Origin of the sequence: Asaia sp. VD9, from assembly GCF_037150015.1 — a bacterium.
Classification (GTDB): Bacteria; Pseudomonadota; Alphaproteobacteria; order Acetobacterales; family Acetobacteraceae; genus Asaia.
On the sequence record NZ_JBBCQM010000005.1, the window covers coordinates 57,672 to 113,927 of the forward strand.

53 protein-coding genes (1 of these 53 cut by a window edge) are annotated in these 56,256 nt (G+C 61.0%); 35 read left to right on the plus strand and 18 right to left on the minus strand.

Annotated features, from left to right (window positions below; all coding sequences use genetic code 11):
* Positions 1-169 precede the first annotated feature (169 nt).
* The 3 genes from guaB to WFJ47_RS08005 are packed head-to-tail and all read left to right on the plus strand — an operon-like array spanning position 170 to position 4,946.
* Positions 170-1,678, plus strand: coding sequence for an IMP dehydrogenase (guaB, locus tag WFJ47_RS07995; RefSeq protein ID WP_336762422.1), 1,509 nt, complete (start codon positions 170-172; stop codon positions 1,676-1,678).
* A 23-nt stretch (positions 1,679-1,701) separates the two neighbouring features.
* Positions 1,702-2,994, plus strand: a complete 1,293-nt coding sequence (locus WFJ47_RS08000; RefSeq protein WP_336762142.1) for an RsmB/NOP family class I SAM-dependent RNA methyltransferase — start codon at positions 1,702-1,704, stop codon at positions 2,992-2,994.
* 50 nt (positions 2,995-3,044) lie between these two features.
* Positions 3,045-4,946 carry a sodium:proton antiporter gene (locus WFJ47_RS08005; protein WP_336762144.1) on the plus strand — a complete coding sequence of 634 codons (1,902 nt, stop codon included), beginning with the start codon at positions 3,045-3,047 and terminating at the stop codon, positions 4,944-4,946.
* 164 nt (positions 4,947-5,110) lie between these two features.
* On the opposite strand, the gene WFJ47_RS08010 is transcribed toward WFJ47_RS08005, so the two are convergent.
* Entirely contained in the window at positions 5,111-5,575 is a 465-nt protein-coding gene (locus WFJ47_RS08010; protein ID WP_336762146.1) for a L,D-transpeptidase family protein, read from the minus strand.
* Positions 5,576-5,814: 239 nt separating this feature from the next.
* On the opposite strand from WFJ47_RS08010, the gene WFJ47_RS08015 reads away from it, so the two are divergent.
* On the plus strand, positions 5,815-6,534 hold the full coding sequence (locus WFJ47_RS08015) for a response regulator transcription factor (protein WP_127102240.1): 720 nt from the start codon (positions 5,815-5,817) through the stop codon (positions 6,532-6,534).
* A gap of 207 nt (positions 6,535-6,741) precedes the next feature.
* Here the strand turns inward: WFJ47_RS08015 and WFJ47_RS08020 are convergent, their stop codons facing one another.
* Positions 6,742-7,545 (minus strand): exodeoxyribonuclease III, encoded by an 804-nt coding sequence (locus tag WFJ47_RS08020; protein ID WP_336762148.1) that lies wholly within the window; start codon positions 7,543-7,545, stop codon positions 6,742-6,744.
* A 78-nt stretch (positions 7,546-7,623) separates the two neighbouring features.
* On the opposite strand from WFJ47_RS08020, the gene WFJ47_RS08025 reads away from it, so the two are divergent.
* The 4 genes from WFJ47_RS08025 (at position 7,624) to WFJ47_RS08040 (ending at position 12,175) form a co-directional block, all read left to right on the plus strand.
* On the plus strand, positions 7,624-8,613 hold the full coding sequence (locus WFJ47_RS08025; RefSeq protein ID WP_336762150.1) for a dipeptidase: 990 nt from the start codon (positions 7,624-7,626) through the stop codon (positions 8,611-8,613).
* 306 nt (positions 8,614-8,919) lie between these two features.
* Positions 8,920-10,806 carry an excinuclease ABC subunit UvrC gene (gene uvrC / locus WFJ47_RS08030; RefSeq protein WP_336762424.1) on the plus strand — a complete coding sequence of 629 codons (1,887 nt, stop codon included), beginning with the start codon at positions 8,920-8,922 and terminating at the stop codon, positions 10,804-10,806.
* Positions 10,807-10,905: 99 nt separating this feature from the next.
* A complete protein-coding gene (gene pgsA / locus WFJ47_RS08035) occupies positions 10,906-11,511 on the plus strand; it encodes a CDP-diacylglycerol--glycerol-3-phosphate 3-phosphatidyltransferase (RefSeq protein ID WP_127102236.1) in 606 nt (201 codons plus the stop codon).
* A 121-nt stretch (positions 11,512-11,632) separates the two neighbouring features.
* A complete protein-coding gene (locus WFJ47_RS08040) occupies positions 11,633-12,175 on the plus strand; it encodes a hypothetical protein (protein WP_233582063.1) in 543 nt (180 codons plus the stop codon).
* Between the two features lie 122 nt (positions 12,176-12,297).
* Here the strand turns inward: WFJ47_RS08040 and WFJ47_RS08045 are convergent, their stop codons facing one another.
* Positions 12,298-13,155 carry a DMT family transporter gene (locus WFJ47_RS08045; RefSeq protein WP_336762152.1) on the minus strand — a complete coding sequence of 286 codons (858 nt, stop codon included), beginning with the start codon at positions 13,153-13,155 and terminating at the stop codon, positions 12,298-12,300.
* 147 nt (positions 13,156-13,302) lie between these two features.
* Here WFJ47_RS08045 and WFJ47_RS08050 point away from each other — a divergent pair, with 147 nt between their 5' ends.
* A complete protein-coding gene (locus tag WFJ47_RS08050) occupies positions 13,303-14,700 on the plus strand; it encodes a PLP-dependent aminotransferase family protein (protein ID WP_336762154.1) in 1,398 nt (465 codons plus the stop codon).
* A 19-nt stretch (positions 14,701-14,719) separates the two neighbouring features.
* On the opposite strand, the gene lexA is transcribed toward WFJ47_RS08050, so the two are convergent.
* Entirely contained in the window at positions 14,720-15,445 is a 726-nt protein-coding gene (lexA, locus tag WFJ47_RS08055) for a transcriptional repressor LexA (protein WP_127102232.1), read from the minus strand.
* A gap of 234 nt (positions 15,446-15,679) precedes the next feature.
* Between lexA and rpmG the strand changes: the two genes are divergently transcribed.
* Positions 15,680-15,847 (plus strand): 50S ribosomal protein L33, encoded by a 168-nt coding sequence (rpmG, locus tag WFJ47_RS08060; RefSeq protein ID WP_023977387.1) that lies wholly within the window; start codon positions 15,680-15,682, stop codon positions 15,845-15,847.
* 328 nt (positions 15,848-16,175) lie between these two features.
* Here rpmG and WFJ47_RS08065 read toward each other — a convergent pair whose 3' ends face one another.
* Positions 16,176-16,505 carry a septum formation initiator family protein gene (locus WFJ47_RS08065; RefSeq protein WP_336762156.1) on the minus strand — a complete coding sequence of 110 codons (330 nt, stop codon included), beginning with the start codon at positions 16,503-16,505 and terminating at the stop codon, positions 16,176-16,178.
* A gap of 112 nt (positions 16,506-16,617) precedes the next feature.
* Complete coding sequence (gene eno, locus WFJ47_RS08070) at positions 16,618-17,898, minus strand: phosphopyruvate hydratase (RefSeq protein WP_336762158.1); 1,281 nt, start codon at positions 17,896-17,898, stop codon at positions 16,618-16,620.
* A gap of 99 nt (positions 17,899-17,997) precedes the next feature.
* Between eno and WFJ47_RS08075 the strand changes: the two genes are divergently transcribed.
* The gene (locus WFJ47_RS08075; RefSeq protein WP_336762160.1) at positions 17,998-18,486 is read left to right on the plus strand and encodes a DUF3429 domain-containing protein; all 489 of its coding nucleotides are present in this window, start codon (positions 17,998-18,000) and stop codon (positions 18,484-18,486) included.
* Here the strand turns inward: WFJ47_RS08075 and WFJ47_RS08080 are convergent.
* The 5 genes from WFJ47_RS08080 to tpiA all read right to left on the minus strand — a co-directional run bounded on the left by WFJ47_RS08080 (position 18,474) and on the right by tpiA (position 22,619).
* Entirely contained in the window at positions 18,474-18,947 is a 474-nt protein-coding gene (locus WFJ47_RS08080; RefSeq protein ID WP_336762161.1) for an OsmC family protein, read from the minus strand. The two genes, WFJ47_RS08075 and WFJ47_RS08080, sit on opposite strands and share 13 nt — an antisense overlap.
* Positions 18,937-19,764 (minus strand): 3-deoxy-8-phosphooctulonate synthase, encoded by an 828-nt coding sequence (gene kdsA, locus WFJ47_RS08085; protein WP_336762163.1) that lies wholly within the window; start codon positions 19,762-19,764, stop codon positions 18,937-18,939. The genes WFJ47_RS08080 and kdsA overlap by 11 nt, the downstream gene beginning before the upstream one ends.
* Positions 19,761-21,392 carry a CTP synthase gene (locus WFJ47_RS08090; protein ID WP_336762165.1) on the minus strand — a complete coding sequence of 544 codons (1,632 nt, stop codon included), beginning with the start codon at positions 21,390-21,392 and terminating at the stop codon, positions 19,761-19,763. The genes kdsA and WFJ47_RS08090 overlap by 4 nt, the downstream gene beginning before the upstream one ends.
* A 92-nt stretch (positions 21,393-21,484) precedes the next feature.
* Positions 21,485-21,835: a preprotein translocase subunit SecG gene (gene secG, locus WFJ47_RS08095; RefSeq protein WP_127102225.1), complete on the minus strand. Its 351-nt coding sequence runs from the start codon at positions 21,833-21,835 to the stop codon at positions 21,485-21,487.
* 34 nt (positions 21,836-21,869) lie between these two features.
* Positions 21,870-22,619 (minus strand): triose-phosphate isomerase, encoded by a 750-nt coding sequence (tpiA, locus tag WFJ47_RS08100; protein ID WP_336762168.1) that lies wholly within the window; start codon positions 22,617-22,619, stop codon positions 21,870-21,872.
* A gap of 229 nt (positions 22,620-22,848) precedes the next feature.
* Here tpiA and WFJ47_RS08105 point away from each other — a divergent pair, with 229 nt between their 5' ends.
* From WFJ47_RS08105 to recQ, 16 genes are all read left to right on the plus strand, one after another.
* Complete coding sequence (locus tag WFJ47_RS08105) at positions 22,849-24,768, plus strand: peptidyl-prolyl cis-trans isomerase (protein WP_336762169.1); 1,920 nt, start codon at positions 22,849-22,851, stop codon at positions 24,766-24,768.
* Positions 24,765-26,249, plus strand: coding sequence for a chorismate-binding protein (locus WFJ47_RS08110; RefSeq protein WP_336762171.1), 1,485 nt, complete (start codon positions 24,765-24,767; stop codon positions 26,247-26,249). The genes WFJ47_RS08105 and WFJ47_RS08110 overlap by 4 nt, the downstream gene beginning before the upstream one ends.
* A 58-nt stretch (positions 26,250-26,307) precedes the next feature.
* On the plus strand, positions 26,308-26,904 hold the full coding sequence (locus tag WFJ47_RS08115; RefSeq protein ID WP_127102221.1) for an aminodeoxychorismate/anthranilate synthase component II: 597 nt from the start codon (positions 26,308-26,310) through the stop codon (positions 26,902-26,904).
* The gene (trpD, locus tag WFJ47_RS08120) at positions 26,905-28,023 is read left to right on the plus strand and encodes an anthranilate phosphoribosyltransferase (protein WP_336762173.1); all 1,119 of its coding nucleotides are present in this window, start codon (positions 26,905-26,907) and stop codon (positions 28,021-28,023) included.
* Positions 28,020-28,931, plus strand: a complete 912-nt coding sequence (gene trpC, locus WFJ47_RS08125) for an indole-3-glycerol phosphate synthase TrpC (protein WP_408868634.1) — start codon at positions 28,020-28,022, stop codon at positions 28,929-28,931. The genes trpD and trpC overlap by 4 nt, the downstream gene beginning before the upstream one ends.
* A 104-nt stretch (positions 28,932-29,035) precedes the next feature.
* Positions 29,036-30,058: a pyruvate dehydrogenase (acetyl-transferring) E1 component subunit alpha gene (pdhA, locus tag WFJ47_RS08130; protein ID WP_336762175.1), complete on the plus strand. Its 1,023-nt coding sequence runs from the start codon at positions 29,036-29,038 to the stop codon at positions 30,056-30,058.
* 3 nt (positions 30,059-30,061) lie between these two features.
* Positions 30,062-31,408, plus strand: a complete 1,347-nt coding sequence (locus WFJ47_RS08135) for a pyruvate dehydrogenase complex E1 component subunit beta (protein WP_336762177.1) — start codon at positions 30,062-30,064, stop codon at positions 31,406-31,408.
* Between the two features lie 12 nt (positions 31,409-31,420).
* Positions 31,421-32,671 (plus strand): pyruvate dehydrogenase complex dihydrolipoamide acetyltransferase, encoded by a 1,251-nt coding sequence (locus tag WFJ47_RS08140; RefSeq protein WP_336762179.1) that lies wholly within the window; start codon positions 31,421-31,423, stop codon positions 32,669-32,671.
* Between the two features lie 3 nt (positions 32,672-32,674).
* Positions 32,675-34,078 carry a dihydrolipoyl dehydrogenase gene (gene lpdA / locus WFJ47_RS08145; protein WP_336762181.1) on the plus strand — a complete coding sequence of 468 codons (1,404 nt, stop codon included), beginning with the start codon at positions 32,675-32,677 and terminating at the stop codon, positions 34,076-34,078.
* A gap of 8 nt (positions 34,079-34,086) precedes the next feature.
* Complete coding sequence (gene lipA, locus WFJ47_RS08150; RefSeq protein ID WP_408868635.1) at positions 34,087-35,070, plus strand: lipoyl synthase; 984 nt, start codon at positions 34,087-34,089, stop codon at positions 35,068-35,070.
* Positions 35,070-35,531, plus strand: a complete 462-nt coding sequence (locus WFJ47_RS08155; protein ID WP_127102214.1) for a type II toxin-antitoxin system RatA family toxin — start codon at positions 35,070-35,072, stop codon at positions 35,529-35,531. The genes lipA and WFJ47_RS08155 overlap by 1 nt, the downstream gene beginning before the upstream one ends.
* 131 nt (positions 35,532-35,662) lie before the next feature.
* Positions 35,663-35,977 carry a hypothetical protein gene (locus WFJ47_RS08160; protein WP_336762186.1) on the plus strand — a complete coding sequence of 105 codons (315 nt, stop codon included), beginning with the start codon at positions 35,663-35,665 and terminating at the stop codon, positions 35,975-35,977.
* Between the two features lie 406 nt (positions 35,978-36,383).
* Positions 36,384-38,120 (plus strand): thiol reductant ABC exporter subunit CydD, encoded by a 1,737-nt coding sequence (gene cydD, locus WFJ47_RS08165; protein ID WP_336762188.1) that lies wholly within the window; start codon positions 36,384-36,386, stop codon positions 38,118-38,120.
* Positions 38,117-39,811 carry a thiol reductant ABC exporter subunit CydC gene (gene cydC / locus WFJ47_RS08170; RefSeq protein WP_336762190.1) on the plus strand — a complete coding sequence of 565 codons (1,695 nt, stop codon included), beginning with the start codon at positions 38,117-38,119 and terminating at the stop codon, positions 39,809-39,811. Before cydD ends, cydC begins: the two co-directional genes overlap by 4 nt.
* A 148-nt stretch (positions 39,812-39,959) precedes the next feature.
* Complete coding sequence (locus WFJ47_RS08175; protein ID WP_158625387.1) at positions 39,960-40,358, plus strand: OmpA family protein; 399 nt, start codon at positions 39,960-39,962, stop codon at positions 40,356-40,358.
* A 57-nt stretch (positions 40,359-40,415) separates the two neighbouring features.
* Complete coding sequence (gene recQ, locus WFJ47_RS08180; protein ID WP_127102285.1) at positions 40,416-42,242, plus strand: DNA helicase RecQ; 1,827 nt, start codon at positions 40,416-40,418, stop codon at positions 42,240-42,242.
* Between the two features lie 101 nt (positions 42,243-42,343).
* On the opposite strand, the gene WFJ47_RS08185 is transcribed toward recQ, so the two are convergent.
* Positions 42,344-42,826, minus strand: a complete 483-nt coding sequence (locus WFJ47_RS08185; protein ID WP_158625386.1) for a copper chaperone PCu(A)C — start codon at positions 42,824-42,826, stop codon at positions 42,344-42,346.
* A 72-nt stretch (positions 42,827-42,898) separates the two neighbouring features.
* Between WFJ47_RS08185 and nrdR the strand changes: the two genes are divergently transcribed.
* Genes nrdR through thiL form a run of 3 tightly spaced genes read left to right on the plus strand, consistent with a single transcriptional unit; the run spans position 42,899 to position 44,851 of the window.
* Positions 42,899-43,405 carry a transcriptional regulator NrdR gene (gene nrdR, locus WFJ47_RS08190; RefSeq protein ID WP_127102209.1) on the plus strand — a complete coding sequence of 169 codons (507 nt, stop codon included), beginning with the start codon at positions 42,899-42,901 and terminating at the stop codon, positions 43,403-43,405.
* Complete coding sequence (nusB, locus tag WFJ47_RS08195) at positions 43,402-43,905, plus strand: transcription antitermination factor NusB (RefSeq protein WP_336762195.1); 504 nt, start codon at positions 43,402-43,404, stop codon at positions 43,903-43,905. Before nrdR ends, nusB begins: the two co-directional genes overlap by 4 nt.
* A gap of 1 nt (position 43,906) precedes the next feature.
* On the plus strand, positions 43,907-44,851 hold the full coding sequence (thiL, locus tag WFJ47_RS08200; protein WP_336762197.1) for a thiamine-phosphate kinase: 945 nt from the start codon (positions 43,907-43,909) through the stop codon (positions 44,849-44,851).
* A gap of 162 nt (positions 44,852-45,013) precedes the next feature.
* On the opposite strand, the gene WFJ47_RS08205 is transcribed toward thiL, so the two are convergent.
* Complete coding sequence (locus tag WFJ47_RS08205) at positions 45,014-46,303, minus strand: GNAT family N-acetyltransferase (RefSeq protein ID WP_336762199.1); 1,290 nt, start codon at positions 46,301-46,303, stop codon at positions 45,014-45,016.
* A 79-nt stretch (positions 46,304-46,382) separates the two neighbouring features.
* Here WFJ47_RS08205 and WFJ47_RS08210 point away from each other — a divergent pair, with 79 nt between their 5' ends.
* The 4 genes from WFJ47_RS08210 (at position 46,383) to WFJ47_RS08225 (ending at position 51,561) form a co-directional block, all read left to right on the plus strand.
* Positions 46,383-47,189, plus strand: coding sequence for an SDR family NAD(P)-dependent oxidoreductase (locus tag WFJ47_RS08210; RefSeq protein ID WP_336762201.1), 807 nt, complete (start codon positions 46,383-46,385; stop codon positions 47,187-47,189).
* Between the two features lie 124 nt (positions 47,190-47,313).
* Positions 47,314-48,288 carry a glucokinase gene (glk, locus tag WFJ47_RS08215; RefSeq protein WP_127102205.1) on the plus strand — a complete coding sequence of 325 codons (975 nt, stop codon included), beginning with the start codon at positions 47,314-47,316 and terminating at the stop codon, positions 48,286-48,288.
* A gap of 363 nt (positions 48,289-48,651) precedes the next feature.
* Positions 48,652-49,998, plus strand: coding sequence for a dicarboxylate/amino acid:cation symporter (locus WFJ47_RS08220; protein ID WP_336762203.1), 1,347 nt, complete (start codon positions 48,652-48,654; stop codon positions 49,996-49,998).
* Between the two features lie 18 nt (positions 49,999-50,016).
* Positions 50,017-51,561: an alginate export family protein gene (locus tag WFJ47_RS08225; protein WP_336762205.1), complete on the plus strand. Its 1,545-nt coding sequence runs from the start codon at positions 50,017-50,019 to the stop codon at positions 51,559-51,561.
* Between the two features lie 170 nt (positions 51,562-51,731).
* On the opposite strand, the gene WFJ47_RS08230 is transcribed toward WFJ47_RS08225, so the two are convergent.
* The 3 genes from WFJ47_RS08230 to WFJ47_RS08240 are packed head-to-tail and all read right to left on the minus strand — an operon-like array spanning position 51,732 to position 54,104.
* Positions 51,732-52,133, minus strand: a complete 402-nt coding sequence (locus WFJ47_RS08230; protein WP_127102202.1) for a DUF934 domain-containing protein — start codon at positions 52,131-52,133, stop codon at positions 51,732-51,734.
* A complete protein-coding gene (locus WFJ47_RS08235) occupies positions 52,120-53,790 on the minus strand; it encodes a nitrite/sulfite reductase (RefSeq protein WP_336762208.1) in 1,671 nt (556 codons plus the stop codon). Before WFJ47_RS08235 ends, WFJ47_RS08230 begins: the two co-directional genes overlap by 14 nt.
* A complete protein-coding gene (locus WFJ47_RS08240; RefSeq protein WP_336762210.1) occupies positions 53,787-54,104 on the minus strand; it encodes a DUF2849 domain-containing protein in 318 nt (105 codons plus the stop codon). Before WFJ47_RS08240 ends, WFJ47_RS08235 begins: the two co-directional genes overlap by 4 nt.
* A 210-nt stretch (positions 54,105-54,314) precedes the next feature.
* Here WFJ47_RS08240 and WFJ47_RS08245 point away from each other — a divergent pair, with 210 nt between their 5' ends.
* Entirely contained in the window at positions 54,315-54,809 is a 495-nt protein-coding gene (locus WFJ47_RS08245; RefSeq protein WP_336762212.1) for a flavin reductase, read from the plus strand.
* Positions 54,810-54,851: 42 nt separating this feature from the next.
* Here WFJ47_RS08245 and mtnK read toward each other — a convergent pair whose 3' ends face one another.
* Together mtnK and WFJ47_RS08255 are read right to left on the minus strand one after the other, a co-directional pair.
* The gene (gene mtnK / locus WFJ47_RS08250) at positions 54,852-56,045 is read right to left on the minus strand and encodes an S-methyl-5-thioribose kinase (RefSeq protein WP_336762214.1); all 1,194 of its coding nucleotides are present in this window, start codon (positions 56,043-56,045) and stop codon (positions 54,852-54,854) included.
* A protein-coding gene (locus tag WFJ47_RS08255) for a hypothetical protein (RefSeq protein WP_336762216.1) crosses the window boundary here: on the minus strand, positions 56,042-56,256 show its 3' end. 490 nt of this gene lie beyond the right edge of the window; the window shows 215 of its 705 coding nt (coding positions 491-705); its start codon lies beyond the right edge, outside the window; its stop codon occupies positions 56,042-56,044. Before WFJ47_RS08255 ends, mtnK begins: the two co-directional genes overlap by 4 nt.

Consider the following 56,256-nt stretch of genomic DNA (forward strand, 5'->3'; position numbering starts at 1 on the left):
CCGGCACTGCGCACTCCCAGAATCTCGCTTTCGGACGCAATATCCTGTTTCCAACCCGGACCGCTTTGGTCTAAGACGACGCGCCAACGGTAGGAAAGCCGCGGGCTTTCCTGATTGATATGCGGGGAGGCTGCGGCAGATGACCACGACCAATGAAACACCGACCGGAATGGCTGGCGAACGGGTTGGTGATTATGCCTCGCGCAGCATTGCACATGAGCGCATCCGCGAAGCCCTTGCTTTTGACGATGTTCTGGTGGAGCCCGCAGCCTCCAACGTACTGCCTGCTCAGGCCTCGACCCGCACCCGTCTGACCCGCTCCATCGAACTCAACATACCGCTGCTTTCCTCGGCCATGGATACCGTGACTGAAGACGCGATGGCGATCGCCATGGCGCAGCAGGGCGGCATGGGCGTGATCCACAAGAACCTGTCGATCGAGGAGCAGGCGGAGCATGTGCGTCGCGTCAAGCGCTTCGAATCCGGCATGGTGGTTAACCCCGTCACGGTTGGCCCGGAGCAGACCCTGCGCGATGTGCATGCCATCATGGCGCAGCACGGGATCAGCGGCCTCCCGGTTGTCATGCCGGGTAGTGGTGAACTGGTCGGCATCCTGACCAATCGCGACATGCGATTCACCAGTGATCTGAATACGCCCGTGCGTGACATGATGACGCACGAGAATCTCGTGACCGTCCGCCACGGTGCCGATGCTGCGGTGGCGCAGGACCTGCTGCACCGCCATCGCATCGAGAAGCTTCTTGTCGTTGATGACCAGAACCGGTGCATCGGCCTGATCACCGTCAAGGATATGGACAAGGCCGAGGCTCACCCGCTGGCGATCAAGGACCAGTTCGGACGCCTGCGCTGTGCTGCTGCGATTGGCGTCGGAGCGGATGGTCTGGCCCGGGCCGAAGCCCTCGTCTCGGCAGGGGTGGATATCGTGATTGTGGATACGGCCCACGGCCATTCGCGCGGTGTGCTCGATACGGTCGCGACCCTCAAGTCCCGCCATGACGGCATTCAGGTGATCGCGGGCAATGTCGCGACCCCTGAGGCCGCCATCGCGCTCGCGGGCGTCGGAGCAGACTGCGTGAAGGTCGGAATCGGGCCAGGCTCGATCTGCACCACGCGCGTTGTGGCCGGTGTGGGCGTGCCCCAGTTCTCGGCTGTCATGGAAACCTCTGCGGCCTGCCACGAGGCCGGTATCTTTGCCATCGCCGATGGCGGCATCCGCACGTCAGGCGATATTGTTAAGGCGATCGGGGCAGGGGCCGACGTGGTGATGATCGGCTCGCTTCTCGCCGGGTGTGAAGAGAGCCCCGGCGAGGTGTTCCTGCATCAGGGACGCTCCTACAAGGCCTATCGCGGCATGGGCTCACTTGGTGCCATGGCCCGTGGCTCGGCTGATCGTTACTTCCAGGCCGAGGTCAAGGATTCGCTCAAGCTCGTTCCGGAGGGGATCGAGGGGCAGGTACCCTACAAGGGCAGCATGGCAGCAGTGGTGCACCAGCTTGTAGGCGGTCTGAAGGCCGGTATGGGATATACGGGATCGCCCACTATTGCCGATCTGCAGGTGCGGACGCGCTTCCGTCGCATCACCAATGCCGGTCTGCGCGAAAGCCACGTTCATGACGTGACCATCACGCGTGAAGCACCTAACTATCGCCAGGACTGACAAAAACTTGTAAGCGCGGGGGCATGACTCCCGCCGCCCGCCTTTCCGCCGCCATCGATCTGCTTTGCGCCATCGAGGCTGCCCCCCGCCGTCCCGCCGATGCGACGGCCAACGCCTATTTCCGCGATCGCCGCTATATTGGCGGCGGTGATCGCCGGGTTATCTCCGCCCGCATCTGGGACGTGCTGCGTCAGTGGCGTCGTCTGCACTGGCATCTGCGTGACATTCCGGGCGGCCCTTCGCCCCGAACGCTTTGCGCGGCATCGCTCATTCTGGGCGGAGAGGAGATCGGTACTGTCCGCTCGCTGTTCAATGGTGAGCGCTTCGCCCAGTCACATCTGACATCGCGTGAAGACGCTGCCTTGGCCGCGCTGAACGGGCGTGAACTGAACCATCCGGATATGCCCGGACCGGTACGTCTGGAATATCCGGACTGGTTGCACCCTTATCTTGTACGCGCCTTTGGAGACCAACTCGACGCGGAGATGGCGGCGCTCGATGGTGCAGCCCCACTCGATCTGCGCGTCAATCTGCTCAAGGGGCATCGTGACGAGGCGATCAGGTCGCTGCGCAACGAACAGATCCTGGCGGCACCGTCGCCGCTCTCTCCCTGGGGGTTGCGTCTGCAGGGCCGGCAGAATGTCACGGCGACGCAGAGTTTCCGTGAGGGACTGATCGAGATTCAGGACGAGGGTAGCCAGCTCATCGTCGGAACGCTCGATGCGAAGCCGGGTGAGCGCGTGGTGGATTTCTGCGCGGGTGCGGGCGGCAAGACGCTCGCGATCGCCATGAGCATGGAGAACAAGGGGCAGATCGTTGCCTGCGATGCCTCCTCGCCAAGGCTCGAGGGCGCGGTCAAGCGTCTGCGTCGCGCAGGCGTGCATAATGTTGAGCGTCACCTGCTGACGAGCGGTGATAAATGGGTCAAGCGCCGCGCCGGGGCTTTCGACCGCGTGCTGGTCGATGCGCCGTGCTCGGGCACTGGTACGTGGCGGCGTAACCCGGATGCGCGCATCCGTCTGGTTGAGCAGGACATCCTGGAGCTCAAGGTCAAGCAGGCCGATATCCTCGATCGCGCCTCCAGTCTGGTCAAACCGGGCGGCCGCCTGGTCTACGCGACATGTTCGCTCCTGCCGGAAGAGAACGAAGCGCAGGTCACAGCGTTCTTGGCGCGCAACGATCAGTTCGAACGCGTGGCCGCAGGAGGTGAGATGCTTCCCGAGGCCCTGCGTGGCGAGTCCGGTTTTGCCCTGACCCCGCTGCGTGACGGGACGGATGGCTTTTTTGCAGCCGTCCTTCAGCGCAAGGCCGGATAAGGCTTTCAACGCGATCTAATCCACGACCGGTCAGGGGTGAAGACGTTACCATGGCGCTAGCAATGTTTATCGGGCTGCTGCTCACGCTGGGGGCCGGGATCGGGGCGCAATGGGTGGCCTGGAAGTTCCGTCTTCCGGCCATCGTGCTGCTCTTCGCACTCGGACTGATCTTTGGGCCGGGGCTTGGCATTCTGCATCCCTCTGCTGCGCTGGGCTGGATCTTCCGTCCGCTCGTGTCGCTGCTTGTCGCCATCATCGTCTTCGAAGGCGGACTGCTCCTCGATTTTCGCCAGCTTCGCGAGGCAGGAGAGGGCGTCACGCGTCTGACCATGCTGGCCCTCCCCATTTCATGGGGGCTGGGCTGGGCTGCGGCGCATTACATTGCCCATATGGAATGGGGGGTAGCCGCCCTTTTCGGCGCGATCATCACCGTCACGGGCCCGACCGTGGTGTTGCCTCTGCTGCGCCATAACAAACTCCAGCCGCGTGTCGCCGCCTTCCTGCGGTGGGAAGCTATCATTAATGATCCGATCGGGGCCATTCTGGCCGCCGTTGTGCTTCAGGTGGTCGCCACGCGCGTGCCAATCGGTACGGATGTCTTCCTGACCACCGTTCTGCCCGATCTTTTGGCCTCAACAGCGGAATCGCTTGCCGTGGGCATTCTGCCTGCCTATCTGGTGCGGTACCTGTTCGTACGAGACCTGATGCCGGAGCCGCTCAAGACCCCGTTGCTGCTCACCCTTGCCTTGCTGATCTTCAGCATCTGCAACATGAGCATGGAAGGGGCGGGTCTGGTGGGCGCGACCGTGTTCGGTATGGCGCTGACCAATCTGCATGTGCCCGGCCTTTCCGAATTGCGCCGCATGAAGGAATCTCTGGTCGTCCTCGTGGTGGCGGTGCTCTTCATCATGCTGACCGCCGATCTGCATCGTGACGTGCTGGCGCATCTCTCCCTGCCCATCTGCCTGCTGACCGCCGCCGTGATGTTCGGCGTGCGACCGCTGGCCATTTTCCTGTCCACCATCGGCACGGGGCTGAAATGGCAGGAGCGGTTGTTCGTGGCATGGATCGCACCGCGCGGTATCGTGGCCGCTGCCGTGGCCGGTGCTGCCGGATATCGTATGACCGATGCAGGCTATCACAGTGCCGACCTGATCATGCCGGCCGTTTTCGCCATCATCGGCGGAACGATGATCTTTCACGGTTTCTCGCTGCGCCCGATTGCCCGTTACCTGAAGCTGACACTCTCCAATGAACCCGCTCTGGCCATTGTCGGGGCGTCACCCTGGTCGATCGATCTGGCAAAATGCCTGAGTGGCAACGGCATTCCCATTTTGCTCGTTGATAACCGCTCAAGTGCGCTGATTCCGGCCATGCGTAAGGGCGTGCCCGTGCTGCGCGCTGAATTGCTGTCCCAGTATGGGGAGGAGGCGCTCGAGGAGCGCCCAGCCGATTACCTGATCTCGACCACGGCAGATGCGATCTATAACGGGCTCGTATGCGCTCATATGGCTCCGCATATGGGGCGTCAGCGCGTCTTTCAAATCAGCCCCGGCGTGGCGCGCCTCGATTTCTATCATGGGTTGTCACGTGATGCGCGTGGCAAACTGCTGGGCGATCCCTCCTGGAACTTCACCCTGATCGACATGCTGTTCGAGAAGGGATGGCGATTCATGACGGCTATGGCGGATGAGGCGAGCGCCGCGGGATTCGGATCTGTACAGAACCGCCTCGATTTCCTGTCCATTCGTCGGGGGCAGTCGATCACCATCCGCTCTGCCGAGGACGAGTTTCCGGTCAGCCCGGCAATCGGGGATATGCTGGTCTATATGGCGCCCCCTGCACCGCCGCCGCCGGTTGTTTCGACCGAGGAGTTGCAGACTCAGGCCTCCGCCGAGGCCGGTGCAGGAGAGACTGCGGGCGCGACATCAGCGCCTTCGCAAGGGGGCTGACCCGAGGCTGCGCGGCGCAGGGCACGGGCGATCTGCGCTTTCGACCCGCGTTCACCTCTCTGCACCAGCGACGGAAGACTTATCTGGTGCGGGAGGCACCGTTTTCGGTGCCTTGGCAATGCAGCGGGGCGGGAGGAGACAGGTCCCGCGGGCCCCGAAGGATTTCAGTCCGCGCGTATTTCGATACCTGGCTCGCCTGTCTGAATCAGAGCGCGCAGCAATGGCTCGGTCAGGGCAATGCACCCTTCGGTCGCGCCGCTTGCCGGGGGGAGGTGAAGAAAGATCGCCGAGCCCCGCCCGGCAATCACCGGATCATCGTTCCAGCCGAGAATGACGCACAGGTCATAGCAATGATCGTCACGCCACAGCCGTTCATGGCGTCCCTCATGGGGCAGGGTGATCTGGCGGTTGTAGTCCCGGTGTGAGGGGTCATCACACCAGCCGTCATCGGGAGCGAGCGCCTCTACACGCAGTCGGGTGAGGGGGCGTGAAACCCGGTCGGCGCGATAAAAGACGTGTCTGAAAGGAAGGAAGCCGACAGGGGTCGCCTGGTCTCCCTCGCTCTTGTCCGAGCGTAAACCGCCACGTCCGATCAGCGCCGGAATGGCCTCTCCATTGATGAAAAGCATCGCTGAAGCACCTGAATTATGTCGCAAGATGACACTCATGTCACAAACCTCACGTCTGAACATTAATTTATGGGTAAATGGCGTCTAAAGACCGGTATCGCGCGGTCTGGGTGTTCCGATCGGATTGGCGTTGTCACGATATCCGTGTAAGGCTCACGGTCAAAACAGGGATCTACCTTCCCACGGAAGTCGGGTCCTGGCTCTGGGGCGTCGCCCCAGCTGGTGAGAGAAGAATATACATGCCTGGTCCGCGTCCTGTCCTTATTGTTGACGATGACGATACGCTTCGCCAACTCCTTGTCGAACAGCTCAAGCTTGAAGGCGAGTTCGACCCCATCCAGGCCGTTTCCGTTGCCGACGCCAAGGAGAAGCTCGCTGTTCCCGACGTCCGCGTCGATGCGATCCTTCTTGACGTGACGCTCCCCGATGGTGACGGGCGTGATTTCTGCGCCGAGTTGCGCCGTCAGGGCATTCGTATGCCGATCATTATCCTGACCGGCTCGGATGATGAGGCCGATGTGGTGCGCGGGCTCGATGCAGGGGCCAATGATTACGTCGCCAAGCCCTTCCGCATCGCCGAGCTTCTGGCCCGTCTGCGCGCCCAGCTGCGTCTGTTTGAAAACAGCGAAGATGCAGTCTTCCCGATTGGACCGTATCTTTTCCGTCCGTCGTCCAAGATCCTGCAGGAGCCGGCGAAGAACCGCCGTATCCGTCTGACGGAGAAGGAAGCAGCTATTCTGAAGTATCTGTATCGTGCGGGGCATCGCCCGATCGCGCGTCAGGTCCTTCTGAATGAGGTCTGGGGCTATAACGCTGCTGTCACGACGCATACGCTCGAGACGCATATCTACCGCCTGCGCCAGAAGATCGAGCCCGATCCGGCCAATGCTTCCCTGTTGCTCACTGAAGGGGGCGGTTATCGCCTTAACCCGGAAGGTAGCGACGCCCTGATGGGCTAAAGACAGGTCATCGACCTCGTCGCCGCCGTCACGGAATGTGCGATGAGGCGGGGTCGTATGCGTTTTGCCCGAACTGGGGGGCGCACGGCTTTTTCGTGCCAGCTGAAGGCTCATGCCTTCGGTGCATTCTAGACGGCCCGAGGGCAGTGCGTTTTCCCCGGCATCGCGCCGTCTCTCTCTGACGGGGACAGGCGACATCCCGCGCTTTCAGTTGAGATCGAGATCGAGATCGACGACGACGGGAACATGGTCCGAAGGGCTGTCCCAGTCACGAACATCCCTGAGAACCTGGATGCCGCGCAGCGCAGGCTGAAGGTCCGGGGTCAGCCAGACATGATCGAGGCGGCGGCCGCGATTGGACAGCTTCCAGTCACGGTTGCGATAGGACCACCAAGTGTAGAGCTTCTCTTGGGGAGGGACGATCAGACGCATGGCGTCGATGAATCCTGTCTCCTGCCAGGCAATGAGCCGTTCGATTTCCGGTGGTGTGTGGCTGACCACCGTCGCAAGCTGCTTGTGGCTCCATACATCATGTTCGAGCGGCGCAATATTCAGATCGCCCACCACGATCGAGCGCAACGGCGGCTCCTTGCGGAACCACGACGTTACCTCGTCGAGGAAGTCCAGCTTATGGGCGAACTTATCATTCACCGACGGGTCCGCGATATCTCCGCCGGCAGGGACGTAGAAGTCATGGACAATGACGGGCCCCGTGCTGGTCTGCATCACGACGCCTGCATGACGTGTGTCGCTCTTACCGCACCAATCCGGCGTCGCCTCGAGGGGCCTGACTGGATGCTTCGAGAGAATGGCGACCCCGTTATAGCCCTTCATGCCCAGAAAATGCTGATGGGCGTAGCCCAGCGCCCGCAGGGCATCGGCCGGGAACAGCACGTCAGGCACCTTCGTCTCCTGCAGACAGATGACATCCGGGTGATACGCCTCACTCAGGCGCGCCAGGAGAGGCAGCCTGAGGCGCAAAGAGTTGATATTCCACGTTATCAGCCGCATGGGCGCCACCCTTCAGACATTGCGCGAAAGGCAGGAATGCCTCTTGCCCCGGCGCTGCATTAAACCATTTAAAGCAGTATGACATCCGACATTCACACCGAGCTCCTCACTCTCGACTCCCATATCGATATCCCCTGGCCCGATCGGGGCGATTTCGCCACCGGCTCCCCCCTGCGCCAGGTGGATCTGCCCAAGCTGCGTGAAGGGGGGCTCAAGGCCGTTTGCCTAGCCGCATATATTCCCCAGACGCGCCGTGACGATGCCTCACGGGAGGCGGCCTGGGAGCGCGTCCAGGCGATGCTTGGCGTGATCAACGGGCTTCAGGATGACCGGGTCGCTGTCTGCCGCCGCGTTGAGGCTGTGCGTGGTGCCGTCGCCGAAGGGAAGGTGGCCGTCATACCGGCGGTCGAGAACGCTCACGCACTTGGCGGCGATCTCACCCGTGTCGACCGGCTTGCCGCTCTGGGCGTGCGTTACATGACGCTGACTCATAACGGTCACAACGACCTCGCTGATGCGGCCATTCCTCTCGCGGCTCTCGGTGACGAAACGACGCTCCATGGGGGCCTTTCGGCACTCGGGCGACAGGTAGTCGCCCGCATGAACGCGCACGGAATACTCGTTGATGTCTCTCACGCGGCGAAATCAACCATGATGCAGGCGGCGGAGCATTCGACGCATCCGATCGTGGCCAGCCACTCCTGCGCGAGGGCTCTCTGCGATCATCCCAGGAATCTCGACGACGAGCAGCTTCTGCGTCTGCGCGACAGCGGGGGGGTCATCCAGATCACCGCCATGTCCTCCTTTCTCAAGCCAAGCGCGGAAGGGCGGGCCTCAGTACGCGACCTCGCGCGACATGTGCGCTATGTGGCAGAGCGCATTGGCATCGTGCATGTCGGGGTTTCGTCCGATTTCGACGGAGGGGGCCAGATCGAGGGCTGGGCGAACGCGGCCGAGAGTATGCGTGTCACCGAGGCACTTCTGGCCGAAGGCTTCAGCGAGACCGAGCTGCGCGCCATCTGGGGAGGCAATTTTCTGCGCGTTTTGCAGCAGGCCGAGCCTAGGTGAAAGAAACTTCGAACAAAACGAGATCGTTCTCACCGCTGTGACATGAAATTTGTCCACTTTTCTGCCTGATCCGGGATTGACTCGCTGCAATTCCAAGGTCTTGGCGATGTTTCTCCCCAGTGGATTGGCAAAATTGTTTGAAATCAACATGTTATCTGTGAGTGCACAAAATTTAGGCAAAGCGTCGCAAAGCGCGCCAAACCGCGCCCGTCATCAATTTGTCACGCGATCCCCCACAGACTTATCCACATGTTCCGTGGATGAAGTTTGGGAGAGACACACGACCCGGGGGCGGATGTGAACAAGGTGGTACAGCACGGAAAGGAGCAGTCAGGATCAGATGCTTCCCCCTCCATTAAGGAGGGGCCGGAGGCTATCCGCGAGGCGCTCAAGACCATCCCGTTTTCTCCCGGTGTCTATCGGATGCTGGGTGCCAAGGGGGAGGTGCTCTATGTCGGCAAGGCCCTGAGCCTGAAGAAGCGCGTCTCGTCCTATCTGCGTCTAAACCAGTTGCCCGAGCGGTTGCGGCGGATGGTCGGGCTGACCCACTCTATGGAGATCGTCACGACGCGAACGGAGGCGGAAGCGCTTCTGCTCGAGGCGAACTACATCAAGAAGATGAAGCCGCGCTTCAATATCCTGCTGCGTGATGACAAATCCTATCCCTGGATCATGCTCACAGAGGGCCATGATTTCCCTCAGATTACCAAACAGCGCGGTCGTCCGATCAAGGATGCCACCTATTGGGGCCCATTCGCCTCGGCCTGGGCGGTCAATCAGACGCTCAATCTGATTCAGCGCAGCTTCCTGCTGCGCTCATGCAGCGATTCCGTTCTGAACACGCGCACACGGCCCTGCCTGTTGTTCCAGATCCGGCGTTGCTCGGCGCCTTGCGTGGATCGCGTAACGCCCGCGCAATATGCCGAGCTCGTTGACGAGACCAAGCAATTCCTCTCGGGCAAGAGCCAGGATGTGCACAAGACCCTTGTCGAGGAGATGGAAAAAGCGTCTGAGGCGCTCGAATTCGAGCGTGCTGCGGCGATACGCGACCGTATACGCGGCTTTTCCAGTATGCAGGAATCAGGGATCATCAACCCGGCATCGATTGGGGACGCCGATATCATCGCGCTCTGGCAGCAAGCCGGGAAGACCTGCATCCAGGTCTTCTTCATTCGCAACAGCCGCAATAACGGCAATCGAGCCTTTTTCCCGGAGCATGCCGAGGATGACGGTGCAGGCGATATCCTCGCGGCTTTCCTGCTACAATTTTACGACGACAAGCCGCCGCCGCCCCAGATCCTGCTCAATAGCGATCCGGCCGAGCTCGATCTCGTCTCCGAGGCCTTGAGCCTCAAGCGTGGCAGGAAAGTGGAGCTGCTCCAGCCGCAGAGAGGTGAACGCAAGGATGTGGTGCGCCATGCCGAGACGAACGCGCGCGAGGCTCTGGAGCGGCGTCTGGCGGAGAGCGCCGGGGTGAGTAAGTTGCTGGATGGCGTTTGCTCGGTCTTTGGACTGGATACGCCGCCGCAGCGCATCGAGACCTACGACAACTCGCACATTATGGGACAACACGCCTATGGCGTAATGGTGGTGGCCGGGCCGGAGGGCTTTACCAAGCGGGCCTATCGCAAATTCGCCATCAAGGGGCCGGTCACACCGGGCGATGATTTCGGCATGATGCGTGAGGTCATGGAGCGTCGCTTCGGCAAACGTGATCCGGAGGCACCGGATGAACGCCCGCAGGATTGGCCCGACCTGTTGCTGATCGATGGCGGGTTGGGGCAGTTCAACGCTGTGCGTGCGGTCCTTGAAGAGCTCAACGTGCGGGATATTCCGATCGTCGCGATCGCAAAGGGGCCGGACCGTGACGCGGGGCGCGAGTGGTTCTTCCAGGAGGGCAAGACGCCCTTCCAGCTTCCGCCCAATGACCCTGTCCTCTATTACCTGCAGAGATTGCGGGACGAGGCGCATCGCTTTGCGATCACGACCCATCGTGCGGGGCGCAGCAAGGCGATCAAGACGTCTGAGCTCGACAGCGTCCCGGGTATCGGGGCAGTGCGTAAGCGTGCGTTGCTGACTCGTTTCGGTTCGGTCAGGGGCGTTCGCGGGGCCAGTATCGGGGAGCTCGCTTCTGTGTCGGGGATCAATTCCGAAATCGCCCGCACGATTCATGCATTTTTTCATCCGCAATGAGGTCACAGAAGCTATGAAGGAGGGGCGACACCGTCCTATCATGACGCACGCCTCCTTTCCGTGCATCGGCGCCTCCACCGGCGGCTTCAGGAACGATTCATGCTGACAGATCTGCCCAATATCCTGACCCTGCTCCGCATTGCGTCGATTCCTGTGCTGATCGCGCTGATCGCCTTTGCAAGCCCGCTGACGGATGGCATCGCCTGTCTGCTCTATATCGCGGCCTGCATCACCGACTATCTGGATGGCATGCTGGCGCGGCGCTGGAAGCAGGGATCCGAGCTCGGACGCATGATGGACCCGATCGCCGACAAGCTGCTAGTCGGGGCGTTGCTACTCGCGCTGGCCGGTTATGGACGTCTGGTCGACGGAGCACTCTTCGCTGCCATCGTCATTCTCGTGCGCGAGATCATGGTCAGCGGTCTACGTGAATTCATGGCGAGCCAGCGGGCTACGCTGCCATCCACGCGTCTTGCGAAGTGGAAGACCGGTATTCAGATGGTGGCAATCGGTTTCCTGCTCGCCGGAGATTCCATGCCCCGCCTGATCGGACTTGGAGATTTTTCCTGCACGACGCTTGGCGCGTTCCTTCTCTGGTTCTCGGTCATTCCAACGGTGCTGAGCGGTTGGGGCTATCTGGTAACCGGGCTGTCGCGCATGATGAGCGCGCATAGAAATGGGTCATCTGCAAAGGTGAGCCACTAGTATTACGCGCGATACATGTTCTGTATCTGGCGCTGAGTGCAGCTAGCGACTAAGAGAGTCCATCAGACATCCCTTGGAGTAGATGATGAGAAAGGCCGCTCTTTTAGCGATTCCGGTTTTCTTGAGCGGTTGTTCAGGCCTTGGCAAGTCGATCTCGGACACGGCTACCCTTCCTGGGGCCAATCCGAACCTGCCCGAAGGGTCCTCCGAAAACATGGAAAAGGTAAAGGGGCATGCCTATCTGGCAATGCCGCTCCTGCCTGAATCCGGCAATATCTGGCCCGGTGCCCCTCAGCCTCTGCCCACATTGCGCGATGTCGAGGCATCTCCGAACGGGCTGCGCGACGCACTTTCAGATACCCACAGCTATTTCGGCTCGATGGTCAAGGATCACGGGGTGGATGCAACGCTGAGCCCTCAGCTCGATGACGGCAAGTCGCTTGCGATCGGCGAACACGACGCCGTGCTCCATGGCGTGCACACCGGCGAGCGTCCGTCTCTCTCGTCGTCTGTTGAAGATAATGCCCATAAATATATCTCGCCGTCGCGCAGCGGGACGATCGTCATTCCAAATGGTGACGGTACCAGCACCTTGATCGCGCCGGATGGTACGGTGCGTGTGACCAAGGACAAACCTGCCGGGGACAAACCTGCCGGACACTGAGCGGTCGGGAGAGCAGGTTCCCCCCTGGTCGTTGAAGCCGTCTTCGGGGGGCGGCCCCTTCAACGACCCCGCTTCTGTTCCTGCCGCGTGGGCAGGGCGATGAGCGTGGCACCGCAATATCCTCACGCTGTGCGTCGAGCACCAAAGACACATCCCAGAACGATCAGACTGACCCCAACGAGGAGGGGAGGAATACGCTCCCCAAGAATGAGCGCCGAGAGGGCCAGCCCACCGAAAGGCTGCAGTAATTGCAACTGGCCGATCCGGGCAATCCCGCCTTGTGCCAGTCCATGATACCAGAACACGAAGCCCAGCATCATGCTGAACAGGGCAACATAGGCCAGCGCCCCCCACGCGGAATGAGGAATCTCTCCCCAGGCACGGGGATGGGTACAGAGTGCGAGAATGCCCATGGGCACGAGGGCCAGGAGGAGCGCCCAGGAAATGACCTGCCAGCCCCCAAGGCTGCGTGAGAGCGCCGCTCCCTCCGCATAGCCCAGCCCGCAGACAAGGACCGCGGCGAACATCAGGCCATCGCCGAGTAGAGAGCCGCCATGGGTCTGTGTTAGCGCATAGCCTGTCACAGCCCCGGCCCCGGCAAGCGAGAGGAGCCAGAACGCCAGTGAAGGCCGCTCCCCTTTGCGCAGCACGGCAAACAAGGCCGTACTCAAGGGAAGAAGACCGGTCCACATGGCGGAACGCACAGCATCGATATGCTGAAGGGCGCAGGCCGAAAGCAGCGGATAGCCGACGACGACCCCGAGAGCGACGCTGAACAGTGGTATGACCGCATCCCTACCGGGGCGAGGCTGCCGAAGGGCGAGTAAAAGCGCGAGCCCGAGCAGAGCCGCAATGACCGCACGCGCTGCTGTCAGGAACAGGGGAGGGAAGCCAGCCTCCGCGAGCCTCGTAGCGGGCAGAGAGCCGCTGAATATCGCGATACCGATCAACCCACTCACCGTGCCGCTACCCTGTTTCATGAAACCCCCAGATCATTCCGAAGATCATGGAGAGGTGGCCGCATGCAGACCATGGACAGTTCCGTACGGTTTGACCAAACTGCTTGGCAGACAGAGCCATACAGTTGCGAAATCGATATGAGAAAATCAGGGGTTACGGCGCACATCGTGGATACCCTGCGCCGCCGCATTACAACGGGCACTCTGACGCGTGGAGAGAAACTTCCGTCGATCCGAGGTCTCGCCGCGCGGAACAGCGTTTCACCGTCCACCATCGTCGAGGTTTATGAGCGTTTGGGCGCTGAGGGGCTGATCACCGCCCGCCCGGGTTCCGGCTATTATGTACGGGAAACGGCATTGCAGGACAGGCCATGCAGCCCTCGCCGTTATCATGCCATGGACCCGTTCTGGGTGTCGCGGCAGGCTTTGGAGGCCGATCCGGCGATCATGCAACCAGGCTGCGGCTGGTTGCCCGAAGCCTGGATGCCCAATGCAGCCCTGAGTCAGGCGCTGAGAAGCATTGCGAAGGAAGCTGGTCCTGTAATGACCGGTTACGGACCCGCCATGGGGGACCAGGCTCTGCGCGAGGTATTATCGCGGCGCTGGGCCGAGATGCAGTTCTTCGTGCCATCAGAACAGATCCTGCTGACCGGCTCCGGCACACAGGCGGTCGATCTCGTATTCAGGGTGATGCTCAAGCCCGGCGATTGCGTGATCGTCGATGATCCCTGTTACTTCAACTTTCGGGCTCTTCTGGATGTCCATCGTGTCAGGGTCATTGGTGTGCCCTATGGGGCGGAGGGGCCGGATATCGTTGTCCTCGGTCGGATCCTGGAGCAGCATAGCCCGAGGCTCTATCTGACCAACTCGGCCATACAGAACCCTACAGGGGGGAGCCTGAGCCTGAACGCCGCACACCGGATCCTGACGCTGGCTCAAAATCATCCTCTGACCATCGTGGAAGACGATATCTTCAGCGACTTCGCGCCTCAGGGGACGGCCAGTCTAGCCTCACTTGATGGCCTGTCCCGGGTGATCCGTGTCGGGTCGTTTTCAAAAACACTTTCTGCCTCATTGCGCTGCGGCTATATCGCCGCAAAGCCGGAAATCATTGAGGCGCTCGGGGATTTGCAGATTGCGACCGGTTTTTCCGGGGTAAGTCCCGTCGCTGCCAGCGTGGTGCGCCACGTTCTGACCGGGGGGGCCTATCGCCGCCATCTGGGCACCCTTTTCGGACGCTTGGCCAGGGCGAGGCGAGAATGTGCCAATCGCCTGGCAGCGATCGGTATTGCGCCCGAAATCTTGCCGCGCGGGGGCTTCACACTCTGGTGTCGTTTGCCAGAAGGGAGAGATGCGTCTGCTCTGGCCCGGCTTGCGCTGGAGGAGGGCATCGTTCTCGCCCCAGGAGCCGTATTCAGTGTCTCCGGTTCAGCGACGACGTATATGCGTTTCAATGTCACGCAGATGGCCGATCCCGAGATATTCCTGACGCTGGAAGCCCTTATGGCCTGTCTGTCACCGGGCTCTTCCGGAGCCTCCGTGGCGGAGAGAGGGAGCCCGGAGTGATGGCAGGCGCGACGAGACGTCAGGTATACTGACGGTAGAGTCCGATCAGGACACCCTGGATGCTGACCCGGTTTTGCGGAAAGATCTGCGTCTCATAAGCCGGGTTGGCCGGTTCAAGCGCAATCGACTTGCCCTTCTGGCGCAAGCGTTTGAGCGTTACCTCCTGCCCATCAACGAGGGCCACGACGATCTGGCCGTTCTCTGCCGTTTCAGCCTGTCGGATGATCACCGTATCCCCGTCGAGAATACCTGCCTCGATCATCGAATCACCGGAAACGTGAAGCGCATAATGGCGGCCATTACCAAGCTGGGCTGCCGGGATGTCGATCTGTTCCCCCTGGTCCCTGAAAGCTTCGATGGGCAGGCCCGCAGCGATGCGACCGAAAAGCGGCACGCCTACGACGGAAGTGGCCGTGGTCTCGACTGAGGCGGGAAAGGCGCGGTCGCGACTATGGGCGAGGCGCGGAAAGCTACCCGTGGCTCCGGATTGGGGCTCAGTCAGCGCCTGGGGTGGGGGGACAACAGTATCCATGACCGGAAGGCGCACGATTTCGAGCGCCCGCGCACGATGATGGTGCCGCCGCAGAAAACCGCGCTCTTCGAGAGCAGAGATGAGGCGATGGATGCCGGATTTGGAGCGGAGTTCAAGCGCTTCCTTCATTTCGTCGAAAGAGGGGGAAAAACCAGTCCGCTTGAGATAGCCATCTATATAAAGCAGGAGTTGGTGTTGCTTGCGTGTGAGCATGGGTCCCTCTCTCCTGAGCGTATGCCGTAGGGTACGTCACCCGCCCGGAATTTATATGTTCTTCTTAAGTTCTTGCTTCGATCCCTTCAAGATTTTTTCCCCGGAACATCAAAATTAATCCACTGTTCTGGCGGAAACACTTGACCTGCGCGCGTAATCCACGCATTTAGGCCCCAGCTTGAAAACGCTGCCGTTCATGTCGCGCGCAGCGACAGATCAGTTTGCGAGGACCCCATGGCCAAGACCAACGTCATCCAGATCCGTCTCGTTTCGACCGCGGATACCGGATATTTCTACGTCACCAAGAAGAACGCCCGCTCTGCGACCGGCAAGATGGAAGTGCGCAAGTACGACCCCGTCGTTCGCAAGCATGTCGCGTTCCGCGAAGCCAAGATCAAGTAAGATCCGCTTTCGCTGACGGTGCATTTGAGGCGGCTCTTCGGAGCCGCCTTTTTTGTGCCTGGAGGGCTCGGAAGGACGCTCCCAGCGCTCGGTGTAAAATCGTTCAGTTCAGGCTAGAGCCCGAGTGTGCGGTGAATTTGGTGCAAGTGCCGAGCTGGTATTCACCTCAGGCCTCATGCGCGTATTGTGACGGATGATCAGGCGAGCTGGACCATTCGCGGGGGGAAGGGGCGGAGGAGGGGGACCACCTAACCTTGCGGCACCCGGTGAGCCGAAGCGCTCAGTCCCGGATGGCTCGGGGGCGGTATTGTTAACGGTGAACTGAAGCTCAGTAGAGCTTCTCGTGCGGGCCGTAAGGGATAACCGTATCGCCATTTCGCGCGAGGTTAAGCATGGCGCGCGAGCGTTCGTCCAGCATATCAGCGTCGAGCGCACGCTCATTCAGGCTGCCGATACGACGCTTCCAGACCGCTTGCTCGTCATCAGCGTCTTTCTGGGCCTGAAGGGCCTGATCCATAAGCTTCAGCTGCTGGTGATACGCCTTGAGTCCGTGATCACCCTGAAGGGCATTCCACCCGAAATAGGCCGTCAGCCCGAGAAACAGGGCAGGGGGAACGACGGCACGCACGACGCGTCGGATAGCACGAACGATCTGCACGGGAACTCCAGGATGGCAAGCGGGCCGGTGGAACTGATCCTAGCCCCAGCCAGGCACCGCTTACAATCGCGCATTTGAGAAAGGGAGCGAAAAACGCCCCCCTTGCGTCAAATCAGGCGCGCGGCAGGATGGAGCGGCCTGCGTAACGTGCTGCGGTAGCCAGCTCGTTTTCGATGCGGATGAGCTGGTTGTACTTCGCTGTACGATCGGAGCGCGAGAGCGAGCCGGTCTTGATCTGACCGCAATTCGTGGCCACTGCCAGATCGGCAATGATCGAATCTTCCGTCTCACCCGAACGGTGGCTCATGACGCATTTGTACCCGGCGCGATGCGCGGTTTCCATGGCGCGGAGCGTTTCGGTCAGCGTGCCAATCTGGTTGACCTTCACCAGAAGTGCGTTCGCGGTGTTGCTCTCGATGCCACGCACAAGACGCTCGGTATTGGTCACGAACAGATCGTCACCGACGAGCTGCAGCTTGTGGCCCAGCTTGGCAGTCAGTTCGGCCCAGCCTTCCCAGTCGTCTTCTGCCAGACCGTCTTCGATCGACACGATCGGATAACGTGCGGCGAGATCGGCCAGATAGTCGATCATGCCTGAGGAATCGAGATCGCGGCCTTCGCCATCCATCTTGTAGCGGCCATCGCGGTAGAATTCGGTGGCGGCGCAATCGAGGGCAAAGGTCACGTCTTCGCCCAGACGATAACCGGCGCCCTCGACCGACTTCGAAATGAAGCCAAGTGCTTCATCCGCCGATTTCAGACCGGGGGCAAAGCCGCCCTCATCGCCGACATTGGTGTTGTGACCGGCTGCGTGCAGGTTCTTCTTCAGGTGTGCGAAGATTTCCGACCCCATGCGCACGGCGTCCATGATCGTCGGTGCACCGACTGGCTGGATCATGAATTCCTGGATGTCGATGGGGTTGTCAGCATGCTGACCGCCATTGACGATGTTCATCATCGGCACGGGCAGGGTGTGCGCGAAGACGCCACCGACATAGCGATAGAGCGGAATGTCGAGTTCGAGCGCGGTGGCCTTCGCAGTCGCAAGCGACACGGCGAGGATGGAGTTGGCGCCCAGACGTGCCTTGTTGGGCGTGCCGTCCAGTTCGATCATGGCTTCGTCGATGGCGATCTGATCAGACGATTCGGCGCCCTGCAGCGCATCGAGGATTTCGCCTTCTGCGAAGGCAGCGGCCTTCAGAACGCCCTTGCCACCATAGCGCGACTTGTCGCCATCGCGCAGCTCGACAGCTTCATGTGCGCCCGTCGAGGCACCCGACGGAACCGCTGCGCGGCCCTTGGCGCCGGAGGACAGTTCAACCTCGACTTCGACGGTCGGATTGCCACGGCTATCCAGAATCTCGCAAGCAATGATATCAATAATGGCGCTCATTGGGGGCTCCCTGTTTGAACGTTCGAACTTCGGGCATCACAAGGCGTCGAGACACCGGCGCTGTCAACTGGCGTTATGTGAAATGAGGATGGATATTCCGTGAGACCCCTGTCACCGCTCGTGATTTTCCTCGGTATCGGCGGTTTGGTGCCGTTCGTGACCCTTGCCATGGCCGCCCTGTTCTGGGGAAGCCTCGGCCCGATCACTCATATCGGAGTGGCAATGCTCGCCTATGGAGGCTGCATCCTGTCTTTTCTCGGTGCGGTTCACTGGGGGCTTGCCCTCGAGCAGCCTGCCATCATTCCGGCACAAGGATCGGGAGCGCTCAACCGTCGTCGCCTGGTTCTGGGCGTGTTACCCGCGCTCTGGGCGTGGGTGTCGGTTTATGCGGGCGTGATCTGGGCTCCGCGCGGGGGAATTCTGATGGAGCTTATCGGGTTTCTGCTTGTGCTGGCCGCAGAGCGCGCGGCCTATCGCAAAGGCGCGTTGCCTGCCGGGTATTTTCCGTTCCGTGCCCTGCTCACCGCCATCGTCGTTCTGTGCCTCGCCGCGTGTTTGAGCGCGCCGCTACAGCCTTACACGATCTGAAAGACGGGCTCGCAGATCACCGGGAAATTGACCGAGCGCGCGATGAAGCAATGCGCGTGGGCCTGATCATGAAGAGCCTGCGCGCGCGCAATCGAACTGCCACTTGCGAGTGTGATGACAGGCCGGAGCAGGGCGCTCTCGAACGCGCCATCACCCTGGGGTGTCTCCATCATCACGGCCTCGGCGGAGTCCCGATAGGCGGTGACGATAATCCCTGCTCCGGCACAAAGCCCAAGATACCACAGCTTATGGCAGGCGCTCAGCGACGCAAGAAGCAGCTCGCCAGGATTCCAGCCTGTCGGGTCACCATGGAAGCTGGGATCAGCCGAGCCATGAATGACCGGCTTTCCCTCGGCCGTGATGTCGTGATTGCGGCCATAGACATGCCAGGACTGGGTGCCATGGCCATGGTTGCCCTTCCATTCGGTTTCAACCGAATAGAGATGACGCTTAGAACCCATTGGACTTCGCAAGGCTGTCAAAGGCCTGAAGCGTCTTGAGCAAACCACGCATCTCGGCCAGCGGTACCATGTTCGGACCATCGCTCGGGGCCTGATCCGGGTTTTCATGCGTTTCGATGAACACCGCGGCAACCCCGATCGCGACGGCTGCCCGCGCCAGTGTCGGCACGAATTCGCGCTGTCCGCCAGAAGCACCGCCGAGCCCGCCCGGCTGTTGGACTGAATGGGTGGCGTCGAAAACGACCGGGTACCCCGTCGAGGCCATGATGGGCAGTCCCCGCATGTCGCTCACCAGAGTGTTGTAGCCAAAGCTCGTACCGCGATCGCAAAGCATGATTTTCTCATTGCCGGTCGAGGCGATCTTGGCTGCGACGTTAGCCATGTCCCAAGGCGCCAGAAACTGGCCCTTCTTGACGTTGATTGCGCGTCCCGTCTCACCGGCAGCGAGAAGCAGGTCCGTCTGGCGGCAGAGAAATGCCGGGATCTGCAGCACGTCCACAGCTTCGGCGGCAGGGGCGCATTGCTCGGGCCCGTGCACATCGGTGAGGACCGGACATCCGAACTCTTCGCGAATGCCGGCGAGGATATCCAGCCCTTCCGCCAGGCCGATTCCGCGCTGCGCCTTGAGCGAGGTGCGGTTCGCCTTGTCGAACGAACTTTTATAGATCCAGCCAATGCCCAGATCCCCGCAGATTTCGGCTAGTCCAGCCGCCATCTCGCGTGCATGGGCGCGCGATTCAATCTGGCAGGGGCCGGCAATGAGCGTGAAGCTCTGCTGGTTGCCAATGGTCAGATTGCCCAGAGAGATCGTGGTCATGCGAGGCGCGCCTTCTTGACGGCCGCTTCGATAAAGCCGGCGAAAAGCGGGTGGGGAGCGAAAGGCTTGGACATGTATTCCGGATGATACTGAACGCCCACGAACCAGGGGTGATCCGGATATTCCACGATCTCGGGAAGTACGTCGTCAGGCGACATACCCGAGAAGACGAGACCGGTCGCTTCGAGTTGCTGGCGATAATGCACGTTCACTTCGTAACGATGGCGATGGCGCTCACGCACCTCGGTCGTTCCGTAGATCGCTGCCGCGCGTGATCCCGGCTTCAGCTTGGCGGGGTAGGCACCCAGGCGCATCGTGCCGCCCAGTTCACCATGTTCGCGGCGGCGCAGCATCTCGTTGCCGCGTGCCCATTCGGTCATCAGGCCTACCAGAGGCTCTTCAGTAGGGCCGAACTCGGTCGAGGAGGCTTTCTCGAGCCCGGCGAGAGAGCGGGCACATTCGATCACTGCCATCTGCATGCCAAAGCAGATACCGAGGAACGGCACACCGTTCTCGCGAGCGTAGCGCACAGCCTCGATCTTGCCTTCGGAGCCGCGTTCACCAAACCCACCCGGCACGAGAATGCCGTCGACGCGGCCAAGCGCCGAGATGGAATCCGGATTTTTCTCGAATGTCTCGGACTCGACCCACTCGAGGCGAACCTTGACCCGATTGGCGATACCGCCATGAAGCAGGGCCTCGATGAGCGATTTGTAGCTGTCGAGCAGGGCGGTATATTTTCCGACCACCGCAATACGCACCTCGCCATCAGGATGACGCAGCGTATCGACGATCTTCGTCCAGCGGCTCAGATCGGGCTCGCCTTCAACCGGTAGGCCGAAATAGCGCAGGACCTCATTATCCATGCCTTCCTTGTGATAGGAAATCGGGCAGGCATAGATCGTATCGACGTCGAGCGCGGCAATCACCGCCTCGGGGCGCACATTGCAGAAGCTTGCAATCTTGCGGCGCTCATTGGTTGGAATCGCGCGGTCGGAGCGACAGATCAGCATCTGCGGCTGGATGCCGACATTCTGCAACTCCTTGACGGAATGCTGTGTCGGCTTCGTCTTCAGCTCACCTGCGGCCGGAATATAGGGCAGCAATGTGAGATGGACGCACATCGTATGGGCCGGACCCAGATCGTTGCGCAGCTGGCGGATCGATTCGAGGAAGGGCAGGCTTTCGATATCGCCCACCGTGCCGCCGATCTCGACCAGAACGAAATCATAGCCATCTGTCCCGGCAACCACTGCTTCCTTGATGGCGTCCGTGATGTGGGGAATGACCTGCACGGTCGCGCCCAGGTAATCGCCGCGTCGCTCGCGCGCGATCACCTCGGAATAGATACGGCCAGTCGTCGCATTGTCGGCCTTGCGGGCGTGAACCCCCGTGAAGCGTTCGTAATGGCCGAGGTCGAGATCAGTCTCGGCCCCGTCGTCCGTTACGAATACTTCGCCATGTTGATAGGGGCTCATCGTCCCCGGATCGACATTGAGATAGGGGTCGAGTTTGCGCATGCGGACCTTGTAGCCGCGCGCCTGGAGGAGAGCCGCAAGGGCAGCAGATGCAATGCCCTTGCCGAGAGAGGAAACCACGCCACCGGTGATGAATACGAACCGAGTCATGGAAGGCTCTCCTACACCGGATCGTGTTCCTAGGGAACGAGAAGAATGCCGCCAGAGACACTCCGGCGGCAGAAATTTTACGCTCTGTTGCTTTACTGCTTCGCCGGAGCGGTCGCGGGGGCCGCTGGCGAGGCCGGAGCAACATTCTGGGTCGTTGTCGCTGCGGCGGGGGCCGGGGCGGGCTGCGCCAGAATATCACTGCCGCCATTGGTCGAGGCGCCCCGGTTCAGAACAGCCAGTAGAAGGCAGAGCACCATGAAAACGCCCGCCAGAACGGCGGTGGTGCGGGTCAGAAGGTTGGCGGTGCCGCGGCCGGTCATGAACGAACCCATGCCTTGGCTGCTGCCGATACCAAGCCCGCCACCTTCGCTGCGCTGGATGAGGATGACGCCAATCAGGGCAATGGTCACGAAGAAATTGAGAACGAGCAGCAGCGTGGTCATGTCCGGCTTTCAGGTAAACACAATAGATATGCCGTCAGGACGTCGACGAAAGACCCGCCTGGGCGATGCCGAGAAAAGACCCGGCAGAAAGGCTGGCTCCGCCGACGAGCACGCCCCCCACGCCGGAAACAGCGAGGATGGACGCGGCATCTTCGGGCTTGACTGAGCCGCCATACAGGACGCGTGTCGCTTTGTCATCCGTTTCGAGGTGATCTGCCAGTACCCGATGCAAGAACACCATGCGGGATTCGATATCTTCCTGCGTTGCTGCCGTGCCGGTACCAATTGCCCAGATCGGCTCATAGGCAACGATGCCCTCGAAGTCGGATGGGAGGCTTTGCGTGATCTGCTCCGTCAGCCAGGGTTCCGCCTGACCGTCCTCCTTTTGCCGGGCACTCTCTCCCACACAGATGACCGGGCACAGGCCAAATTCCCGTGCGCGCTGAGCCTTGTGGCGAATGCGGGCATTGGTTTCATGATGATGCTCGCGTCGCTCGGAATGCCCCAGTATCACGTGACTCACCCCGAGATCGGCAAGCATCGCGGCTGAGATGTCTCCGGTATATGCCCCTTCTGCCTCAGCGTGGCAGTCCTGTGCACCCAGGCCGATCCCATGTTCGCGCAGCAGGGGGGCAAGGTAATGCGTCAGGGTGAAGGGCGGCGCCAGAACCACATCGCGCTGCGCGCAGGCAGGCCCGATGGCAGCGGCAATTTCACGGGCCAGCGTCATTCCATCGCCACGCAGGCCATGCATCTTCCAGTTGCCGATGATCATCTGGCGCATCAAGCTTTCTCCACTCTCCCGGATGCTTCCTGCTTAGCGGATGTTTTCACGCCCGATACAGGGGGGTAGGACGCTTTACGCATCATCTTCTCGTCAGTTGGATGACAGGCGCCTCCTGGCACAGGGGACGGCTCGCCCCGACAGCTTGGTGCTCTGACTGGTCAAGAGCGCCTTCTGGCACTATGGTCCAGCGCTTCAAACTTTGGCAAATTGCGGATCTGAAGCGCGTATGATTTCGACTTTGCGGCATTTCGTTGTCGATTCCTGGCTCGGGCGTATCATCGCGCTCCTCATTTTTCTTGCCTTTGTAGGCTGGGGCGTCGGAGATGTGATCGGCTCCTATAACGGCAGCCAGATCGACACGGCGGCCAAGATCGGCTCGCGCCAGATCGGCGGCCAGGAGCTAGCGCAGGCCATACGCAATGAGATGCCGCGTGTTGCTCAGCAGATGGGGCTCAGCGATCCCTCCCAGATCCCGCCGGATGTAAAGCAGCAGGTCGCGCAAGGTGTGTTGCAGCGTATGCTCGCTCAAAACGAAGCGCTGGCGCTCGCTGACCGCAATGGCATGAAGGTGCCGGATGCGCTGGTTCGTAACGAGATTTTCGGCATGAGCGTGTTTCATGGCACGAATGGTCAATTCGATCGCGCCCTATTCGATCGCAAGCTGGCGCAGATACATATGACGGAGCGCGATTTACTGGCGAGGGTGCGCGACGACATTGGTGCGCGCAATCTGATCGAGGGGCTCGGCAACGGCATGATTGTACCTGCCTCGATGCTCGATCAGCTCGTCGCCTACAATACCCGTGAGCATCATATCGATCTATTGCGCATTGATAGCGGGGCGCTGTCCTTGCCCGCCGGGCCGGAAGAGGCGCAACTCCGCCGCTTCTATGATAACCATACTGCGCTTTATCGGTCGTCGGAATACCGCCACGCGAAGATCATTGTCCTCACTGCGGAGAGCGTGGCACATACGCTCACAATCCCCGACGCTGATCTCAAGCGATTCTACGACTTTGAGCTGCAGAAATACGACGTGCCGGAAACACGAAGCCTCGAGGTGCTTACGGTTCAGGATCGCAAGGCGGCCTATGATCTGCTCTCGGCGTGGAAAGGTCAGGAAGGCTGGGAAGCGATCCAGAAACGCGATCCCTCAGCTGCAGCAGTTGCCTTCCCGAATGCTCGTGAGGCCGACATTCCAAGCCCTGAACTGGCCAAGGCTGCCTTCGCCGCGCCCTTGAACGCCGTTCAGGGGCCTATCGAAAGTCCGTCAGGCTGGATTGTATTCCGTGTGACGAGCGTCACCCCACCCCACAAGACGGATTTCGACCACGCGAAGGACGCCATTCGTGACGAGGTGGCTCGTGCTCAGGCGCCGCAAATTCTCGGCACCCGCGTAACAAGTCTGCAGGATGCGATCGCTGGTAGTGCGGATCTCGAGCAGATTCCCACCAATCTCGGCGCTACCCCGGCACAGGGCTCGCTTGATGCCCAGGGCCTCACCAAGGATGGCGAGTTGGCACCTCTTCCTGGGAGTGAAGCCGTACGCAAGGCGATCATTGCGCGCATCTTCTCCCAGAAGAAGGGCGAGAAGCCATCTCTCGTGAATGGTCCCGAGAACAGCGCTTTTGCTGTGCTCGTCGATGAAATTGAGCCGGGCCACGTCAAGCCATATGAAGCGGTGCGCGAGCAGGTTGGCCATGACTGGCTGAAGGCTCAGCAACTCCATCTGGCGGATGAGCGTGCGACAACGTTGATGCTGGCGGCGCGCAAATCCGGTGGTCTTTCGCAGGCAGTTGTCGGTACGAGCGACGCCGCCGCCATGCAGAAGGACCTCGTGATTTCCCGGATGCAGAATGCAGGCCTGCCCTCTGCTCTTCTCGCACAGATTTTCGCGACGTCGAAAGGCCAGACAGGAATGATCGCGGTGGGGGATGCGCTTTATGTCTTCACGCTGAACGACGTGGTTTCGGCGAGTTCCGAGAGCACGAAGGCGCTGCGTGAGTCCCTGCGCAGCCAGTTGCAGGAGACCTTGCGCGCCGATGTGCCGGTCGTGTTTGTTCATGCGCTCGAGAGCCAGATCAAGCCTGTACCGAATATGGCGGTGCTGCAGCAGGCCCTCAAGAGCGGGACAGGGCAGGAATGACGACCGATTTCCTCACCAGTGTCGAGGCAGCCGATCTTCTGACGCCTGTCTCGGCATTCATGAAGCTCTCCTCTCTCGTGCCATCCCTGACGGGTGACGACGGAGAGACGCGACGCCCTTACAGGCTGCTTTTCGAAAGCGTGGAGGGCGGCGCCGCCAGAGGGCGCTATTCCGTTATTGCCCTGCTGCCCGATCTGGTGTGGCGCTGTACCCATGGGATCGCATCGATCAACGCGGCGCCTTACGACGCGGGTTCCACCTTTGTCGACGTCGATGAGAAGCCGCTCATATCCCTGCGTCGTCTGGTGAACGAAAACCGAGCCACATTGCCGGATAATCTGCCCACCATGATTGGCGGGATTTTCGGCTATCTCGGTTACGACATGGTCCGACAAATGGAGGTGCTGCCGGATGCCCCGGCGGATGATCTCCATCTTCCGGACGGCGTCATGATGCGTCCCGGACTTTTTGCGGTATTCGACTCGGTACGCGACGAACTTCACCTTGCGGTACCTCTGCATGAGGGGGGGCTGTCGCGCGACGGAGCAAAGGCTTTGCTCGACCGTGCTCGCCAGGCTCTGGTCACGGCCCCGCTGGAGGAAGCGCCCGTTCTTCCTCCAGGTTCTGCGCTCGATACCCCCTGCTCGACGATGTCGAGCGATGCCTTCATGGACAAGGTGCGCCTTGCTCAGGACTACATTGCAGCGGGGGATGCCTTTCAGATCGTCCCCAGTCAGCGTTTCGAAACAGCTTTTCCCCTTCCCGCATTGGCGCTCTACCGTTCACTCAGACGGGTCAACCCCGCGCCATTCCTGTTCCTTGTCGAAATGGACGGCTTTTCGCTCGTAGGATCATCACCGGAGATCCTTGTAAGGTTACGTGAGGGCGTCGTAACTGTGCGCCCGCTGGCTGGAACACGCCCGCGCGGGACGGATCGTGAAGCCGATGAACGACTCGAAGCCGAACTCCTGGCGGACCAGAAGGAGCGCGCCGAACATCTGATGCTGATCGATCTGGGGCGTAACGACGTGGGGCGCGTCGCCCTCATGGGGTCGGTCACCGTGCCTTCGTCTTTCGTGGTCGAGCGATACAGCCATGTCATGCACATCTCATCGACCGTGCAGGGACAGATCCGCCCGGAATGCGACGCTCTGGATGCACTCAGTGCAGCCTTTCCGGCAGGAACCCTCACCGGCGCGCCCAAGATCCGTGCGATGGAAATCATCGACGAACTCGAGGTGACGCGTCGGGGCCCCTATTCGGGATGCATCGGCTATATTGGGGTCGATGGCGATATGGATACCTGCATCGGGTTGCGTATGGCGATCCTGAACAAGGGGCGCATGTATGTTCAGGCCGGCTGCGGTGTGGTGGCCGATAGTGATCCTGCGAGCGAGGAAATGGAAACGCGACATAAATCGCGCGCTATTTTCCGAGCAGCGGAACTGGCCGTCCAGCGAGCTGCGGAGATCGGGGTCTGATGCCCCGGTCCATGTAACGGAATTTGACCTTCTCACGAGACAACGCCATCTTAGCGCCATGATATTGCTGATCGACAATTACGACAGTTTCACCTTCAATCTCGTGCACCATTTCGGTGCACTGGGCGAGGCCTGCGATGTGCGGCGCAACGATGCGCTTAGCGTCGAGGAGGCGCTGGCGCTCAAGCCTGAGGCCATCGTCATTTCGCCCGGCCCATGCTCTCCCAACGAGGCGGGTATCTGCTGCGCCCTGATCGAGGCCGCGGCGCCGCTTCTTCCTGTACTCGGTGTCTGTCTTGGTCATCAGGCAATTGGCCAGGTCTTCGGTGCGAGCGTCGTTCGCGCGCCCAAGCCGATGCATGGTAAGGTCGATGCCATCAGCCATGACGGCACGGGTCTTTTCCATGGCCTTGCGAGCCCGACCCAGGCCACGCGCTATCACAGCCTGACCCTGGCGCCCGAGACGATCCCCGATACGCTGGTCGTCAATGCCCGTGCTCAGGACGGGGTTGTCATGGGGGTGCGTCACCGTACGCTTCCGGTCCATGGTGTGCAGTTCCATCCCGAGAGCATCGCCTCGGAAGACGGGCAGATGATGCTGGCGAACTTTCTGAACATCGCCCGGAATGCGCGCCAGAAAAGACAAGCCGCCTGAATGGATATGCAGTCAGGTCGCCTCAAACAGGTCATGACGCGTCTTGCCGAGGGGCGCCGCCTGACAGGGGAGGAGACCGAGAAACTCTTTGCCCTCATCATGCGGGGCGAGGTGCCTCCAGAGCAACTGGCCGCCATTCTCATGGCGCTTCGTTTGAGAGGCGAGACCGTCGATGAGCTGAGCGGCGCCGTGCGCGCCGTGCGCGCTTGCATGACGATACTGCCCGATCCGCCTGAAGATGCGATGGATGTCTGCGGGACTGGCGGGGATGGGCTGGGCACGCTGAACGTTTCCACTGCGGTCGCCTTCGTTCTCGCGGGGCTCGGCGTCCCCGTTGCCAAACATGGCAACCGGGCGCTTTCCTCGCGTGCGGGTGCGACCGACACCTTGATGGCGCTCGGTATCGAGCCTTGCCACGACCTCGAGGAGCAGGCGCGTCGCCTGCGCGACGGGCGCCTGGCGTTTCTGGCAGCCCCGCTCCATCACCCTGCCATGCGCCATGCCGCCCCGGTACGTGGTGCACTTGGTTTTCGCACCATTTTCAATCTGATTGGCCCGCTTTGCAATCCGGCACAGGTCCGTCGGCAGATGATCGGGATCTACGATGCACGCTGGTTGCGTCCGGTCGTCGAAACGCTTGCGACTCTCGGCGCCGAATGTGTCTGGGCCGTTCATGGTGAGACTGACCTGGGTGGTAGTGACGAGATTACTCTGGCCGGACTGTCCCATATCCAGGCCTGGGATGAGGGGCGCTTTCTTGAGCTGATTCTCACGCCTGACATGGCCGGGTTGCCCCATCGCCCGATTGCCGCGATTGCCGGGGGCGACCCTGCGCATAATGCCAGCAAATTGCTCGACATGCTCTCGGGTCAGGCGGGTGCCTATCGTGATACGGTGCTCCTCAACGCTGCGGTCGCGCTGCATGTCTCCGGGCGATCCTCCATTCTTGAAAATGCGATGATCGTCCCCACTCTTCTGCGCAGGAATGTGGAGCTGGCCGCTCATGCCATCGATACGGGCCTGGCGCTTTCCGCCCTCGTTCATGCCCAGCAAGGGCCTCATCACCCTGCCGAAACGGCGCATTCTCCTCACATGATCCAGACGTCAGGCTTATCATGACTGAATCCTCTGCCGCTCCTTCACACGACACGCCAGCCGGTTATCCCGATGTGCAGGTGCCGGGAACCATCGTGCAGGATGAACCCTCCCTGCCTGCGTCCGGTCTGGATATGCCGGATGTTCTGGCCCGAATCTGCGCGCGTACGCGGATCGATGTCGAGCAGCGTTCCCTGATCATGCCGCTCAAGGAAATCACGGCGCGCGCGCGCGAGGTGAACGTCCCGACACGCGGATTTGGGCAAGCGCTCAAGCAGATGGCGGCCGATCGACGCGTCGGGCTTATTGCCGAAATCAAAAAGGCTTCGCCTTCCGCTGGTATTCTTCGGCCTGATTACGACCCGGTCGGCATTGCGAAATCCTATGAGGCGGCGGGTGCGATCTGCCTCTCGATCCTGACCGAGGGCCCTTGCTTTCATGGCTCGATCGAGGACCTCAAGGCTGTCAAGGAAATCACTCCGCTGCCGATCCTGCGCAAGGATTTCATTCTTGAGCCGTGGCAGGTTCATGAGAGCCGACTGATCGGGGCAGATTGCATCCTGATCATCCTCTCGGCCCTGACGGACCCCGAGGCGGCAGAGTTGATTGCACTCGCGCGCGGACTCGACATGGATGTGCTGTGCGAAGTGCATGATGAGGCAGAGCTCAACCGTGCTCTCGCACTCGATACCTCGCTGATCGGCATCAATAACCGCAATCTGCGAACGCTCGTGACTGATCTCGACACCACGGCGAAGCTTGCCCCGCTGGTGCCGCCCGATCGCATCCTCGTTTCCGAGAGCGGTATTCGTACTCTCGAAGATGTGCAGCGCGTTGGCGAAGTCGGCGCAAGTGGTGTGCTCGTGGGCGAAAGTCTGCTGCGAGAAGAGGACCCGGGCCTGGCTGCCCGTCGCCTTCTCGGGACTCTCTAACGCACATATTAACAGCCTGGGTTGTGGACTTGCGCAACGGGACTGGTAAATACCGGTCCCAGAATTGCGCTTGGCGCAACAGTCTGGCTCAGGAGAACCTCAGCATGTCCGGCAAAGCCCATAAGGGAGCGGCTCAGCCGCTCGCTGATCATAACGGACCGATCCTGCCTTTGGAGACAGTGCGCACGGCATATCGCGATATGCTCCTGCTGCGTCGCTTTGAGGAAAAGGCAGGGCAGCTTTACGGCATGGGACTGATCGGCGGATTCTGCCATCTCTATATCGGCCAGGAAGCTGTGATCGTTGGTATGTCGCTGGCCATGAAGCCAGGCGACAAGATCGTGACCTCCTATCGCGATCACGCCCATATGCTGATGATGGGCATGAGCCCTGGCGGCGTCATGGCCGAGTTGACCGGACGCAAGGATGGTTATTCGCATGGCAAGGGCGGCTCCATGCACATGTTTTCCCGCGAGAAGAACTTCTACGGCGGTCATGGCATCGTGGGCGCGCAGGTCGCTATCGGTACGGGCCTCGCTTTCGCGAATAAATATCGCGGCACTGATGAGGTGGGCGTTGCCTATTTCGGGGAAGGCGCGGCCCAGCAGGGTCAGGTCTATGAAAGTTTCAATCTCGCTGCCCTGCACAAGCTGCCCTGCATCTATGTGATCGAGAATAACCGCTACGGCATGGGCACCAGCGTCGAGCGTTCCAGCGCCGCCGCGCATGACCTCTCCCAGATCGGCGCTCCATGGAAGATTCCGGGACGCAAGGTAGACGGCATGGATCTGTTTGCTGTGCATGAGGCGGCCCAGGAGGCCGTTGCCCATTGCCGTGCGGGTAAGGGGCCATTCCTGCTCGAGATGGAAACCTACCGTTATCGCGGCCATTCGATGTCTGACCCGGCACGCTATCGCGACCGCTCGGAAGTTGAGGAAATGCGCCGCACACGTGATCCCATCGAGGCGCTGCACAAGCTCCTGTCCGAAAAGGGCACGACGGAAGAGGCGTTCAAGGAGATCGACGCCGAGGTGAAGCAGATCGTCAATGACGCTGCGGAGTTCGCCCAGAACAGCCCCGAGCCCGATCTTTCTGAACTTTGGACCGATATTCTGGTGGAGGCGTAAGTTATGGCCGCTCCTGTTCTCATGCCGGCACTTTCGCCTACCATGACCGAAGGCACGCTTTCCAAATGGACGGTAAAGCAGGGTGACAAGATCAACTCAGGCGATGTGATTGCCGAGATCGAGACCGACAAGGCCACCATGGAAGTCGAGGCTGTGGATAGCGGCATCCTCGCGAAGATCCTGGTGCCGGAAGGCTCGGAAAACGTTGCCGTCAATACTCAGATCGCCATCATTGCCGAAGAAGGCGAAGATATCTCGGCTCTCGAAAACGGCCCTGTAGCAGCCCAGGCCCCGGCCGCACAAACCGCGGTTGAAGAGAAGGCGCCCGAGAAGCCGAAAGACCTGGTAGCGACACCGGACCGCGAATGGGGCGAGACTTCGGTCATCACGGTCCGTGAAGCCCTGCGCGACGCGATGGCCGCCGAGCTGCGCCGTGATGAAGACGTGTTCCTGCTCGGTGAGGAAGTGGCGCAGTATCAGGGCGCCTACAAGGTCAGTCAGGGGCTGCTCGACGAGTTCGGCGAGAAGCGTATCATTGACACCCCGATCACCGAGCATGGCTTTACCGGCATGGCCGTTGGTGCAGCGTTGACCGGCCTCAAGCCCATTGTCGAATTCATGACCATGAACTTCGCGATGCAGGCCGTCGACCACATCATCAACTCCGCAGCCAAGACGCTCTACATGTCGGGTGGCCAGATGGGCTGTCCTATCGTGTTCCGCGGCCCCAATGGCGCGGCTGCGCGCGTCGGTGCACAGCACTCGCAGTGCTACGCCAGTTGGTATGCCCACGTGCCGGGCCTGAAGGTAGTTGCCCCCTGGTCGTCTGAAGACGCGAAGGGTCTGCTTCGTGCCGCCATTCGTGACCCGAACCCGGTGATCGTGCTCGAAAACGAGATCCTCTACGGGCAGAAATTCCCTTGCCCGGTCGATGAGGATTTCATCCTGCCCATCGGCAAGGCGAAGATCGAGCGTGAAGGCAAGGATGTGACGCTGGTCGCGTTCTCGATCATGGTTGGCGTGGCGCTTGAGGCTGCTGCGAAGCTGGCCGAGCAGGGGATCGAGGCGGAGGTGATCAACCTGCGCACCATCCGTCCGCTCGATACCGAGACGATCATCAACAGCGTGAAGAAGACGAGCCGTATCGTCTCCGTTGAGGAAGGCTGGCCCGTGGCCGGTATCGGCGCCGAGATCTGTACGATCGCCTGCGAACAGGCCTTCGATTATCTCGATGCCCCGCCTGCGCGCGTTTGCGGTCTTGATATCCCGCTGCCCTACGCCGCCAATCTCGAAAAACATGCGCTTCCGCAGCCTGACTGGGTGGTGGACGCGGTTCGCAAACTGTTCTGAGGGGCTGCGACCATGGCTACCAATATCCTGATGCCCGCTCTTTCTCCGACCATGACCGAGGGAACCCTCTCGCGCTGGCTGAAGAAGGAGGGCGACACGGTCAAATCGGGCGATCTGATTGCCGAGATCGAGACGGACAAGGCCACGATGGAAGTCGAGGCCGTCGATGAGGGCATTCTCGGGCGTATCGTCGTTCCCGAAGGCAGTGAGGGGGTGAAGGTCAATTCTCCCATCGCTATTCTGGTCGATGAGGGCGAAGCCGTGCCGGACGCCGTCGAGGCGCCTGCTGCAAAGAAGGCCGAACCCGCACCGCAGACCGTTGCCCAGCCTGCTTCGACCCCGGCCGCTTCAGCTCAGCCCTCTCCGGCGCAGTCCTCGCCTGTCGCTGGGCCCGCAGGCAAGCGCGTTTTTGCATCGCCTCTCGCGCGCCGCATTGCGTCGCAAAAAGGGATCGACCTCGCGGCGCTCAAGGGAACAGGGCCGAACGGGCGTATTCTTCGTCGCGACGTCGAGAATGCGAAGCCCGTTACCACGGCTGGCGCGGCCGCTCCGGTGATGGTGCCCGCCGAAGCGAAGCGCGTGCCCAACTCGTCCATGCGCAAGGTCATTGCGCGTCGCCTGAGCGAGTCCAAGCAGACCGTCCCGCATTTCTATGTGTCGGTGGATATCGAACTCGACGCGCTGCTGGCGCTGCGTTCCAAGCTCAATGCGGCCTCGCCGAGCGAGGGAGAAGGCCAGTTCAAGATCTCGGTCAATGATATGATGATCAAGGCCGTGGCTCTCGCTTTGCGCGACTGCCCGGGGTTGAATGTCCAGTACACCGAAGCAGAGACGCTGCATTTTCCCGAGATCGATATCTCGATGGCAGTTTCCATTCCCGATGGCCTGATTACCCCGATCATTCGTCAGGCTGACCGCAAATCCCTGCGCGCAATCAGCGCCGAGGCGCGTGATCTGGCCAAGCGTGCGCGTGACGGCAAGCTGAAGCCCGAGGAATTCCAGGGCGGCACCTTCTCGATCTCGAATATGGGCATGTTTGGCGTGCGTGAGTTTGCTGCCATCATCAACCCACCCCAGGCCGGTATTCTGGCGATCGCCGCAGGTGAGAAACGCGCCGTTGTGCGTGGTGACCAGCTTGCCGTCGCGACGGTCATGACAGCCACGCTCTCGGTCGATCATCGCGCCGTCGATGGTGCGCTGGGCGCCCAATGGTTGAACGCGCTGCGCGATATCGTTCAAAACCCCTATTCACTGGTGATCTGAGCCATGGACAAATTCGATCTGATCGTCGTCGGTGGCGGTCCGGGCGGGTATGTCGCTGCCCTGCGCGCCGCCCAGCTTGGCAAGAATGTCGCGGTTGTGGAAAGCACGCATTTGGGCGGTATCTGCCTTAACTGGGGCTGCATCCCGACCAAGGCGTTGCTGCGTGCCTCCGAGCTGAACCATCAACTGCATAACCTCGCCGAGTTCGGGTTCAGTGCGGAGAAGGTGAGCTTCGATATCGAGAAGGTGGTGGCCCGCTCACGCTCTGTCTCGCGCCAGCTTTCCCGGGGCGTGGCTGGCTTGCTGAAAAAGGCCAAGGTCAAGGTGTATGATGGCCGTGCCAAGCTCGCTGGACGCGATGGCAAGGCGCATGTCGTCGCCATCACCAAGGATGGCAGTGAGACCGGCCGTATCGCAGCGCCGGATGTGATTCTAGCCACAGGGGCCCGAGCCCGCCACTTCCCTGGGCTCGAACCCGATGGCGAACTGGTCTGGACCTATCGTGAGGCGATGGTGCCCAAGGCGTTGCCGAAGCGCCTTCTGGTGATCGGGTCCGGCGCGATTGGCGTCGAGTTCGCCTCCTTCTATCGCAACATGGGCGCGGAAGTGACCATCGCGGAGGTGGCGGACCGTATCATGATTGCCGAGGACGCCGAAATCAGCGCCATGGCGCAGAAGGCCTTCGAGAAGCAGGGCATCAAGGTGCTGACCGGCGCCAAGGTCGGCCCGCTCGACAAGAAGGAGGGGACGGTCTCCACCCGGATCACCACAGCCGCGGGCACGACCGATCTTGTTGTGGACAAGGTAATCCTGGCTGTCGGGATCGTCGGGAATGTCGAGGATCTCGGTCTCGAGCAGACCAAGGTCAAGATCGACAAGACCCACATCATCGTCGATGAGTTCTGCCGCACCGGCGAGCCGGGCCTTTGGGCCATCGGCGACGTGGCCGGCGCGCCTTGGTTGGCGCACAAGGCGAGCCATGAGGGTGTGATCTGCGTCGAGAAGATTGCCGGGCACGATCCCGAGCCGCTCCATCCGCTCAACATCCCGGGGTGCACCTATAGCCGCCCTCAGGTCGCTTCCGTGGGACTGACCGAAGAAAAGGCGAAGGCGACGGGCCGCAAGCTCAAGATCGGACGCTTTCCTTTCCTGGCCAACGGCAAGGCGCTGGCCATGGGCGAGCCAGATGGTCTGACAAAGACCATTTTCGACGCCGAAACCGGTGAACTCTTGGGCGCGCACATGATCGGGGCCGAGGTGACGGAAATGATCCAGGGCTATGTGATCGCGCGCACCTCCGAGTTGACCGAGGCCGAACTCAAGGAGACCGTTTTCCCGCATCCGACCATCTCGGAAACGATGCATGAATCGGTTCTTGCAGCCTGGGGTGGGGCACTCCACTTCTAGTCATGACCATGCAGCGCATCACCATCGATCACCGGAAGTCGGGCTCGCTCCGCCATCCTGAAAAGGCCAATCGGCCCGATAACCCGATCCAGCGCAAGCCAGACTGGATACGGGTGAGGGCGCCGAACAGCCCGGTCTATCAGGAGACGCGCAAGCTCATGCGCGACAACAGACTGGTGACGGTCTGTGAGGAAGCCGCCTGCCCGAATATCGGTGAGTGCTGGTCGCAGCGTCACGCCACCATGATGATCATGGGGGAGATCTGCACCCGGGCCTGCTCGTTCTGCAATGTCACGACGGGTATGCCCAAGGCGCTGGATACGGACGAGCCGCAGCGCGTGGCCGAGGCTGTGGCCAAGCTGGGCCTGCGCCATGTGGTCATCACCTCGGTCGATCGCGACGACCTGGCCGATGGCGGTGCGCTCCATTTCGCGCAGACGATTGCGCAGGTGCGCGAGGCCTCTCCCGATACCACGATCGAGATCCTGACTCCTGATTTTCTGCGCAAGCCGGGGGCACTCGAGGTGGTCGTGAAGGCGCGCCCCGATGTTTTCAATCACAACATCGAAACCGTCCCCCGGCTTTATCCGTCTATCCGGCCAGGCGCGCGCTATTTCCAGTCCGTGCGCCTTCTGGATGATGTTAAGGCGCTGGATGCGTCCATCTTCACCAAATCCGGTCTGATGCTGGGACTGGGTGAGGAGAAAATGGAGGTGGCGCAGGTGATGGACGATTTCCGCATTGCCGATGTCGATTTTATCACCATGGGGCAATACCTACAGCCCACGCCCAAACATGCGGCCGTAGCCAATTTCGTGCCGCCTGACGAGTTTGAGGAATTCGCCCGCATGGCGCGTGCCAAGGGTTTTCTTCAGGTCAGTTCGAGCCCGCTGACGCGCTCGTCCTACCATGCTGATTCAGATTTCGCTGCGCTGCGTGAGGCGCGACAGAACAGGCTAAAGCAGGATGCGCTTTCGCCGGAGAGACAATAATGCCCACCCATGCCGAGCAACGGTTGATCGCTTACAGTCCTGAACAGCTTTTCGATCTCGTAGCCGATGTGGGTGCCTATCCCCAGTTTCTGCCCTGGTGCGTCAAGGCCACCATCAAGTCCCGGACCGACGAGGAACTCGTTGCGGATCTTACCGTAGGGTTCGGCCCGTTCCGCGAAACCTTTACGAGCCGCGTGTCCCTCGATCGTCCCCATCGTATCCGCGTGCGTTACGAGAAAGGGCCGTTCCGTTATCTGAACAATGTCTGGACGTTCACCCCCGAGCCGCGCGGGTGCCTGGTGGATTTTTTCGTCGATTTCGAGTTCCGCTCGCGTCTGCTTCAGAATGCGATCGGGGTCGTGTTTAATGAGGGTGTGCGCCTCATGGTATCGGCGTTCATCAAGCGCGCGCGCGACACTTATGGCGTGTCGTCCCAGCCCGGCGCTGTCATCCGCGACTGATCACGCTGTCGTTTTCGATGGCACAAGAAACTGCAACGGCTTCGTTACGTTTCGTGCTTATCGACGGGTATGAGCGTGGCCCAAATCCACGTTCACACCCCGGGATCCGCGAATTCTGGAAGGAAGTACCAATGAAGTTTTCCGCTATGGGCGCCATCCTGATGGCCGCTGCTTTTGCCATCGCTACCCCCGCTTTCGCCAAGCACGCTCCGCACAAGGCGCATGAGGGCAAGTCGGCCATGCACCACAAGAAGGCGGATAAGGGTTCGGCCTCCACCGAAGACCTGAATGCCCGCAGCCTGCAGCAGGCCCAGACCCCGGTTCCGGCAACGGCCCCAGCCTCTGCTCCGACGGCCAGTGCGACTGCTCCGGCGCCCGCTCCAATGCCGATGGACGGCTCGATGAAGATGCCCGCCTCGTCCATGCCGGCTTCTTCGGGTCAGTAAGACTGCTCTCGCGTGACCTCTCGGTCACGCAGAGGAAGGCCCGGGGGCGCGGCTCGATGGTCTGTCTGCCCCCTTGCTTTACCCCGTCGCGCCGCGGCGGGGTTTTGCTTTATATGATGCGCGCCTGTTTGCCTCCGTTCCTATCGGGTCAGCAGCGGGAGTCGACGCGTTCGATTGCCGGGCGAATGGTCAGTTCTGCTGCGGTTTCGCATGACTGAATCAGCGGTCTCCGCGCCTGCTGTTTTGCGTGGAGAGAGACCAAATGGTCATTATTCCCGCTCTTTTGGTCAGCAGTTTCAAAAGCGTTGGATGACATGGTCCGGTCAGGGAAAGACGGCTTAATGTTCTGCAATCTGGGGCCGGGGTCACTACCGTTTCGCGGCGTGATTGCCTATATCCCAGCGTCATGAGCGGCGTAGACAAGAAACTGGTTCGGGCCTGGGTCCGGCAGCAAGCGGGTCCAGCCAGGCGAGCAGCCCTGCCCGTAGTGATCTCCGGATCTTTCGGTACCCTTATTGGGATCGGTCAGGCCTGGTGTCTCGCGGCCATTATTGGCAGTGTGCTCGTTGCGCGTGTGCTCCCCGGCCTCGAACCTCAGGCCAGCCTTCATACGGCTACCGGACTGATTGCCGGTTTCGCAGCGCTTTCTGTGGCGCGCGCACTGTGTCTATATGTCCAGGAGCTTTTCGCGGCACGGGCCGGGATCGTGGCGCGCGCCCGTTTGCGTCGCTCGGTTCTGGATTCCGTCATCGATATCGGGCCAGCCCTGCTGCGTCGCCAGCATTCCGCCGAGATCGCGGCGCTGCTCGTAGACCGTATCGAAGTACTCGACGGATATTTCGCGCGCTGGCTTCCCGCCTCCATGACATGGATGCTTTTTCCGGCTCTCGTGCTGATTGCCGTGCTTGCCGTCGACCCGAGGGCGGCCCTGATCCTTGCGGTTTGCGGCGGACTTGTTCCGGTTGCCCAGGCCGTGTTTGGCATCGGGGCCGCTTTGGCATCACGCAACCAGTTTCTTGCCATGGTACGCCTGCAGGCGCGCTTTCTGGATCGCATTCGCGGTGTTGCGACCATCGTGCTTGCCAATGCGACGGATCGGGAGGCCGAAGCCCTGTCGCGTTCGGCTGATGATCTGCGCCGACGCACCATGAAGATCCTGCGCGTTGCGTTTCTCTCTTCCGCAGCGATCGACATCGCCATGGTCGCAGCGATAATTCTGATCGTCCTGACACAGGGACATTTCGTCCATCTCAACGGTCTGGCGGCGCCCAGTATCCAGCCCGCGCCGCATCTGACCGAGACCTTGTTCGCGCTGTTTCTCGTGCCGGAATTCTTTGCGCCGTTCAGAGGGCTCGCTCTGGCCTATCAGGATCGGGCCCATGCGGCCGGGGCGGCTGAGGCGATGGGAGGGCTCGGCAGCGGATTGGCCGCTCCTGAAGATGAGATCGCGCAGGAGCGTGAATCGCCCATTCTGGTTGTGACTGTTCGCGCCGAAGGTCTCTGCTATCGCTGGAAGGAGCAAGGACCGCTCATTCTGGATCGGGTCGACTTCACCGTAACCCCTGGGGACGTCTTGCTGCTTGATGGTCCCTCCGGCGCGGGCAAATCGACCCTGATTGAATTGCTGTTGGGTTTCATCAAGCCCGATGCTGGGCGCATCCTGTTCAATGATCAGGATATCGCGATCATGAGGGGCCGTGATATTGCGCGACACCTTGCCTGGATCGGCCAGAAGCCGGTGCTTTTTGCCGGCACACTGCGCCACAATCTGCTCTTTGCGCGGCCAGACGCCAATGAAAACGAATTGGAGCGCGCCATCAAGGCAGCCTCCATTGACAGTTTCCTCGGCCATCTTCCCAAAGGGCTGGATACAGAGATTGGTGAGGGTGGATTTGGCCTGTCAGGCGGCCAAGCCCAGCGCGTCGCGATCGCGCGCGCCTATCTCAAGGATGCTCCGCTCTTGCTGCTCGATGAGCCGACGGCGCATCTCGATCCCCAGACGGAGCAGGAAATCATCGAAGCCCTGCGTCGTCTTTCGGAGGGGAGAACAGTCATTCTGAGTTCCCACTCCGAAGCCATGAAAGCCTTCGCCACGGCGACGCTGCGTCTAGGCGCAGACCGCAACAGGGAGTCCCTATCATGAGCCCGATGATAGTGACGCCGGCAAGTTCCAAGGGGCAAGACAGGATCCGCGTTTCGCAGGCACTGACACGCATTCTCGTCGTCTGGAGACCTTACTATGCGCGCCTCGGTTTTGGCCTGATCCTCTCGGCCCTTGCCGCCTTGAGCGGGTTTGCGCTCATGTGGAACGCAGGGATCACTGTGACGACTCTTGCGCTCGGCACGGGCATCGCTTTTGGTCTGCTAAGGCTCTTTGGCGGTGCGCGTATCGGGCTGCGCTATGCCGAGCGGCTTTTTGCCCATGACGCGATGTTCCGGGCGCTTGCTGCGCTGCGCGTCTGGTTCTTCCGGCACCTCGCAGGGGGCGCCGCAGCCGGGTTGGGGTTCCGCCGCGCAGGAGACCTTCTCAACCGGTTGGTCGGCGACATCGAGTTGCTCGATAATCTCTATCTGCGTATCGCCATGCCGGCTCTGGGTATTCTGATTGCCCTGCCTGTACTCGTGGTGGTGGCGGGGCGAGAGTCCCTGAGGCTCGGCCTGTCGCTCGGGTTCCTGTTCGTTCTGGCAGGGTGTGTGATCCCGCTTCTGGCCGCACGGCGCAGCGCGCATCGAAGTCAGACGATCCTGCATGCGGAGTCCTCTCTGCGTGTGGCGGCGCTCGATCTCGCGACCGGGCTGCGCGAGGCGCGGGCCTTTTCGGGAGAGGCGCTGCTCGCCGAGCGTATCGTTGGTGAGGAAGCGCGTCTGCATGAGGCTCAACTGGTTCAGGCGCAGGCCATGGCGCAGGCGGGGGCCGTGTCCTATCTCCTTGGACAGGTAGCCCTTGTCCTGATCCTGCTCAGTCTCGTCGGTTTCCCCGGCATGACGCTCAGCCTCGTCTCGGGGGTGGCGCTCGTTTTTCTGACCGGTACGATCTTTGAATCCGTAGGGACTTTGGCGCGCACCAGCGTTCTTGCCGGGCGCGTCGGACAGGCTGCCGAACGCGTGGTGGCGATTGCCCGTGAGGACCATACGGCTGACCGAACAGGGTGTCCCGCGCCGGAGGCGGGGGATCTCGTGCTGCGCGAGGTAACCTATCGTTGGGACATGGCGCGTGCGCCGGTGCTCCAGGGGGTGACCCTGACCATACGCGCTGGCGAACATGTCGCGCTGATTGGGCCGTCGGGTGCCGGAAAATCCAGCCTTGCGGCGCTCCTGCTCAAGGTCGCTCACCCCGAGGCAGGCGAGATCCTGTTCGGCGGCCACGACATCTTGACACTGGATACCACGTCGTTGCGCGGCAAGATCGGATGGCTTTCACAGGCGACGCATCTGTTTGCCGACACTATTCGCAGCAACCTTCTGCTCGGGCGTGACGATGTGCCCGACGACCGGCTTTGGGATGCGCTCGAAAAAGCGGAGATGGCTGAGACCGTACAGGCCTTGCCCGAGGGGCTGGATAGCTGGGTGGGTGAGGGTGGTGCGCTGCTCTCCGGTGGTCAGGGGCGCCGTATTGCCCTGGCGCGCACCCTGCTCCAGGACGCACCGATCATGGTGCTCGACGAGCCTGCCACCGGGCTCGATTCAGCAACCGAGCGCGCGTTTCTCAAGACCCTCGGACGGTCCATGCAAGGGCGTACAGTCATCCTGATTGCGCATCGCCTGACCGGGGTCGAGAGACTGGACAGGGCCTGGCGACTTGATGAGGGCCGAGCATTGCCTTTGCCGTTTTGAGATCGGGCCTGATCGCACTGTGCAGGCACGTAGACATTGCGCGCTTGTGTCCGGCAGGGCGAGGTGGGTCTGCTTGACGGAAAGAGTGTCACACGGCAGTGACAGAACCACGGAACCGTGGCTGTCACGGCGATTCGAAAAGGAAATAATGATGCGTCGTCTGCCAGTGATGTTGTCGGTTTGCGCTTTCGCCGGGCTTACTGCCTGCACCGGCACGGGCGATCGCGATCGCTATCCAGTATTCTTCGAACCCGCCTCCACGACCATTTCTCCGACAGCCCAGAGCATCATCGACAAGGCGGCTTCTGACGCGCGCGCGAGCCACGCCAAGGTGGTTGAGGTGATTGGCCATGCTGGTGCCCGTGGCAATCTCTCTACCGACGAGATGCTGTCAGTCGAGCGCGCCAAGGTCGTTGCCGCCGCGCTGACGAAGTCCGGTGTGGATGGCGCCCAGATCACCCAGATCGCTCGCCCGCCCAAGAACAATGAAGATGCTCGCGTCGCCTCGCGCGTCGTGACCATCGAAATCGACCCGTCGACCCCCTGATCCAGACCGGATATCGCCTGACTTTTGACTGTTCCTGATGCCCCTGAAACCGGTCTCATTGCAGAGGCCGGTTTCCCTCATGACGAGACGCCCGATGCGGTTCTGCACCGTGTCTTTGGCTTCTCGTCCTTTCGAGGTCAGCAGCAGGATGTGATCGAGGCGGTGATGGCGGGGGAAGATGTCCTCGTCATCATGCCCACGGGGGGCGGCAAGAGCCTGTGCTATCAGGTGCCCGCCCTCTGCAGGTCTGGAATGGGCATTGTCATCTCGCCCCTGATTGCCCTGATGGACGATCAGGTTGCGGCGCTTCGCCAGCTCGGTGTCAACGCAGCAGCCCTCCATTCGGAGCTCGACCCGTCCCGCCTGGAGCAGATCCGCAACGATCTGCGCGACGGGCGGCTGGATATTCTCTACATATCCCCCGAGCGTCTCGTCTCGCCGGGCACGGCCCGCTGGCTCGCGCGCAATCCGGTCTCGGTGCTCGCAATCGACGAGGCTCACTGCGTGTCGGCATGGGGGCACGAGTTTCGGCCGGAATACCGTGCCCTCGCAGATCTTCCGAGCATTTTTCCCGGCGTTCCGCGTATTGCCCTGACAGCAACGGCTGATTCACGTACTCAGGATGATATCCTCCAGGCCTTGGGCATGCCCGAGGCGCATCGGCTGACCTCCAGCTTCCATCGCCCCAATCTGTTCCTCGCGGCCTCGCCCAAGGGATCGGAAACGAAGCAGGTTCAGGACGCGCTGGAGCGGCACAAGGAAGATGCCAGCATTGTCTATTGCGGCAGCCGCAACCGCACGGAGCGCATGGCCAAAAGCCTGAGGGAGCGCGGCTTCAATGCGCTTCCGTTCCACGCCGGGCTTTCCTCGCAGGAGAAACACGCGACGCTCATGCGCTTTCGCAGCGGCGAGCCCATGGTGATCGTGGCGACGGTCGCCTTTGGCATGGGAATTGATCGCCCTGATGTGCGGTGCGTCGTCCATCTCGACATGCCTGCTTCTCCGGAGGCCTATTATCAGCAGATCGGTCGTGCCGGGCGCGATGGCGCCCCGGCGGACACGCTGCTGCTCTATGGCGGTGAGGATATGGCCCGAGCCCGATACTGGCTGGAGCAATCAAACGCCCCGGAGACGGAGAAACGCGTCATGCAGGCGCGTCTCGAGAGCATGATCGCGCTTACCGAGACGGTCGGCTGTCGTACTCAGGCCCTGCTCGCCTGCTTTGGCGAACCACTGGACGGTCCCTGCGGTCATTGCGATAATTGCCGCAGCCCTGCGGAGACATTCGATGGGACGGAGGCTGCTCAGAAGGTTCTGTCGGCCATATACAGGACCGGTCAGCGTTTTGGCGCGGTCCATCTGACCACCGTATTGCGTGGCAAGCTCACTGAAGCCATCGAGCGTCACGCACATCAGCATCTGACGGTATTCGGGGTTGGCAGGGAGCACTCCGAGCAGTGGTGGCGCGGTGTTATCCGCCAGCTTATCGCACGCGGCGCCATTCGCATGAGCGGCGAGCACGGCACGCTTGGGCTTGATGTCGAAGCTGCCCGGCCGATCCTGCGTGGCGAGGAAAAATTGCGTCTCCGCGTGGACCCGATCAAGGCTGCTGCGAGCGCGGGGCGTTCCCTGCCAGCGTCTACGGTGATTGATTCTCTGGATGAGGATGAGCGCAAACGTTTCGAAGCCCTGCGTCGCTGGCGCCGCGACGAGGCGCGTGAGCAGGAGATTCCACCCTATGTGATCTTCCACGATGCCGTTCTGAGTGAGATTGCGCGCGAGAATCCCGACAGCGTCGAGGCGCTGTCGGATATCAAGGGCGTAGGTGCCTCGAAACTCAAACGGTACGGCGATGCAGTGATCGCCGTGCTGGAAGAGGGCTGAGATAACGCCTTCAGCCTGGGCAGTTGGCTCAGAATGACACCTCGGCCTCAATCGCAGCCTCTCGGGTTTTCGGGCGGGGGGCTGCGAGACCGTCCGGGGAGTTATTCTTTCAGCAGGAAGGTCACTGTCGCGGATGTGCCGCCCAGGAAGTTGAAGGTCAGCGGAATTGACTGCCCCGGCTTCGGCCCGTCCGGGAAATCACGACAGATCAGGTGATAGCCTCCCTCGGGGAACACCATCGTCATCTCGGCAGGGATCGTGAAATGTGAAAACAGATTGGCTGTGTGGCTGGTCACTTCCTGCTCGCTGTGAAAGGCCTCGATGGCGCTGCAATCGGGAGAACTGACCCCCGAGATCAGATGCGCCTCGTGTCCCTTGTTGACGATGGTGAAATAGGCAGCGGCCAGACCGGGGAAATGCGGCGCGCGTCGCATCCAGCCTTCGATCGTGATGTCGCGATTGGCGTTTTTCTGGCCCGGCAGGTTGTTATCATCCGTCTGGGCCAGCGCCACGGATGGGAATGACGCGGCACCTGCCATGCAAACTGTCACGAGAGATGCCAGAATAGCTTGCACTCTTGTCACTGATACGCTCCTTTCTGCCCCCGGCCACGGGTCGGGGTCGTGCCATCATCTGCCCATCAGGGGGAAACTCACATGAATTGTCCGTTCTGCGGCCATGAAGATACGCAGGTCAAGGATAGTCGTTCGACAGATGATGGCGCCGCAATCAGGCGTCGACGTGTCTGTGCGGCATGTGCGCAACGCTTCACGACGATCGAACGGGTCCAGCTGCGTGAACTGGTCGTGACGAAGATGGATGGCCGCCGTGTTCCATTCGACCGCGACAAGCTCGCGCGCTCCATTCGTATTGCCCTGCGCAAACGCCCGGTGGAGGAAGAGCGCCAGGAGCGCATCGTCAACGGGTTGGTCCGTCAGCTCGAAGCCTCCGGCGAAGCCGAAATTTCTTCCTCGCGTATCGGCGAATTGGCGATGGATGCATTGCACAGTATCGACGGTGTCGCTTATGTGCGCTTTGCAAGTGTATATCGCGATTTTCGCGAGGTAGAGGCTTTCTCGAAGCTCCTCACGGATATGCGGCCAGGCGAGGAGGGTAGCCCTCTTTCGCCGTCGGGTGAGCACGGGAAAGACAAGGAAGTATGACGATGACAGACCAGCCCAAGAACCAGAATGCGCCTAAGCGCTCGCGCACCGTTGCCCGGGTGGCGGCCGTACAGGCGCTGTTCCAGTGCGAGCAGGGAGGGGAGAATGCCGAGACGGTCATCAGTCAGTTCCAGCGTCACCGTCTTGCTGGCAGCAATGAGGAGGGCTTCGAGGAGGGCTACGTACCTGATGCGGATTTCCGTCTGTTCGGTCTGGTCGTCAAGGGCGCAACCCTCGCCCAGGATCACATTGATGAAGTGCTGAGCGGCGCTCTGCCTTCGACCTGGCCTCTGATGCGTCTCGACCCTGTCCTGCGTGCCCTGCTACGCGCAGCGGTATGGGAATTGGGCGAAGACATTCCCAGCCGCGTCGTCATCAACGAATATCTCGACGTCGCTCATGGCTTTTTCTCCGGCGACGAAGCCCGCCTTGTGAATGGTGTGCTCGACACGTTGGTTAAAAAGCGCAAGGCGACTGGGGACGCGGCTGACGTCTCCTGACATGAGTGGCGGCGAGTTCGACTTCATCGAGCGCTTCTTTCGGCCGCTGGCCGGTGAGGGAGCGCTCGGGCTCAGGGATGACGCGGCCCTTCTGGATGTGCCGGAGGGGAGGCAGCTCATCCTCTCTACCGATACGCTGGTGGAGGCCGTTCACTTTCTCCCTGACGATCCGGCAGAAACGGTGAGCCGCAAATTGCTGCGTGTGAGCCTGTCGGATTGCGCGGCTATGGGCGCTGTGCCGCGCGCCTATCTGCTGAATATCAGCCGCCCTTCCGGCTTCGATGATCTTTGGTTTGCCAGTTTCAGCGCCGGTCTTGCGCATGATCAGGCGCTTTATGACGTGCGCCTTCTTGGCGGCGACACTACCGGGACACGAGGTCCGCTCGTGCTCAGCCTTACGATCATCGGAGAAGTGGCGCGCGGGCGTGCCGTCAGTCGGTGCGGCGCCAAGCCGGGCGATCGGCTCTGGGTGACGGGAACGATCGGCGATGGTGCCATGGGGCTCATGGCGCGCCTCGGAGAGGTGCCCGATGCGGATGGCTATCTGACCGGACGCTATCGCCTGCCGCAGCCCCGTCTCGGGTTCCCTGTCCAGAACTTCGCCTCGGCCGGGATGGATGTCTCTGACGGCCTCGTGCAGGATGCAGGGCATCTTGCCCATGAAAGCGGGGTAGGGATCGATATCGAGGCGGAGGCGGTGCCGCTTTCACCGCAGGTAAGAGCGCTTGGCGGGGCCTGGCTCGAAACCTGCCTGACCGGCGGGGATGACTACGAGCTTCTCTTCACAGCGCCTGAAGAGGCCTCCGATGCGATCCGTCAGGCATCCCGACAGTCGGGGCTTGAAGCGACCCCTATCGGACATGTGCGTGAGGGAAGCGGTGTGCGGGTGCTGAACGGCGCTGGACGTGACGTAAATCTGACACGCAAGGGCTGGCAGCATTTCTGACCGTTGAAGGGAGGTACGGTTCAGGCGTCCTTTCCGCCGGTTGCTGGAACAGCCCTGCGAGCGCGCAGGGTCAATGCAGGCGCCCGGTTCGGATCGCAGGCTCGAAGAGCGCGCCCGAGCGGAAGGCACTGCGCCTTCGGGCTCGTGCGCATCGACCTTCGATCAGTTTAGGGCGATATCTTTCTCGTATACGCGATGCACCTTATTTGGCTCAGGCACGAGGCGTTTGACGAGGTTGAGCATCGGCGTGTTCGTATCGAGGATCCAGCCGAGCTCGACTGACTTATAGGGCAGGGTGGCGCGACGTCGGATGAGTTCGTCGATTGCCAGTGACGGCATCAACGCGCCAAGCAACGTGCCGCGCACCGTGTGCGAGACCCCAAGCAGAATGACACGAGCGGACTCGAACCGATGAGCCAGCAAGCGGGTTCCAAGTTTCGCCCAGCCCAGAGGTGAAGGGGCACCGTCGATATCCCGGGTGATGTCGAAGATGTTCGGCACCACCAGAGCCATGGCTGCAGGCTCACCGGCGCGGTCGATCTGGACGTAATGCTCCGGGCGCAGGACCAGTTTGAGCTGGTTGATCAGATCCGCCATCTCGTAATCCTGAAGGGGCACGAAGTTGTAGGTGCCTGCCCAGGCATCGTTATAAAGCGACCGAAGGACTTCCCCCTGCGCCGTGATCTGCTTCTTGGAAAGATGCGACACGGTGACATCGCCCAGCTTGCCTTCGCCCGGCTTCAGCGCGCCAGGCACGACATGACGATCATTTAGATCATCGGTCAGGTCGAGCTTGAACGTCAGGAGATCACGCGTTCCCTCGAATCCGAGTTCTTCCAGAAACGCGCGGGAGGTTTCAGGATGCCATGGTGTTCCGATCATCGGCGCTTCACGCTGCCCCGCGATCATCAGACCTGACTCGCCGTGATAGCCCAGCGTCACAGGCCCGCGCATACGGTGCATGCCCTGTTCACGCAGCCAGTCTTCTGCAGTATCCAGCAGCGCACGGAAGATTTTCAGATCGGGCAGGGCATCGAGTGCGCCGAACCAGCCGATCTTCTCATCCCAGGCTTCGAGAGCCTTGCCATCCACAACCGCCGAAATACGCCCAACGGGTTTGCCGTCGCGCCACGCCATGAAATAGCGCACGGAGGCATGGCGAAAAATGCCGTTTCGCTTGGGGTTGAGCAGATCGTTCTGCTCCATATCGAGCGGCGCCCGATAGCCCGGCAACCCCTTATAGAGATGCCGTGGCAGGCGTATAAACAGGTCCAGCTCTTTACGAGAGATCACCGGTCGGACAATCAGGGTGTCGCTGGATGGCGTATCCTCAACCTGTCGACGGGCTGGCAAGTCGATCACGGGCGGGTCGATAACGATCTGCTCCATGACGGTCCGCTCACTGACTGATTGGTCAGCGACAATCTGGCGGGGATCTTCTGCGTCCGGCAAGGTTCACTCTCTATCGCGGTAGGCCGGTTTGACCCCATGGTCCAACCCGGCTTCCGTTTCATTGACGAAAGCGCGTTGAATGTCACGTCCCGATCCATTTGCAAAGAAAGAGTTTGCACCCGGTCATGTTCTCATCACCGGGGCATCGGGCGGTCTGGGGCGCGCTTTGGCCAGATATTACGCCGGGCCGGGCACGCGCCTGACGCTCTGGGGCCGTGATCAGACCAGGCTCGACGCTGTTGCTGCCTTGTGTCGTGAGCAGGGAAGCGCGGTAACGTGTCATACGCTGTCCCTGTCCGATCTGGATGCAGGATTGGCGCTTTATCGAGTTTGCTCTGCTGAGCGCGCTGTCGATCTGCTCATTCTGAATGCTGGTGTTTCCGACATACGTCCCGATGGCGCCCTGACTGAAACGGTCGAGGCGGTGAGGGAGGCGGCTCTTGTGAATTATGCGGCGCCCGTCACGCTTGCCACCGAGGCGGCCCAGATGATGGCGGCGCGTGGCGAGGGCCGTATCGTTCTTATCGGATCAGTGGCAGCGCATCACGACCTGCCCTTTGCTTCCGCTTATAGCAGTTCCAAGGCGGGTCTTGCGCGTTTTGCCACCTGCCTTCATGCCGCCATGGTGCCTCACGGCGTGGGTGTCACCCTGATCGAGCCCGGCTATATCGATACCGCGATGAGCCAAAGGCTGGACGGGGCGCGCCCGCTGCTGGTGTCAGCCGAAGATGCAGCGGCCAGAATTGCGCGGGCGGCCCAACGCAATCAGGCGGTTCTGGTCTTTCCGCGCCTCTTTCTGGGGCTCAAATTTCTTTCCGCCATCGTGCCGCGTCCGATCGCGCATTTCCTTCTGCGTCGAGCAAAAGTCAAACAGACACCGCGCTGAGCGCGATTTGTCACCGGGGGTGTTGACGCAGGCCGTGTAGCCTGCGAGTGCTTTGTCACGAAACTCGGAAAAACCGTGCGGAGCGGCCCTGCCAGAGGCTGCTCCCGGCACCCTGGAGCAAGCGATGCAGGATATTGTCACTATCGATATTGGCGGAACGAACGCACGTTTTGCGATCGCCAAGGTCGATCAGGGCCGTGTTGTCGAGCTGGGCGAGGCAACAACCCTCCGTACGGCAGATCATGCAAGTCTGGCTCTTGCCTGGGAGGCTTTCGGGCGCACACTGGATCATCCTCTGCCCCGTTATGCCGGCATGGCCATTGCCTGTCCGATCCAGGGCGAAACGCTCAAGATGACCAATAACCCCTGGATCATTCAGCCGGCCATGCTGGCAGAGCGTCTGCATCTGGAGGACTTTACCCTCGTCAATGATTTTGGCGCCGTGGGTCATGCTGTGGCCCAGATCGACGACAAGTATCTTGAGCATCTGTGCGGGCCGGACCGGCCGCTCCCCACCGAAGGCACGACGACGATCGTTGGTCCGGGCACCGGCCTCGGTGCTGCCTGCCTGCTTCGCCGCAAGGGCCAGTATTTCGTCATCGAAACCGAAGGGGGGCATATCGATTTTGCGCCGCTGGACGAGTTCGAGGACAAGATCCTGCGTGCCCTGCGTCGCCGTTTCCGTCGTGTCTCGGCGGAGCGTATCGTGTCTGGACCCGGCCTGACCAATATCTATGAAACCATCACCGAAATGCAGGGCCTGCCGATCACCATGCGTGATAACAAGGCGCTTTGGGAAATGGCGATGGAGGGGCGTGATTCGATGGCGGCTGCGGCGCTCGAGCGCTTCTTCCTCTCTCTTGGTGCCGTCGCGGGGGATCTGGCCCTTGCGCATCGCGCCCAGGGTGTCGTGATTGCGGGCGGGCTCGGGCTGCGCGTGGCCGATCGCCTCCCGCATTCCGGATTTGCCGAGCGTTTTGTGGCCAAAGGCCGCTTCGAGAGCATGATGGGCGACATGCCGGTCAAGATCATCACCCATCCCCAGCCTGGTCTCTTTGGCGCCGCCGCAGCCTTTGCTTCAGACCATCCCGAGCTGTAAGGCCGGAGCTTCGGGGCCGGGTCTCACACGGGTTCGAGGCGCGACGCAAGTATCAGGCCGGAGCCCCGTCACGCGCTCGGCCAGTCACCGATAGGCAGGGCCTGGCGGCCGTCGTGTTTGACGTGGCTCAGGCCGTGCCTGCACGGTAACCATGCGAAGCATTTGCAAGAAATACCCGGCTTGAGGCCGGGTATTTCTTTTTGTGTCGCCTCCTTTTGTGTCTTTAGTCGAACTGGACCATTCGGCGATTTATCTCGTCAACAAAATGTGCTTTTGCCTTCTGCAAGACTTTGTTTAGTGCATTCGTGATTACAGTTTTGTAATCTTGATTTATCTGGAAGCGATCGGAAAGCAGGGGCCCATATGAAACTAGATCCGACCTTTCCGGAACCCAGCGAGGCCGCACCAGCGGAGCATCGCAAGCCCTTCTGGCGCCACACCTATTTTCAGGTTCTGGCAGCGATCGTGGCGGGGTCGCTTATCGGTCACTTCGCTCCCGAGACAGGGCAGGCGCTCCGGCCATTCGGAGACGGCTTCATTCGTCTCGTGAAGATGATCATTCCGCCTGTCATTTTCCTTACTATCGTGACCGGTATTGCAGGCATGCGTGATCTGCGTGCCGTTGCGCGTGTAGCGGGCAAGACATTCGGTTACTTCCTGTTTTTCTCGACCTTCGCTCTCGTTGTCGGTCTGATCACGGCCAATGTGATCAGGCCAGGGGCGGGCATCCACGCCAAAATCGGGGGTGCCGGTGAGCACGCAGCAAGCGTCGCAGGCTATATCGGCAAGGCTCATGAGAGCAGCATCACTGAGTTCGTTCTCAATATCATACCCGATACCTTCGTCTCTGCGCTCACGACCGGAAACATTCTACAGGCCCTCTTCGTCGCAATCCTGACCGGTATCGGTCTGGCGCTGATGGGCGAGCGCGGCGCGCGCGTCTATGATGTGCTGGAGGAGATTTCGGCGGTTGCGTTCCGTATTGTCGCCATTCTGATGAAGGCGGCTCCGATCGGTGCGTTCGGTGCCATGGCCTTCACAGTGGGCAAATACGGGGCTTCGAGCCTGGCCGATCTCGCCACGCTCGTTGTCACCTTCTATCTGACCGCCTTCCTGTTCGTCTTCGTCGTTCTCGGCATTGTCGGTCGCCTTGCCGGATTCTCGATCCTTCGTCTGATCGCCTATCTGCGCGCCGAGTTGCTTCTGGTTCTCGGCACGTCTTCCTCTGAGAGCGCGCTGCCCAGCCTGATGGCAAAAATGGAATCCGCTGGATGCCCGAAAAGCATCGTCGGGCTCGTGGTGCCCATGGGCTATTCGTTCAATCTCGACGGAACGAATATCTACATGACGCTCGCTGCGCTGTTCATCGCGCAGGCCTATGACATTCATCTCAGCTTCGGGCAGCAGATCCTGCTGCTGGGCATGGCCATGCTGTCTTCGAAGGGCGCGGCCGGAGTCACGGGGGCGGGCTTCATCACCCTTGCTGCGACATTGTCCATCCTGCCGACGATCCCTGTCGCAGGGATCGCGCTTATTCTTGGTGTCGATCGATTCATGAGCGAATGCCGCAGCCTCACCAACTTCATCGGCAATGCCGTCGCGACAATTGTCGTCGCACGGTGGGAGGGCGTTCTGGACCGTAGCAAGCTCGCTCTGGCGTTGCGTGGCGAGCAATCGGGTCTGGCAGCGCCGCCCGTCATTCCTGAGTGATCACCTGGGACACGTGTCATGCCAGATTGGTTCTCTTTCCCCCAGTCTTTCCGGACGCGGCGCGTCATATATTGCGGCACGGCGCTTGGTGTGCTGGCGCTTGGTATGCTGACACCGGGCTGCCAGGCACTGGCCCAGGGGCATAACCCGGCTCCCGATCCGACATCACAGACACGCGCGCCTGCCGAACCGGCGGTCAGTGCCTATCCTGCTCCCGCAGCGGGGGACGGGCTTACGACGTCGGGCTACAACCTCTCGCGCTGGGCCGAGGACTGGACGAAGATGCGCGATGCGAAAAACCGTCGTGACTTTCTCGATCGACTCAAATTCCTGCCGCTCAATCGCTCCCAGAACATCTATCTGACGTTTTCGGGTGAAATGCGACTGCGGCTCAACCAGACGAGCAACCCCAATCTGCGTAAGGGGCCACGCCAGAGGCAGGACATCATGCGGCTTGTGGGAGGGGCGGATCTACATATCACACGCTATTTCCGTGCCTTCGGCGAACTCGCTCACGGTGGCATTTCCGGCCCCAATATCGGAACTCCCGCAGCCTCGATGCGCAACAAGCTCGTGCTTCAGCAATATTTTGCCGAGGCTGACGCGCCCTTGAAAGCCGTGAACATCGGCGCGCGCTATGGCCGCCAGGAATTCACGGACGGCGCCAATCTCATGACGTCGCAGCGGGATAACAACACGCTCCGCTTCGTGCTCAACGGAACGCGTTTCTGGGTGCGCGGCCGTATGATCAGGGGAGATTTCTTCGATTTCCGCTATACGCGCCTCGGTCGCGGAGGTGTACGCGATGATGTGGTGGATCGCGGGATCCGCTTCTCCGGCGGCACTGGCGGGTTGGTGATCCCCAAGGATTTTCTCGGTAAATCCAAGCTTTACCTCGATCCCTTCGTATGGCGTTTGCGCAACAGGCGTGCGGTCTGGGGCACAGGCCCGGCGCGTGAGGACCGGATGTATTACGGGGTCAGGCTCTGGGGGGATGTACAGCGGCTGACGATCGACTGGGTCGGCAATTATCAGGGCGGCCATTACGACGGGCGCACGATCGCGGCCTGGCAGTTTTTTCTTGCGCAGACTTATCGGCTGGGCAAGGCGCCCACATCGCCGCGTATCGGTTTTCATGCCGATTATGCCAGTGGTGGCGGCGCGTTCGGAAAGGGCACAATGCGCAATGCGCTCGCCCCGTTCGGCAATAACATCTATTATAGCTACCAGCTTTTTCTGACCCCGACGAACCTTGTGGCCCTGGCGCCGAATATCACTGTTTCTCCGTTGGAAAGTCTGCGTCTGACGATCGAGCATCAATTTGCTTGGCGTGCGACCGTGCTCGATGCCGTGTATCGCGCCAACGGGACAGCCTTTGCAGGTACACAGAACACGCGCGCGCGCCGTGTGGCCCAGTCGACGCGCGCTCAGGCGGTCTTCACCTGGACGCCACGCCTGACGTTCACTGGACGCTACGAGCATTTACAGGCTGGACCTGCGCTCACGCGCGCCGGTTATACAAGCTCGGATTTTTTTGCCGGCTGGGCAAATTACCGCTTCTGAAACGCGCTATTCCTGCCCTTGGGGTCGGGGAAGACGCGACGTGATACGTGCGTCTGCGCGTCCCCGGATACGATCATCTGTATGGCTCTGATTGATGGGCGGTCCGCGCAGCAGAGGGGGTGAGAAGCCGGGGACAGGAGCGACCCCGGCACTTATATCGGGCAACGGCCTTAGCGCAGGCCCAATCGAGCCTGATAAGTAACAGGAAAGAGCGAAAGGGCGCGTAACCAGGGCGTCTCATCCACGTCATCCCCGAGCAGGACGCAATCGACGCCGCAACTCCGCAGGAACTGGGCCTGATCCGGAATCAGATGACCCTCGGCCCGTATCTCACCGGCAAAGCCGTAATACTCGCGCAGGGCCCGTGCCTGCGTGAAACCGCGTCCGTCACGAAAGATCGGGAAGGTCACGATGATCAGATCGAGATGATCGAGCGCTGTTTCCAGGGTCTCGACATCAAAATCAGGCGTGAGGCGTATCGCGCGGGTCGCCTCGGTCATTTCGGCAACAGGGACGATCTCCAGCGTCGGCGGGGCGGGATGACGCGCCGGTCCGAGCTCAAACTGTTTCATAAGCGGCTTCCTTGAACGGCGTATCGCCAAGACGTGTCAGGGTGTCCAGAAAGGCCTCTCCTTTGACCCGCACACTCAGATAACGATCGACGATGCGGGCAATGGCATCGACCATGTCATCTTCCGGCAGGGCGGCCCCAAGGATGTCGCCCGTGCGCGACAGATCATCATCGCGACCGCCAAGCGTGATCTGGAAGAATTCCTCGCCACGCTTGTCGACACCGAGCAGGCCGATATGACCGACATGATGATGGCCACAGGCGTTGATGCAGCCCGAGATATTGATTCGGAGCCTGCCGATTTCTTCCTGCAGAGCATTATCGGCAAAGCGCGCGCTCAACTTCTGTGCGATCGGAATGGAGCGCGCGTTGGCAAGAGCGCAGTAATCGAGCCCGGGGCAGGCGACGATATCGCCGATCAGTTCGTGATTGGCATCACCGAGACCGATGGCGACCAAGGCCTGCCAGAGCGCATGCAGACGATCCTGGGCCACATGGGCAAGCACAACATTCTGCAAATGGGTGATGCGCAGCTCCCCGAAGGAATACTGGTCCGCCAGATCGGCCAGTCGGTCCATCTGGTCCGAGGTGGCGTCGCCCGGAATGCCGCCAGCCGGCTTGATCGATACCGTCACGGCAATACGACCGGGGGCGAAATGCGGATGAGTATTGCTGCGTACCCAGCGGTCAAAGTCAGGATCGGCGGCGCGATCGCGCCTGAGCACGGCTTCTGCCTGCGGTTCGGCGCTCAGGTCGGGCGCGGCGAAACGCGCGCGAATGGCGTCGACCGTTTCCGGCGCAAGTCGGTAATGGGCGGGGTCCATACGCGAGAGTTCGTGCTCTACCGCCTTGCGGTAACCGTCGATCCCGAGCGCCTGCACCAGAATCTTGATACGCGCCTTGTAGATGTTATCGCGTCGTCCATACGCGTTATAGACGCGCAGGATCGCCTCAAGGGTCATGAGCAGGTCCGGCTCGGCTACTGAATCGAAGAGTTCATGCCCGACCAGCGGCGTACGTCCCAGTCCACCGCCTACAAAGATGCGGAAGAGCGGTCCGTGCTCTCCGGGGCGGGCAAGAATGCCGATATCGTGGAAGCGCGCCGCGACGCGATCCTGCGGGCTGCCCGAGATGGCGATCTTGAATTTGCGCGGAAGGAACGTGAATTCGGGATGCAGGGTAGACCACTGACGCAGGATCTCGGCGTGGACACGGGGATCCATCAATTCGTCAGCCGCAGCCCCGGCAAACTGGTCACAGGTAACGTTACGAATGCAGTTACCGCTGGTCTGGATTGCATGCATATCCACGTCGGCCAACTGTCTCAGGATCTCCGGTGTGTCTTCCAGACGGATCCAGTTGAACTGGATGTTCTGGCGCGTGGTGAAATGGCCGTAATCGCGGTCGTAACGACGCCCGATATGGGCAAGCTTGCGCATCTGACGCGAGTCCAGAACGCCATAGGGAATGGCCACGCGCAGCATATAGGCGTGAAGCTGCAAATAGAGGCCATTCATCAGGCGCAGGGGTTTGAACTCATCCTCGCTCAATTCACCGCTCAGGCGTCGCTGCACCTGACCTTCGAATTCCGAGATGCGTGAGGCGAGAAACTCACGGTCCGCCGTCTGATACTGGTAGTGACCGACAGGCGCGTTCATGCGTCCAACTCCGTAGCAAATTGCGGATGAACCGTAGGGCCAAACGCTCTGATCCGCTCCCTCACGCTCACCGGCTGGGCGACCGGCCCTGGTCGGACCACCACCTCATATACTCCGACCACACCATCATCCTGTGCCGATTTCGTGGCAATTTCGAGTGTCGACTCGTAAAGCTCCGGCGGGAGGATTGCCGCATGCGTGATCGATCGCTGCCAGGCGCCACTGGCATCGCGCCAGACGATAAGTCCGTCGAGCAATCTGTTGGCCGTCAGCACGAGTGCCTCGCCAGCGCCTATGCGTATCGCCCTTTTCATGGTCGCTCCCGCCCCGATTAAGCTTTTCACAGTGTGGAATATAATCTATCCACGATGATCGTGTGTTTATATCTCAGGAAACCGTGTCTTGGGCAAGGCGCTAAACTGCGCCCGCAATGAACAAGTTGCGTCCATCCTCTTGCAGCGATAGCCCATTGCCGCATACCGGATGTCCAATCGCCGCTGGCCAATCTGTCTGGAGCCTCTGCCATGCCTGACCGCCCCCCCTTGTCGAAGGAACTCTTTCGTGACGCGATGGCGCGCCTTGCAAGCGCCGTAACCATCATCACGACTGATGGTGAAGAGGGGCGCTGTGGCTTCACGGCTTCGGCGGTGTGCAGTGTTTCCGACGATCCTGCCACCTTGCTCGTCTGCGTGAATCGCTCGGCGACAACCCATGCTCATCTAGTGCGCAACAACCTGCTCGCCATCAATGTTCTTGCCCATGAGCAGGAGGCCCTCTCGGGGCTGTTCGGGTCGTCCCGCTACTCCATGGAGCAACGCTTCGCCTCAGGCATCTGGCGAAAGGGCGAGATCGGGATGCCCGTTCTGCAGGGCGCGCTCGTAACGCTGGAGTGCCGTGTCAGCCTGACGCAGGAGATCGGTACCCATACTGTGTTCTTCGTCGAGCCGCTCTGCGCCGAATTCAATCGCGATGAGGCGAACGGTCTCGTCTGGTTCGATCGGGCCTATCGACGGGCCTGACCAGTTGGGGATGCGGCGCGGTGCCGCGCCACATCAGGAACGTCAGATCATGCCCAGTAAGGCCTCAGGGCTGTCGATCTGAAAGGCTCGCTGAATGAGCGCACGCCCCGTGATCAGGGCACGGCGCCTTGCCTCGACTTCCTGCTCCCGGTCCTGACTGGCCTCGTAATCGGCAATCTGCGCGAAGCCGATGGTGCGGCGAACCAGTTCCAGACCGGCAAATCCCGCGCAATCATGCATGACCTGCTGGAAGAATCTTGTGCGCTCGGCGGACGAGACTGTTGGGCGCGACAGTGACCCCACATCGCCGCGCGCGCCGCTCTGTTCCCAACGTTCCAGATAGGCGTGGCGAAATCCGGACCAGAGCAGCGCAATCTCGTCACGCATCCACGCGTCGTGCTCGGGCTGTGCGTACGCATTCATGATCAGATTGGCCGTGAACATACCCAGATCGAAGCCGATTGGTCCGTAAAGGGCGAATTCCCCATCGATCACGCGCACATCATCGCCGCAGATCATGACAGAGCCCGTGTGCAGGTCGCCATGAAGCAGGGCCTGACCGCAGGAAAGAAAGCGCTCCTGCAGGCGTTCCACCGCAGCGTGAAGCGCGCTGTCTTGCTGAATCGCGGTCACGAGATCGTCGAGGGCCGGGCTGATCCAGTGGTTGCGCGCGCAGTCGCGACGATAGGGATCCGTCAGGATCAGATCCACGGTTATCCGGGTCAGGGCCAGATTGCGCGAGAAGATATCGCGCATGGCGTGTACATCCTCGAACGGCATGGCACGCCATGAAGTCGCAAAGCTCGCATGACCGACAAATTCACCGATGCGCGCCGCAAAGCCGGCCGGCGCCAATCCTGCGATCAGCGCTCCGCGCAAGACGTGATGCGTCGCGAGATTTTCCATCACAATCAGAAACAACCCCTCATCGAGATGATAGAGGGTCGGAATCTGATGCCCGACGGCCGGGCTTACATGCTGCATCCAGCGTGCCTCGAACAGAGTCCGTTCCAGAGGCATGGCCCAGGAAGGATCAACCCGGACATAGGGCAGGGATTGCTTGCAGCACACGCTACCGAGCGGCCCCGAAACGATGAACACCGTATTGAGATTTCCGTCGCTGACTTCGCGCGCACCCCAATCCGCCGTATTGCCGCCCAGTATGGCCGACACCGAAGGGAGAGCCGCGAGCGTGTCGATCAGCCCGGAGGCCGTGAGGGGACGATAGGCACTCATGGGTCAAGACGCTCCAGCATGGCTTTCGTGGTCGGCAGGACATGGCCCGAAAGCGAGGCAACCAGATGCCTCTCGTGACAGGCAATCTGATCGTATTCGTCATTGGCGCGCGCCTGCCAAGCCGCTCTGATGGCGGCGAAAGACAGATCGGTGCGGATCATGAAGCCAAGATCGACAATATGCGTGTGATCATGCTCGCAGGCGAGCAGGG

What these genes read in the sequence shown, in the direction of transcription:
- guaB (WP_336762422.1), top strand. Translation starts at nt 170, where the DNA reads ATGGCTGGCGAACGGGTTGGTGATTATGCCTCGCGCAGCATTGCACAT.
- WFJ47_RS08000 (WP_336762142.1), top strand. Translation starts at nt 1,702, where the DNA reads ATGACTCCCGCCGCCCGCCTTTCCGCCGCCATCGATCTGCTTTGCGCC.
- WFJ47_RS08005 (WP_336762144.1), top strand. Translation starts at nt 3,045, where the DNA reads ATGGCGCTAGCAATGTTTATCGGGCTGCTGCTCACGCTGGGGGCCGGG.
- WFJ47_RS08010 (WP_336762146.1), bottom strand. Translation starts at nt 5,575, where the DNA reads ATGCTTTTCATCAATGGAGAGGCCATTCCGGCGCTGATCGGACGTGGC.
- WFJ47_RS08015 (WP_127102240.1), top strand. Translation starts at nt 5,815, where the DNA reads ATGCCTGGTCCGCGTCCTGTCCTTATTGTTGACGATGACGATACGCTT.
- WFJ47_RS08020 (WP_336762148.1), bottom strand. Translation starts at nt 7,545, where the DNA reads ATGCGGCTGATAACGTGGAATATCAACTCTTTGCGCCTCAGGCTGCCT.
- WFJ47_RS08025 (WP_336762150.1), top strand. Translation starts at nt 7,624, where the DNA reads ATGACATCCGACATTCACACCGAGCTCCTCACTCTCGACTCCCATATC.
- pgsA (WP_127102236.1), top strand. Translation starts at nt 10,906, where the DNA reads ATGCTGACAGATCTGCCCAATATCCTGACCCTGCTCCGCATTGCGTCG.
- WFJ47_RS08045 (WP_336762152.1), bottom strand. Translation starts at nt 13,155, where the DNA reads ATGAAACAGGGTAGCGGCACGGTGAGTGGGTTGATCGGTATCGCGATA.
- lexA (WP_127102232.1), bottom strand. Translation starts at nt 15,445, where the DNA reads ATGCTCACACGCAAGCAACACCAACTCCTGCTTTATATAGATGGCTAT.
- rpmG (WP_023977387.1), top strand. Translation starts at nt 15,680, where the DNA reads ATGGCCAAGACCAACGTCATCCAGATCCGTCTCGTTTCGACCGCGGAT.
- eno (WP_336762158.1), bottom strand. Translation starts at nt 17,898, where the DNA reads ATGAGCGCCATTATTGATATCATTGCTTGCGAGATTCTGGATAGCCGT.
- WFJ47_RS08080 (WP_336762161.1), bottom strand. Translation starts at nt 18,947, where the DNA reads ATGGGTTCTAAGCGTCATCTCTATTCGGTTGAAACCGAATGGAAGGGC.
- kdsA (WP_336762163.1), bottom strand. Translation starts at nt 19,764, where the DNA reads ATGACCACGATCTCTCTGGGCAATCTGACCATTGGCAACCAGCAGAGC.
- WFJ47_RS08090 (WP_336762165.1), bottom strand. Translation starts at nt 21,392, where the DNA reads ATGACTCGGTTCGTATTCATCACCGGTGGCGTGGTTTCCTCTCTCGGC.
- secG (WP_127102225.1), bottom strand. Translation starts at nt 21,835, where the DNA reads ATGACCACGCTGCTGCTCGTTCTCAATTTCTTCGTGACCATTGCCCTG.
- tpiA (WP_336762168.1), bottom strand. Translation starts at nt 22,619, where the DNA reads ATGCGCCAGATGATCATCGGCAACTGGAAGATGCATGGCCTGCGTGGC.
- WFJ47_RS08105 (WP_336762169.1), top strand. Translation starts at nt 22,849, where the DNA reads ATGATTTCGACTTTGCGGCATTTCGTTGTCGATTCCTGGCTCGGGCGT.
- WFJ47_RS08110 (WP_336762171.1), top strand. Translation starts at nt 24,765, where the DNA reads ATGACGACCGATTTCCTCACCAGTGTCGAGGCAGCCGATCTTCTGACG.
- WFJ47_RS08115 (WP_127102221.1), top strand. Translation starts at nt 26,308, where the DNA reads ATGATATTGCTGATCGACAATTACGACAGTTTCACCTTCAATCTCGTG.
- trpD (WP_336762173.1), top strand. Translation starts at nt 26,905, where the DNA reads ATGGATATGCAGTCAGGTCGCCTCAAACAGGTCATGACGCGTCTTGCC.
- trpC (WP_408868634.1), top strand. Translation starts at nt 28,020, where the DNA reads ATGACTGAATCCTCTGCCGCTCCTTCACACGACACGCCAGCCGGTTAT.
- pdhA (WP_336762175.1), top strand. Translation starts at nt 29,036, where the DNA reads ATGTCCGGCAAAGCCCATAAGGGAGCGGCTCAGCCGCTCGCTGATCAT.
- WFJ47_RS08135 (WP_336762177.1), top strand. Translation starts at nt 30,062, where the DNA reads ATGGCCGCTCCTGTTCTCATGCCGGCACTTTCGCCTACCATGACCGAA.
- WFJ47_RS08140 (WP_336762179.1), top strand. Translation starts at nt 31,421, where the DNA reads ATGGCTACCAATATCCTGATGCCCGCTCTTTCTCCGACCATGACCGAG.
- lpdA (WP_336762181.1), top strand. Translation starts at nt 32,675, where the DNA reads ATGGACAAATTCGATCTGATCGTCGTCGGTGGCGGTCCGGGCGGGTAT.
- lipA (WP_408868635.1), top strand. Translation starts at nt 34,087, where the DNA reads ATGCAGCGCATCACCATCGATCACCGGAAGTCGGGCTCGCTCCGCCAT.
- WFJ47_RS08155 (WP_127102214.1), top strand. Translation starts at nt 35,070, where the DNA reads ATGCCCACCCATGCCGAGCAACGGTTGATCGCTTACAGTCCTGAACAG.
- WFJ47_RS08160 (WP_336762186.1), top strand. Translation starts at nt 35,663, where the DNA reads ATGAAGTTTTCCGCTATGGGCGCCATCCTGATGGCCGCTGCTTTTGCC.
- cydD (WP_336762188.1), top strand. Translation starts at nt 36,384, where the DNA reads ATGAGCGGCGTAGACAAGAAACTGGTTCGGGCCTGGGTCCGGCAGCAA.
- cydC (WP_336762190.1), top strand. Translation starts at nt 38,117, where the DNA reads ATGAGCCCGATGATAGTGACGCCGGCAAGTTCCAAGGGGCAAGACAGG.
- WFJ47_RS08175 (WP_158625387.1), top strand. Translation starts at nt 39,960, where the DNA reads ATGATGCGTCGTCTGCCAGTGATGTTGTCGGTTTGCGCTTTCGCCGGG.
- nrdR (WP_127102209.1), top strand. Translation starts at nt 42,899, where the DNA reads ATGAATTGTCCGTTCTGCGGCCATGAAGATACGCAGGTCAAGGATAGT.
- nusB (WP_336762195.1), top strand. Translation starts at nt 43,402, where the DNA reads ATGACGATGACAGACCAGCCCAAGAACCAGAATGCGCCTAAGCGCTCG.
- thiL (WP_336762197.1), top strand. Translation starts at nt 43,907, where the DNA reads ATGAGTGGCGGCGAGTTCGACTTCATCGAGCGCTTCTTTCGGCCGCTG.
- WFJ47_RS08210 (WP_336762201.1), top strand. Translation starts at nt 46,383, where the DNA reads ATGTCACGTCCCGATCCATTTGCAAAGAAAGAGTTTGCACCCGGTCAT.
- glk (WP_127102205.1), top strand. Translation starts at nt 47,314, where the DNA reads ATGCAGGATATTGTCACTATCGATATTGGCGGAACGAACGCACGTTTT.
- WFJ47_RS08220 (WP_336762203.1), top strand. Translation starts at nt 48,652, where the DNA reads ATGAAACTAGATCCGACCTTTCCGGAACCCAGCGAGGCCGCACCAGCG.
- WFJ47_RS08225 (WP_336762205.1), top strand. Translation starts at nt 50,017, where the DNA reads ATGCCAGATTGGTTCTCTTTCCCCCAGTCTTTCCGGACGCGGCGCGTC.
- WFJ47_RS08230 (WP_127102202.1), bottom strand. Translation starts at nt 52,133, where the DNA reads ATGAAACAGTTTGAGCTCGGACCGGCGCGTCATCCCGCCCCGCCGACG.
- WFJ47_RS08235 (WP_336762208.1), bottom strand. Translation starts at nt 53,790, where the DNA reads ATGAACGCGCCTGTCGGTCACTACCAGTATCAGACGGCGGACCGTGAG.
- WFJ47_RS08240 (WP_336762210.1), bottom strand. Translation starts at nt 54,104, where the DNA reads ATGAAAAGGGCGATACGCATAGGCGCTGGCGAGGCACTCGTGCTGACG.
- WFJ47_RS08245 (WP_336762212.1), top strand. Translation starts at nt 54,315, where the DNA reads ATGCCTGACCGCCCCCCCTTGTCGAAGGAACTCTTTCGTGACGCGATG.
- mtnK (WP_336762214.1), bottom strand. Translation starts at nt 56,045, where the DNA reads ATGAGTGCCTATCGTCCCCTCACGGCCTCCGGGCTGATCGACACGCTC.